This is a genomic window from Geobacillus sp. DSP4a, assembly GCF_013096875.1.
In the GTDB taxonomy this organism is placed as follows: domain Bacteria; phylum Bacillota; class Bacilli; order Bacillales; family Anoxybacillaceae; genus Geobacillus; species Geobacillus thermophilus.
This window is the reverse complement of the sequence record NZ_SDLD01000015.1, coordinates 1-57,131: the sequence shown is the minus strand read 5'-3', so window position 1 is coordinate 57,131 and position 57,131 is coordinate 1. Positions and strand designations below refer to the sequence as shown.

Genomic DNA, 57,131 nt, shown 5'->3' with positions numbered 1-57,131 from the left:
TATTATATCGTCTATTTTTCATTTTACAAGCTTATTTTCTATGAAATTTGACTTTTTTTTTACATTGGCGTACGCTTTGTTTAACGGAAGTCTATCATGCAAACGATTGCTTTCACCCAAATTGGATTCAAGAGGGGGAACGATGATGCAAAAAGAAGCCATTCACCACCGCCCGACTGACAACTTCGCCTATGCCTATGATGGCGAAACGCTTCATCTTCGGCTTCAGACAAAAAAAGATGATGTTGATCGAGTGGAGCTGTTGCACGGCGACCCGTACGAGTGGCAAGACGGCGCCTGGCAGTTTCAAACGATGCCGATGCAGAAAACGGGAAGCGACGAACGATTTGACTATTGGTTCGCCGAGGTCAGACCGCCATATCGGCGGCTGCGCTATGGGTTTGTGCTTCGAGCTGGGGGCGAACAACTGGTCTATACGGAAAAAGGATTTTACCATGAAGCTCCGAGTGACGACACCGCTTACTACTTTTGCTTTCCCTTTCTTCATCGGGTCGACCTGTTCCAAGCGCCGGGCTGGGTAAAAGACACCGTATGGTATCAAATTTTCCCTGAGCGGTTCGCCAACGGCAACCCGGCCATCAGTCCGGAAGGAGCGCGGCCGTGGGGAAGCGAAGACCCAACGCCGACAAGTTTTTTTGGGGGGGATTTGCAAGGAATTATCGACCATCTCGATTACTTGGCTGACCTTGGCATCACCGGCCTTTACTTGACGCCGATTTTCCGCGCGCCGTCGAACCATAAATACGACACCGCTGATTATTTTGAAATCGACCCGCACTTTGGGGACAAAGAGACGTTGAAAACACTTGTCAAGCGCTGCCATGAAAAAGGGATCCGCGTCATGCTCGATGCAGTCTTCAACCATTGCGGCTATGAGTTTGCCCCGTTTCAAGATGTGTTGAAAAACGGCGCAGCCTCTCGGTATAAAGATTGGTTCCATATTCGCGAGTTTCCGCTCCAAACCGAGCCGCGCCCGAACTACGACACATTTGCGTTCGTTCCGCACATGCCGAAACTCAACACCGCTCATCCGGAAGTGAAGCGCTACTTGCTTGATGTCGCGACATACTGGATTCGCGAGTTTGATATTGACGGCTGGCGGCTCGATGTGGCAAACGAAATCGATCATCAATTTTGGCGCGAATTCCGGCAGGCAGTGAAGGCGCTAAAGCCCGATGTGTACATTCTCGGCGAGATTTGGCATGACGCCATGCCGTGGCTGCGCGGCGACCAGTTTGACGCCGTCATGAACTACCCGTTCACGGACGGGGCGCTTCGCTTTTTCGCGAAAGAGGAAATCAGCGCCCGCCAGTTTGCCGATATCATGATCCGACTTCTTCATTCGTATCCGAAACAGGTGAACGAAGCGGCATTCAACTTGCTTGGCAGCCATGATACACCAAGGCTGCTTACGGTTTGCGGCGGCGACGTCCGCAAAGCGAAGTTGTTGTTTTTGTTCCAGCTGACGTTCACCGGTTCGCCGTGCATTTACTATGGCGATGAGATCGGCATGACGGGCGGAAACGATCCGGAGTGCCGGAAATGTATGGTGTGGGATCCGGAGCACCAAAACCGCGAACTGTTGGCGCATGTCAAGCGGCTGATTGCGCTAAGGAAGCAGCACCGGGCGCTCCGGCGCGGAGATGTCTCCTTTCTTTCCGCCGACGACAACCCTAACCATCTCGTGTATGAAAAAATTGACGGCGCTGAAACCGTGCTCGTCATCATCAACCGAAGCAATGATGCCGCCGACATTCCGCTCCCGCTCGACCTTCGCGGAAAATGGCTTGTTGACCTCTTGACCGGAGAGCGGTTTGCGGCCGAGGCGGAAACGCTTTGCGCCTCTTTGCCTCCGTATGGGTTTGTGCTCTATAAAGTTGAAAGCTGGTAAGATGGCGCAGCCATGTGTTGCTTTGATCACAAACCGGTGCAGCGGTTCGCTGCGCCGGTTTTATGTACGCCTAGCCATGCGCCGGTATTCGGTCGGGGTCATCCCTTCCATCTTTTTGAATACACGCGAAAAATACGCGCCATCATCAATGCCGACCCGCTTGGCAACCGCCTCGACTGTTTCATTCGTTTCCGCAAGCCATTGCTTGGCTTTCGACAGGCGGTAATACGTCAAATAACGGCTAAATCCCATGCCCATCGTTTTTTGCATACAGCGGGTGATGTAATCGGGATGAAAACGGAGCCCTTTCGCAAGCATTTCGAGCGTAATCGGCTCGTTGAAATGTCGTTCGATGTACGCCACCGCCGCCGCACTGACTTGTTCCGCTGCACTTGGGACGGACAGCTCCTGCTTTTGCAAGTGCCAAAGAAATTCCACAAACAAAAGCAGCTGTCGGAGCGGCCGGTCCATATCCCGCTCCACGTTCGGCTCGACAAGTTGGGCGAGCAGCTGTTCGGCGCGCTCCCGTTGTTTCAGCTCCCCATATTGACGGATCGAAAGCCGGTATTGGATTGGCTCGGTGTACGTCGCCTCTTTTTCCATCACCGTTTGCCGGCTCGCCGGGCAGTCCGGAGCAACCGTGTAGTCCGGCAGCAAAAAGTGCAGCCAAACAAGCTCCGTTTTCTCTTCACACGGGCGGTGTCCGTAATGTTCGCGGCCGGGGATCAACAGCAAATATTGCCCGCTGCCGATGGCAAACTCGCGCCCGTTTTCCGTCATATACAAACAGCCTTGTTTCACATACAGCAAGTCAAATACGGTAAACGTGCGGCGAAAATGCCGTTTTCCTTTTGGAAATACGCTTTCCGCCCCTTTAATAAACACCGGCAGCGGCGGCAACGAAAACGTGATATAGTCCATCGTCGTCCCCTCTTTCCTTGTCGGAAAAATGCAAGTGAAATCGCTTCTTTCTCTTTCCATTATGCAGCAAACTAGCTAAACTGAGTATATCGTTCAAGTCGGAATTTGAAAAAGGAGTTGTCTCAATATGCGCCAAGAGGCAAAAACATGGTCACTGTTCTCGTTAACGTGGCCGATTTTTATTGAAACGTTGCTTTATATGGTCATGGGCAACGCTGATACACTTATGCTCAGCCAGTACTCGGATCATGCGGTCGCCGCCGTCGGGGTGGCGAACCAAATCATCGCGTTAACGATCGTGCTGTTCAACTTCGTTGCCTTGGCGACCGCCGTACTTGTCGCCCAATACTTAGGCGCCCGGCGGGAGCAAGAAGCCATTGACGTGTCGCGCGTATCCCTTGCCGCCAATTTGCTGTTTGGGTTGCTGCTAAGCGCCGTTCTCGCCGCGTTTAGCCGGCCGATTTTGCGGCTGATGGGGCTGCCGGCTGAGCTGTTTGACGAGGGGAGCAGCTATTTGGCGATTGTCGGCGGGTTTTTGTTCATCCAAGCGCTGATGATGACGGTCGGCGCCATCTTAAAAAGCTACGGCTTTACACGTGATACGATGTATGTCACGATCGGCATGAATGTACTCAATGTCATCGGAAACTACTTCCTTATTTTCGGCTCATTTGCTCTTCCTCCTCTTGGGGCGGAAGGAGCTGCTATTTCAACAGCAGCCAGCCGGTTGGCCGGCTTTGTTGTGCTCGTTGCCTTATTGCGCAAACGAACAGGTATTGCACTCGCGCCGCGTGCCTTTTGCGCCCTGCCGTTTCGCCACTTTCGTTCGCTATTGAAAATCGGTGTGCCGTCAGCCGGCGAGCACCTTTCCTACAATACAGCGCAAATGGTGATCACCTATTTGATTACGTGGCTGGGCGCCGAGGCGCTAACGGTACGAGTGTATACGCAAAACATTATGATGTTCGTCTTTTTGTTCGGCATCGCCATCAGCCAAGGGACGCAAATCCTTGTCGGCCATTTTGTTGGCGCCGGGCGGTATGAGGAAGCGTACGCCCGTTGTTTAAAAAGTTTGTACAGCGCCATTGGCATGTCCGTGTTGCTTGCTACAGCCGCCTATTGGTTCGCCGAACCGCTGCTCTCCTTCTTTACTGATGACGCGTCGATGATTGGGCTTGGGCGCAAACTGTTGCTTTTAACCATCATCCTTGAGCCGGGGCGGTCGTTTAATCTCGTCATCATCGGCTCGTTGCGGGCAGCCGGAGATGTGCAATTTCCGGTCTATATGGGCATTTTGTCGATGTGGGGCGTCGGGGTCACAGTGGCATACATCTTCGGCATTGCCCTTGGGTTTGGCCTTGTCGGCATTTGGCTGTCGTTCATCGCCGACGAATGGTTGCGCGGACTGTTGATGCTTCGGCGCTGGCGGTCGCGCGTCTGGATGAAAAAGACGGTGGCGCCGCAAGCGAAAATGGCATGAAGCCTCCCGCCACGAAAATAAGAGCTGCGCATCAGCGCAGCTCTTATTCTTTAATATGAATGCCGTAATGGTCAAACCAAACGTGCACTTGGCCAAGGTAGGCAAGCAGTTGCGGACCGGTCATCAGCTGTCCAAACCAAGGCACCTCGAATGACTTCCCTTCCGATTCAACGAGCGCCGTCAACTTTTCCGCGTCAAAAAACTCGTGTAAAATCGAAGAACGGTCGCGAAGCAGCTGTTCAAGCCATTGCTTCACCAGCTTCGTATACAATGGATGATGCGTTTTCGGGTACGGGCTTTTTTTCCGATAGAGCACCTCCTCCGGAAGCAGCCCTTCCAACGCCTTGCGCAAAATGCCTTTTTCGCGGCCGCCGTACATTTTCATTTCCCAAGGGATATTCCAGACATATTCCACAACCCGATGATCGGCAAACGGCACACGCACTTCCAAGCTCGCTCCCATGCTCATCCGGTCTTTTCGGTCAAGGAGCGTCGTCATAAACCAAATCATATTTAAATAAAACAGCTCGCGCCGCTTCGCTGCTTCCGCACTTTCCCCTTCCAGGCGCGGCACTTCGGCAATCGTCTGTTCATAGCGCATTTGCACGTAATCGTCGAGGCGGAGCTTTTGCCGCCATTCTTCCTTTAACAACCCGATGCGCGCCTCAATCGAGCGCATCCATGGAAATCCTTTGCGCGCCAAATCGTCCGGGCGATGAAACCATGGGTAGCCGCCAAAAATCTCATCGGCGCATTCTCCAGACAAACTGACGACAAACTGCTCGCGAATTTGTTTGCAAAACCAAAGAAGCGACGAATCGACATCAGCCATGCCCGGAACGTCGCGAACGATGACGGCTTCATGCAAATGGCGGAACAGTTCTTCTTGCGTGATCACGCAGCGATGATGAACCGTTTGAAATTTGTTTGACACCTGTTCGATAAATGGCGCATCCGTGTTTGGTTGAAAATCGTTGGCTTTGAAATACTGGTCGTTTCCTTCATAATCGATCGAGTAGGTGTGCAGCGGCCCTTTTCCATCTGCCGCGAAAGCATTGGCGGCAATCCCTGTAATGGCGCTTGAATCGACTCCACCGGATAGAAATGTGCAGACCGGCACATCGGAAACGAGTTGGCGCGTGACCGCATCCGTCAATAGAAAGCGCAGCTTTTCGACCGTTTCCTCGAACGAATCGCGGTGGACGTCGCTTTCGACATTCCAATACCGCCAAATGCGAAGCCCGCTGCGAGAGAACGTGAGCGCATGTGCCGGGCGCAGCTCTCGAATGCCGTCAAACACACCGTGCCCCGGCGTGCGCGACGGCCCCAGCCCGAATACTTCCGCCAAGCCTTCATAATTGACTTCCGCTTTCACATCCGGATGGGCCAAAATCGCCTTGATCTCAGATCCGAACAAAAGCTCCTTGGCATCTTGGCGATAAAACAGCGGTTTGACCCCGAGCCGGTCGCGCGCCATAAATAGCTGCTCCCGTTCTTCATCCCAAACGGCAAAGGCAAAAATGCCGTTGAGCCAGTCAACACATTGTTCTTTCCATTCGATATAAGCGGCGAGCAGCACTTCCGTATCGGAGTGGCCGTCAAACCGGTAACCTTTATGCAACAGCTCCTTCCGGATGTCTTCCGTATTGTACAGCTCGCCATTGTAAACGATTGTGTAACGCCGTCCGTTTTTGTTCCGGATCATCGGTTGTTTGCCGCCAGCCGGGTCAACCACAACGAGCCGCTTATGCCCGAACGCGGCATGGACGTCAAGCCATGTATTTGTATCATCCGGCCCGCGTTTCGCGAGCGTCTCTGTCATCTCGGCAATCGTTTTCCGCTCACGGCGCAAATCGCGCCCGAAATGCACCCAGCCAGTAATGCCACACATACGAACCAATCCTTTCCTTATCAAAATGACAGGCAACTGTTCTTCGCCGAACTGTTCGCATTGTTCTTTGGATCGCCCGTTCTTTTTTCTTGCGGATCTCGTGGGCTGCCGCCATTTTCCCCAAGGCGCTAGCCCTCCCCGCATCGGCATGATTCCATTTTATGCACCACGGGTCATTTCGATGAATTGTCCGATGTCAACAATAACGTGAATAAACGGACGAAAAGGTGGAAAAAAAGAGAAGTACAAGGAGGATGAGAGACATTGAATATTGAAGAGCGCCTGCATTGCATTGCTGAACAGCCGCGGGCTTACGTGCAAGGAACAGCGGAGTTTGTCAACAATGAATGGGTGTTTTTTGATGAGGAAGCAGAGGAAGCGGCGTTAGTCGAGGAGATGGCCCAGCAAGGGATTGAACTGTTCCGCTATGGGCATTGGCTGTCCGGACGGTGGCAGGAAAACGGCACGATCGCGACCGACCTCGGCATCTTCCCCCTCACTGACGGCGACCGCATCCGCTTCCGCAAACAGCTGACATACGCGTACCGGCAATGGCTTGCCTCGCTTCCCAATCCGTCCTTTTTTCAATACGTCCAATGGCTGAACCATCTTGGGTTTTCGCTTTACGACTGCCTGTACTGCTACAACGGCTTATTGTTTGCCAAATCATCCGGCGTCAATTTTATGATCTATGACAATACAGAGCAAATCGCCAGCGTCCATCATTACTATGAACGCGGGCCGATGCCGGCCGACCGATTTGAAATAACATTCAACAGCGGCGAACGGGCGATTTGCGCCCAAATAGGCTGAGGACAAAAGCGGCCGGGCGGGTTCCCGCTGTTGACCGAACGTCTCCGCCTCGTGCCACAGGCTGCCGCCTCCTTTTTTCAAGGCGGTGGGCAAGCATCTTTACAACTGATTCATCTGGCGTCCGGTCATGTATGCGGCAATCTCCTCAGCGACAAGCGGCGGGCAGAGCGCATATCCTTGGGCATAACTGCATTGCAAATCGCGAAGCCGCTCGAGCTGCTCCAATGCCTCGACTCCCTCGGCGATCGTTTCCAGTCCGAGCCCGCGTCCCATGGTGATGATTGCTTTGACAATGGCGGCGTCGGACGCATTTGTATGGAGACGTTCGATAAACGCCCGGTCAATCTTCAAAATCGTCGCCGGCAGCTGCTTTAAATAATGAAACGAAGAATACCCGCTGCCGAAATCGTCGACGGCGATGCCGACCCCAAGCCGCTTCAACTCATCCAAAGTGCGCATCGTGCTCGATAGATGACGGAGCATGGAATGTTCAGTCAGTTCAAGACGCAAACATGATGGCAACAAATTCGACTGCTTGAGCGCTTGCTTCACGTCGTCAACGAACCGTTCGTGCTGAAATTGCACAGCAGAAACGTTGACGAAAATGGCTAGTTTATCGTTTCCTGTCTCCCTTTGCCATTGCTTTGTCTGCCGGCAAGCGGTTTGCAGCACCCAACGGCCGATTTCATGAATCAAGCCCGTCTCTTCCGCCAACGGAATAAACTCGTCCGGACGCACAAGCCCAAGCTTCGGATTCCGCCAACGGACCAGCGCTTCCGTCGCGATGACCGCGCCGGTATGTACGTCGACAATCGGCTGGTAGCAGAGGAACAGTTCGTTTTCCTCGATCGCCTTTCGCAAATAGCCGTCCATTTCAAGCCGGTGCATCATTTCGGCATTCATTTCGGGGCAGTAGCGCTCCACGCGATTGCCCCCGCCTTTTTTCGCCATATTGACCGCCATATCAGCGTGCCGAAGCAGCGCATGTTCGTCCTCTCCATCATCTGGAAACATCGCTAGACCAACGCTTGCCGTAACGAAAAATTCCTTTCCGTCGTACACAATCGGCCGCGCCACTTCGCGCACGATGCGGAGCGCCGCTTCCGTCGCCGCCTGGGCCTCTGTTTTGAGCGGAAAAAGCAAGCAAAACTTGTCGCCATGAAATCGGCCAAGCTCCGCACTAGGCGGCAAGACGCGGCGAATGCGCTCGACAAGCTGGCGCAAAATGTCATCTCCGGCGTAATGGCCGACGCTGTCGTTAATCCATTTAAACCGGTCCAAATCGATCAAAGCAACCGCTATCGTTCGCTGCTTCTGCTTGGCTTTATCCAGCTGTTTAGAAAACAATTCCATCCACTTTGTCCGATTTGGCAAGTTCGTATCGATGTCGTAATATGCTAAATAAGAGATTTTCTCTTCCGCTTTTTTTTGCTCGGTAATGTTGCGTCCAATTCCGTAAATGCCGACCTTTTTGCCATCCACAATGATGGGAATGTTTTTCATTTGAAACAAAAGCCGTTCTCCCGATTTCGTCGGAATCTCCAAGTTATACGTTTGGATATTCCCCCGCAGCGCTCGGTAAAAATAGCGGGTGACGCGGGGAACATCATTCGGATGAATATACTTGAGCGAATTCGTATACAAAATCTCTTCCTTTTTGTAACCAAGCACTTGTTCAAAGGCAGGATTGACGCTTGTCAAACGGCCGTGCAAATCTGTGGAATAGACAATGTCCGTGTTATGTTCAAACAACGATTTGTAGCGTTGCTCTGACATTTGCAGGCGAACATGCAGGCGCCCCATATCGCGTGAGGACGTGGACATGAGCTGGGCGAGCGTCATGATTCCTTCCGGCGGCGCCGGCAATGGCGACGACAAACTGTTCTCCGCTGATGCCGCTGTCTCCGTCAGCGACACAGCGGCAAACGCAGCCGTCCGCACCGCTGTAGCTGTATGTGCGTCTTTCACGAATACTTCGACAGCCGGAAAGAATGCAGCCTGTCCAAAAGCAGACATAACCCCGTCAAATAGCGGACGCGTATACCCACTGAGCGCCGCGCTGTAGTAAAAGAACATCCCCTCAGCCGATTGCTTGGCCGCATGCATGGCGGCGTCGCGCGCGCTCCAGTAAAGGGACGGGGCATGAACATAGGAAAAACGAACCTTTTCCCCATCATGGACGTGACCTCTTACGGCAACGGAACCGTCTGAATGGAGAGCGACAATCGGCAGGCAGACATCGCGCCCGTTTCGTTCGATAAGAAACGGGAATTCCACTCCGGAAAGCGGCAGACGGTCCATAAATTCTTTGCCTAAATATCGTTCCAAATACCATGACGGCTTTTGTCCATCAAGCTCATCAATTTGTTGGCCACTGCTTTTCGTAATGGAGAAGGATCGTCCGACAGGCTCCCATAAAAACGGTGCGGCACAGTGGCCGCGAAGCGCTGTTCCACTGAAAGAGACGGCGATTCCTCCGCGCTCAAGCCGACCGTCGGGCGAAAATAACACGCTGCCCTCGGGAAGCGCGCAGCCGATGATAACCATTCGTTCGTTTGCAAGCGGCAAATGGCGAAGCAAGGGCGGCAAAGCCGAGCGGTGATTCGTAAACAACAAAAGCAACGTCGTATCGTGACGAACGACCGCCTCCGCGATCAACGCCGCCAATCCATCCGGGCGGTCAAACTCATCAGCTGGCAGCGCCAACGACGAAACGGTTGAAGACGTCATCGACGCGACGCCAACAGCGAGATTCGCCTCCCCGGCCATTGGCAGCGGTCCTGCCATCCCAACCATATGGGCGTGCGGCCAACGACGGGCTAACGCGGCGGCCGCATGGCGCACTGCTGCCTCATCATTGCCCGCGATTTGGACAAACAACGGCTCATCCAAGGAAGAACTATGCTCCCTGAGCAAATGATCCAGCTCCTCGGCGCGGCGGCAGCAGAACCAACGCATAAACGATCATGCCCCCTCCCGCTGACCAACGAGGTCGAAAAATTCAAAAAACATTGTTTGTTTTACCATATCATATTTTCGCCTTCGACAAAAGCGGCAACCAATAGAAGGCTGCCGCTTCGCTTTAGAATAAGTCAAAACCAAGCGGCAGCAACAGGCCAAGGAACAGCGTCACCACAAGGGCAATGACCCATTGCGTCCATCCTGCCGCCGCGCTTTTTCCTTTTTTTACAGCTGCTAAAACCATTTCCATCGCTCCGATCACCCACAGCCCGGCAAGCGCTTTTAGCCAATAAAGCGCAGATATCGAAGCAATGCTATGCAGCAAAAGCCCCCCCGTCGCGATCGTGAGAATGTAAAACAGCCGCAACACCATTTGCACGATCTTGGCTTTGCCCGCCCCTTGCCGCTCCATCGACACCGCAAGGAAAAACAAAACAATCGTGATGAGCCAGCTCGTAATATGGGCATGCGTCAACGTCCATCCCTCCAATCATTCCTTGTTCCTTCCCATCATAGCACGGCGGGCGGACGGTTGACAAACTTCACGAAAACGAAAGACGCCCTTTCTTTCAAGAGGACGCCTTTTGAGCATCAATGGGGGCTTCCTCACTTTCGCCGTTTACTCTCCCACTTTGTTGCGCAACATGCCGATGCCTTCCACCGTCACCTCAATGACATCACCCGTCTGCAAAAAACGCGGCGGGTTCATCCCTTTGCCGACTCCAGCCGGCGTTCCTGTCGCGATGATGTCACCCGGCTCAAGCGTAATGCCTTTTGAGATCGTCTCGATGATCGATTCAATGGAAAAAATCAATTGTTTCGTGTTGGCTTGCTGGCGCACTTCGCCGTTGACCCGTGTCTCGATGCGCAAATCGTTTGGATTTGGCACAAATTTGCTTGGCACGATCCATGGCCCCATCGGGCAAAATGTATCCAAGCTTTTACCGAGAAAATATTGTTGGTGCCGCTCCTGCAAATCTCTTGCCGTCACATCGTTGATGATCGTGTATCCAAATACGTAATCAAGCGCGTCTTCGCGGCGGATCGCCCGCCCTTGTTTGCCGATGACCACCGCCAGCTCCCCTTCATAGTCCATTTCATCCGTGACATCGGCATGGCGCAAAATCGTTTCCTCATGACCGATGACCGTTGTCGGCGCTTTCGTGAAGACGATCAAATGCTCCGGCACATCGGCGCCGCCGAGCTCCAGCGCGTGATCAACATAGTTTTTGCCGATGCAAAAAATGTTTTTCGCCGGCCGTGGGATCGGGGCCAAAAGACGGACATCACTGAGGCGATAAACGTACTCCGGTGCCGGGTGGCGCAGCGCCCAGTCAACTACTTCTTGTGCTCGGGTGAAAAACGCCTCCCCTTGGGCAATCGCCTCAAGCATAGTCGTCGGCATCGTCTCCGTTCCATCCATCGCCCGTTCGGCGCGGCGCAAATGAACCGCCCGGTCGTCTCCTTGCGGCACGGCTCCAACAAACGTTTCTCCATCGAAAAGTGCGGTGATCAGTTTCATCGTGCCTCTCTCCCTTTCTTTGTTATGTAGCGGACGCTTCGTGAACTCTTCTCTTCCACCCGTCTTCATCATTTTGGCGCGTTGAGGATGATATTCGCCATCGAGGCGAAAAAGTCCTGCTTTTGTAGAATTTTGTCTAAATTAGGAAATTTATCACTTATTTTCCCGAATCGCTTCCTTTTTTCGTCGGGATATGTATAATAATGTTTAGTTTCCACTAGGGCGTCGATTGCGACTTTCGTCATGCAACAAACGTCTTGCATCGACGCGGCATGCCTCAACCAACATTTCAAACGATTGATGGTGAAGGAAATGGTTCTGTTGCAAATTGAAGAAAAACGACAACAAATGATTGAATTGGCGCTCACGTATGGGTTCACGGCCAAAGAGACGATCGAATGCAGCCAAGAGCTTGACCAATTGATCAATCAATATTTGCAGCAAACGAGGATTTTTGAATCGCCTTCCCCGTCCGTTCAGTAAGCGGGGTTTTTATTGCCCCGGCCGGCGGCGAAACGGCGGCCGCGTTCCGTATGTCCCCCACCTCCACATCCACTCAACCGGGCCATAATGAAAACGCGCAAACCAAAAGCGGCTTATCCACACTTGAGTCGCATACAAGGCAAACGCAATCAACATCTCCTGCCATGCGCTTGTGCGTCCGTACCACCCAAGCCCATAACCATAAAACAGCGACGTGCAAACGAGCGATTGCGCGAGATAATGAGTGAGCGACATTTTGCCAACGTCTTGCCACCACCGCCAAGCGCGCTGCCAACTTCGTTTCCCGCAGACGAACACGGCGGCCGCCGCGTAGAACACCGCCAATGCGGCGCCTCCAAAGCTGTTTTGGATGTACATGGTCAAGTCGTTGACCCCAGCCCAATACGGAATGGTTTTCAGCGCTAAACCAAAACATAGCGCCCACCTCATCAGGCGGCGCAGCTTGGCGGGCGAGTGACGGTCGGGTTCAAGCCAACGTTTGCAAGAGGCATAGCCGCCGAGGAAACAAAAGGGCAATACGGTCAACACCGTAAACAGCAGCCCGCCATCGCTGTTGACATAGGCCCAGTCATGCCAACGTTGCCAAAACACGTCACGAAACGTTCCGTTTCGATAATGGCGAACCGCCGCGGCCGCCGCGGTCTCGTGGCCGCCGGCTGTCTCCATTTCTCCGGCCAATACATTGAGAGTTAACAACAGCGCCATGAGGCCGTGAAAAAGAAAAAAGACGGCAACAGCCGCCGTCCGCCACCAACGAGGCGGGGCGGCGAAAAAGAAAAGCATGATGAACCCGGCGAGGGCGTAGGGGATTAAAATATCGCCAAACCAAAGGCCAAACGCATGAGCCATGCCGGTCCCAAGCAAAAGAAAGAAGCGGCGCAACAGAATCGGAATCGGCCGCTCCCCGCGGCTTTGGAGCCGGCGGAACATGGTCATCGCCCCGAACCCGAATAAAAACGCAAACAACGGATAGGCGCTCGCTTCAAACAACACATCCACGACGGCAACGAAAACTCGGTCAAAATCACTGCCCTTGACGCCGTCGTCGTATAACGCCGGCGAGGAAAAATAACGCATGTTGACAAGCAAAATGCCGAGCAAGGCGAATCCACGCAACACATCCGCCGCGGCGATTCGCTCGGTCGATCTGATCATCGCTTTCTCCCTTCTTTCTACCGCCTAGCCGTCTGCGCAATCGGCGACGCCTTACGACCTTGTCGGCACGCCCGCCGCCTTATCCATTTCATTCGATGCGCTCTCCTCTGCCCGTCTGAAGGCGCATGCCTGTATCATCAGTTGACATAGCGGCCCGATTTTCCAATTGCATCCCAATATTGGCGGCGCAAGTGTACTTTCTGAATTTTTCCGGAGGCTGTTTTCGGCAGCTCATCCACAAACGTTACACCCGTGATCGCTTTGAAGTGGGCCAATTTTTCCCGCGAAAAGGCGATCAGCTCCTCTTCGCTCACCGTATGCCCGGGTCGAACGACGACGAACGCATGCGGCGTTTCCCCCCATTTTTCATGCGGCACGGCGATGACGGCCGCTTCAAGCACAGCCGGATGCTCATAAAGCGCTCCTTCGACTTCAATCGACGAAATATTTTCCCCTCCGCTAATAATAATATCCTTTTTCCGGTCGACGATATCAATATGCCCGTATTCATCGACGGTCGCCATATCGCCGGTATACAGCCAGCCGTCGCGGATCGTTGCGGCGGTCGCTTCTTCGTTTTTCCAATATCCTTTCATGACGCCATGGCTGCGGACAATCACCTCACCGATCGCCCGTCCATTCTTCGGCACTTCCTCTCCATTCTCGTCGACGACTTTCACCTCGCAGCCGATCATCGGATAGCCGGCTTTCGCTTTCAGCCGCTGCTTTTGCTCCACAGGCAGTCCGTCAAGCTGCGGACGAATGAGCGAAATCGTGCTGAGCGGAGACGATTCGGTCATGCCGTACACCTGGATAAACTCCCAGCCGAGCTTTTCCTCAACGCGTGCGACAAACGCCGGCGGCGGCGCAGAACCGGCGATGACGACCCGCACGCCTTCCGGGACATCTGGTTGATATTGCTCATAATATTGCAGCAACATATTGAGCACAGTCGGAGCCATATGCATAACCGTCACCTGATGTTCCTTGACAAGATCAAAAATGACTTTCGGATCGACTTTACGCAAACCGATTTGCGTTGCTCCGTTGGCAGTGTAATAAAACGGAGCCCCCCAGCCGTTGACGTGGAACATCGGCAACACATGCAAATACGTATCGCGGTCGGACACACGCAAATGGTGCATCGTCACAAGCGCATGCAAATAGTTGTTCCGATGCGTCAGCATGACTCCTTTTGGGTTGCCTGTCGTCCCGCTTGTATATAGCAAGCTGCATATATCGTTCTCATCGATCATCGGGCGCGGAACCGGCGCTGACGACTGGGCGGCGAGCCATTCTTCGTAAGCGGTTTCATCAATCGCCGCCTCTGTTTTATGGTGGACAATGATCTCCTCGACCGTTTCAAGCTTGTTTTTGACCGGTGCAATCAGCCCGTACAGCTCCTGATCCACAAACAACACTTTCGTTTCGCTATGATTCAAAATAAAAACGTAATCATCCGGTTTCAGCCGCGTATTCAGCGGCACCATCACCCCTCCCACTTCAAACACGCCGTAAAACCCTTCGAGCATCTCGAGCGTGTTGGGCGCCAAGTACGCCACGCGGTCGCCTTTGCGAACGCCAAGCCCCCGCAGCCCGTTGGCAAGCCTCGACACTCGTTCGCCAAGCTGCCTGTATGTCACCGTCCGTCCGGAACAAATCATCGCCGGCTTGTCCCCGTACAAAGCGACAGCGCGGTCTAAAAAATGGGTCAGAACAAGCGGTGCGTTCATTCTCCCATCCCCCCAAGCTTATATTTTAGAAAATTCATAATTATATTATAGATGAAGATGGACAAAAGAAAAAGACGGTCTTTTTGGTCATTCGGCCGTCTAATTGTTCCCTTTCGCTCCAGCGTCGAACACATCCGGGTCCACTGTATTGGTGACGCTGCAAAACGTATTCGTCTGCAAAAACTCGCCCGTATTGCCGCCGCCGGCGCCTGAATTCGTCTTTGAGGTGCTTTTGGGAGCGATTTGCAGCACGTCGCCCATGTTCACCGTGCCGTTGCCGCCTACACTCGTCACTTTAATCCCGCCGATGACGATCGCTGGCATCGGTTGTCCCTTCCTTTCCATTCCTTCTCATTAGCATATGCTGACAACTTAACCGCCGATTGGACATCCGCCCCGCGTTGAACCAGTTACGTGTTTTTTTCATACAATATGCTATAACAATGGGAACAAAAGGAGGGGGCGCGAGTGCCTTCGTTTATCAGCGGACCGATTAAAATCACTCATGTGAGCGGAGATGGCACGGTCAATTTTGGCGATGTTTTGCAAATCGCCCCAAAGAGTACGTCCAAATCGCACACCGGCTCTGGGGGAAGCAACAACGGTGATTTCCTGCAAACGAACACATTTGTCAGCTTTACCAACACCGGCGATCCGGATATGATAGACGCGAACAACGCCGCGAACAATTAGGGCGAACGTCAGCCGGCTTGCGCCCATACACTATAGCAGCAACTGCGAAGCTGGGAAAGGAGCATGCCCACATGCCGGCTTTTGTCGGAGTCGTCAAACTGAACAGCATCGGAAGCAGCGGCGTGTTCCATATCGGCGATGTGTTTGCGATTTCCCCACAAAGCGTGACGAAAACGTTCGCCGGCGCCGGCTCGTTCAACACCGGCGACGGGCTTCATATCTATAACTATTACAGCAATACCAATACGAATGACGCCGATGTCGCCGATGAAAATGTCGTCGGAAACGTTTGAAGGAGGAGAAGGAGGGTGCACGTTTACATCAGCCAAAGCATCTGCATCCACCAGTTGCGGATTGGCTCCGTCACCAACTCATCCGTTTTGCAAATCGGCAGCGCCGGCAGCATCCAAGCATTGTCAACGCTTGCCAACACCGGCGGTTTCACTGGCCCGGCTTCGCAAGCGACCGTGCCGCTTGGCACCGCCGCCCAGCCGTCCGCTCCTCTCGTTCCTCTCCATTCGGCCACCCGCTAAATGCAGAGAAAAAAAGTGATGAGGACGACAGGCCGTCCATATATTGAAGTAAGAGGGGAATGTAGAGAGGATGATGGTGCACCATGAGTATATACGACTATTTCGTCCAACTGCGCCGCTATTTATTATGGCAGACAAACAAAGTACGGACACTCGAACGACGTCTTTCCGTTCTCGAAGCCCGGCTGCGGGAGCTGGAATCGCAGCCGCGCACGACGATCGAGCGGATTGAATACAAATTTGACCAGCTGAAAGTGGAAACGCTCGAAGGAACGCTCAATATCGGCATCGCCCCACCGGGGGCCGGCGGCACCATCGAAGATTTCGCTGTCGAACCGGTGAAAACCGTCGTCCCAAAGCCGGAGCCGGTGTTGATGCGCCCGATTCAGGAAAAAGTAGCCGCCTACTTAAACAGTGAGGCGGCAGAAACATTGAAGCGGCTTGAACAGCAATACAACCGCCGCCTTGATGATACGTACCGGCAGTTTATTTTGCAAGATATCGCCCGACAGACGGATGAACGCATCCGCTTTTATTTGCAAGAGAAAGCAAACCAAGGCTATGTTCCCGCGGGCGATCGCGATGAAACGGTCGAAAACGAGATCTTCCAAAAAGTGAAAGCGGATATTGAACAATCGCTCGACGCGTTTTTGAAACACTTGCCTTCAGGGGAGGAATCAACGTGAATTATACCGTCATTAACCGCGACGTGCATGTCGGGGACATCCGCTTGACAGCCGTCGCCAGCGCCTCGCTGTTTTTAATCGGCGATGCTGATGTGATCAACTTATCGTCTGCGTTTGATACGCCGCCGGAATCGCTCATCATCGGCCCGTTTGTCCCGCTCGTGCCGGCTCGGGGTGGGGCATCGTGAAACGGACATCGATCGTTCAGGCGCTCCATGCCGAAACGTTGATTATTAGCTCTGTGCTGCAAATCGGCGACTCTGAACGGATTTCCGCCCGCACACGCGCTTTAGCCGTGCAGCGGCAATACGAGCTGTTTTTCGGGCCAGAAGGGGAACAAACATTCCCGATTTTTACCAAGCCGATTCCACGCTGGTCTTCCCCGCCGCCGGTTGCATCACAACAGACGCTCCACGAATCCCCGGTCATTTCCGTCCGGTCGATCCGCGTGCTAGGGATCTCCTCTTCGGCCGTTGTCCACATCGGCTCAACCTCCATCGCTGAAGGCGAAGCGCGCATCAAACATATCCGCCAGCTGGCCGGCCCGATGCCGTCAGCAGCAGATATATAGATGCAACGAGGAAGTTGAATATGTCCCCTGACGGAAAAACGGTTTGCCCCTTTTCGACTGTCGAGGGAAAGCCACAGGCTTCCCCGTCACGCCTTGGCGTGACGGAGGACCGAACAACCGCCTGCTTCACAGACCTATATAATGGGTCTGGAAGTGGCGTTGTTCGGTCGCCCGACAGTCGATCAAATACTCGGTAAAAGTTGCAAATGGTAAATCTTCAAATTGCATCTATATAGAAAGGAAGAGCTGTAATGCCTTCATTCGTCGGTCCGATCAAAATCAACAGCGTCGGCAACGGCGCGGTCGTGCAAATGGGCGACTGCTTGTATATCGCACCAAAAGTCGCCACGAAAACGCAGGCTGGATCCGGCGGGTTCAACACCGGCGACTTTATCATGACAAACAACGCAATCAGCTTTACAAATGTGTTTGATCCCGATGTATCTGACCAAAACGTGGCCGCCAACAACTAAATGGGGGCAAGGACCGCCCCCTATCCCCCCGTTCCTTCAATCCAGTGGGCCGGACTAACCAGCCGGCGCAGCGGCCGCTGGCAACGCATCCGCCAAGCACTGCTCCCGACAGACGGGTTACATCCATTCAAGCCGGACGCGCGTGCCGGGGCCGGACGGCTCCGCCGGCTCGACAATGAGACGGCGCGGCAGCCGGTTGCGAATCTCTTGGACATGGCTGATGACGCCGACAGCCAGCTGCTGCGTATGCAACTTTTCCAAAGCAGAAACGACCGTATCGAGCAGCTCGGCATCCAATGTGCCAAACCCCTCGTCCAAAAAGAAAAACCGGAGCGGATATTCACCGCGCAACTGAATTTGCGCCGACAGCGCCAGCGCCAACGACAGCGATGTCAAAAACGTTTCCCCGCCGGACAGCGTCGACACCGGCCGCCGCACCCCACCGTTGGCATCATCGCGAATCAAAAACCCGCCTTGCGAATCGAGCTCAAGCGCATAGCGATGGCGCGTCAACTGCTGCAGCCGCTCAGACGCCATGATGGTCACCTGTTCGAGTTGCTCTTCCGCCATAAATTCGACAAAACTGTTGCCGCGAAGCAACGTTTGCAGCTGTTTGTACCGCTCAATTTGGCGGCCGAGAGTTGCCTGCCTCGCCTCCAATTCAACAAAACGGACATGTTTTTTTCTCAGCTCCGCCACTTTTCCGCGCACCGCGCCAAGCTGCTCGGTCATCATCTCGGTGTGCGCTTTCAACTCGTTGTATACTTGCTGCATCATCTCCCATTGTTCAGCGCTCACCGCTTCTTCGCCGATGACAGCCGCCAGCTGGGCGCGGCGGTGCTCAGCCTGCTCGACCTGGCGCCAGTAAAGGCGGATGGCTTCGTCCCATTCATCACATTGCGCTTTTGCCGCCCTCGACATTCGCACTTCTTCAGCATCAACGAACACAGTGCCGGCCAAGGCGCGGCGCCAGCGAGCGAGCGCTTCTTCCTCGCGGCGGGCCGCTTCCTCGCACGCCTGCTTCGCTGCCTTCGCCTCACTTTCTGTCGCCTGGTATTGCTGTTGGGCGCGCTGCCATTCATCGTACGCCTGCTGTTCGCCGTTTTGCAGCCGGCGCCATTCGGCTTCCGCTTCCCGCAGCTGCACACCTGCCGGGCCAGGTCCGGCCTTCTCGCGCCGTTGCCGCTCATATTCTTTCCACAGCTCCTGTTTGGCGCTCATAAGCGATTCGAGGCGCACCCGCTCCGCCTCAAGCCGGCGACGCTCCTCAGCCGCCTGTTCTTTTGCTCTTTGTTTTTCTTCTAAAAATGGAACGCTGTCTTCAAGCCGTTTTTGTACATCACGCCACATTTTCTCTTGTTCGCGCAGCTGCTCGTAAACCACCGCGATCGTTTCCAGTGAAAAGGAAGGATGCGCCTCGCGCCACTGCCGTTCAAGCTGCTGTTTCTCCTCTTCAAGGCGCTGTTTCTCCGCTTGCAGCGCTTCGATATCCGCTGCCGCCCATCGGCAGGCGTTTTCCGCTTCACGCCGCGCCGCTTCCGCCTCATTCCACTGCGACAACGCCCGGTAAACCGCTTCCTTTCGTTCAATGACATCCTGCCCGAGCGCCCGGACTTCAACGGCCATATCGACGGTTTCGCCTGCCGGGCGGACAGCCGCCTGAACAGGGGGTGTCCCGTGGCTGGCCGCCAGCGCGGCAAGCTGCTCAAGCTGCGCCTTGAATGAGAACAGTGTCTGCAAATCTTGTTCGCAACGCTGCCGCTCTTGCTCGAGCTCAGACAACCGACCAGAGGCTACCGTCTGCGGCCTGGCGGACGGATGCGGGTGCTCACGCGAGCCGCACACCGGGCACGGTTCACCGGGACGGAGCCGCTCAGCCAGAACCGCTGCCAGTTCGGCCGTCTGCGCCTCTTCGATCCGTTGCTGCTCCGCCTCGATCTGTCGCCGCAAAACATGCAGCCGCTTTTCGATATCTTGTTGCCGGCTGCAGACGGAATGGTGCGTTTGTTCAACAAGCTGAAACAGTTGATGAAGGCGGGCGCCGGCAGCGGCGGCGCGGCGCTCCCGCTCAGCCCGCTCTCGTTCGGCTTGGCGCCAGGCAGCTTCCTTTTGCTGGAGCTGCACATCGACGCGGGCGAGAGCGGACGCCGTTTGCTCAATGCGCCGCTTCTCTTCGCAGGCGCGCTCTATTTCGTCTTTGCCAGCGAGCGCAGCGGCATGCCGCTGCAACTCTTCTTTCAGCTCCTGTTGGCGCGCCAAGCCGCGCGCGTACCAGGCCTCCGCTTCCTCGAACTGACGCTGCACCGCTTTTTCCCGGTCCGCCAAGCGGTTCCACTCCTCATGGAGGGCGGCGAGCTCCGCCTTGAGTGTTTCCATTTTCCGTTCGAGCTGCTCCGCCTGCCGCAGCCGCTCCATTTGCACCAACAGCTCCGGCTCGCGCCGCGCTTTTTCCTGCCGCGCCTGCTCATAGCGGCGCACGGCATCCTCATAGTGGGCTTTGGCCGCCTCCAACTGTCGCAACGCCGCCTCCTGCCGCTGCAGCGCCGCGGCCTGCAGGAGGCGCATCTGTTCGTACTGCTCCCAGTACGGCCAAATGCGCTCCGCCTGCTCGGCCCGCCCTTTTTTCGCTTCAAGCGCCCGCACTTCGGGCTCCCGCCGGCGCAATGCCGATAATTCCGCTTCAACCGCTTCTTTTTCCTGCTGCCACGCCCGAAGCTGCCTCGCCCGTTCGATGTCTGCCTCGATTTTCTCAAGCTCTTTTTTGCGCTTGGCAAACAGCGCCGCAAGCTCCCGCTCCTCGGCTTCTGCCTGCTCAAGCGCCGCTTTCGAAGCATCGCCGAGCCCCGCTTTTTCCGCTTCGATTTTTTGCCATTCCTGCTCCGCGGCGGCGAGCCGCTCTTTTAACTTTTTATTCAACTCGTCACCGTATCGTTCAAGATGGAACAGGCGCTGCAGCATTTGCCGGCGCTCCGCCCCTTTGAGGGATAAAAACTCGGCAAACTTCCCTTGCGGCAAAACGACAGCGCGGGTAAAATCTTCCATAGTCAAACCAAGCAGCTGTACGACCGCCTTGTCTACATCAGAGAGCTTGTCCGCGAGCACGACCGGCTCGGCCTGATGTTCGATCAACCGGCAGACGGCGCTCCGCGTCCGCCATTCATCCGCCCTTTTCAAACTGCGTTCCACCGTGTACCGTTTTGCCCCAGCGGCATTTTCCAATTCGAACGTAAAGGAAACGAACAGTTCCTTTTCAGCGTGGTTGATGATCGCTTGTGTCCGATTGGCCGCCCGTCCGACACTTCCGAACAGCGCGAGCGTGATGGCATCCAAAATCGTCGATTTGCCGCTTCCGGTCGGTCCAAAAATGCCGAATACGCCGCCGTCGCAAAGGGCCGTAAAATCGATCGTTTGTTTTTCACGAAAGCTATGAAGCCCGGCGATCGTCAAGGAAATTGGCTTCATTCCTCTTCTCCTTCCCCTTCCTTCTCATCGGCCGCCAATTCCAAAAAAAGGCGCACAAGCTCTTCATCCGGTGTTTGTCCGCCGGTTTGACGTTCGTAAAAACGCCGGAACATTTCCACAAGGGAAAGCGGTTTGCGGTCTGTTTCAGCCGCCGCCTCCCGCTCCCGTTCCGGAAACACCGGGCGGATATGGATAAACCCTTGATGAAGCTTGCGCAGCCGTTGAATCTCTTCCATTGTCAACGGCTCGTTTACATGGACCTCTAAATCGATCCAGCACGACCGGTCTCTTCCTTCCTCGCACCAACGATACACTTGGGCAAGTCCGTCCGTCGCCTTCCAACGGACAAGCGGTTTGCCGGAAACAAGCGGAATCTCCGTCACGTTGGCCTTTCCGCCCGGCTGGACGTCGACAACCGTCACCGACTTGGTGTGCCCAGCTTCGGAAAAGCTGTAAGCAAGCGGTGAACCGGCGTAGCGCGCCGCCGTCTCCGCCCGTCTGACGTCCTGCGGGCGGTGCAAATGACCGAGCGCCACGTATTGCGCCGCCCCGGGCAAACTGGCAGCCGCCACCGTATAGGCGCCGCCCACCTCAATCGGCCGCTCGGAATCGGACGTATGGCCGCCAGCCACGTATAGATGGCTCATCACAACATTGACAGTTTCATCGGCAAATGAGGCGGCCATCGTAGCGAACAACGCCCGGATGCGGTCGTCGTACCGATCGCGAAGCGCGGTTTCCTTATGGTCGGATGACAATAGCTCAGCGAGCCGCGATTCAGACGGGTACGCCAACGGCGCAAGCATCATCGCCTCGCCGCACGACGGAACGTCAATTCGGCAAACTTCCGCCTGTGGGCGGCCAAAAAGGAAAATGTTGTAGTCGGAAAGCAGCGGCCGGGCGGCGCTGATGCGGTCCGGATGGTCATGGTTGCCGCTGATGACCGCAACCGGACGCCGGCCTTTATCGGACAGTCGGGCCAAACTCTCGTAAAACAGCTGCTCCGCCGCCGCCGGCGGATTGACGGAATCGAACACATCGCCAGCCATCAAGACGACATCGATTTGTTCTTTTGCTACAATCTCGACAAGTTCGTCGATAAACGCCTCTTGCTCCGCCAACCGGCTTCGGCCTTCAAGCGTCCGCCCGAGATGCCAGTCTGCCGTATGCAAAATGCGCATCGTCTTTCCCCCTCCGCGTCATTCCACCGCGATAATGTATTGGCCGTCAAACGAATACAAATAGCACTCCGCTACCGGCACGCGCCAAATTTGCTCAATCGCTTGCCGATACAGGCGCATTTGCGTTCCGTAGCGGCCGAGCAAAAAGCGGGCGGCCTCCTCTTTCTGGCCGGCAAAACGGCCGGTCACCTCATCCGTTTTATAGTCGATCATCACATAACCGCGCTCATCCGCAAACACACAGTCAATCACCCCTTGGACAAGCACCCGGCGGTCGTCTTCCATCCCGTCATGCCCGTAAAGATGGGAAGCCGGAAGCCCTAGACTGAATGGCACTTCCCGGTGCACCTCGCGGGCGGCGCAAAGGCGGCGGCCGATATCCGTAGCGAAAAAGGCGGCGATCGCGGCCGCATCGACCGCTTCGGCTTGCTCGGCCGACAACAGCTCTTTTTCGATGAGCCGACCCATTTGCTCACGGATGGACGCTTCACTGACCGGCGCACGCAAGTCGAGATGGCGCATGACGATATGAAGCGCGGTTCCTTTTTCCGCCGGCGTCAACGTTTTTTCCTGCATAAAGCGCGGCCGCGAGAAAATCGGCGCTGTTCCTTGGCGCAGCGGCCATTCACTCGCCAGCTCGCCAAACAGCACCCGTTGCTCTTTCAGCTCCGACACCGACTGTTTGGCGCGCACAATCGTCCCTTTTTCATAGCGATACCGCCATAACAAACGCCGCTCTGCTTCCTCTTTCCAGCCGCCGCCAGCCGGAACAGGGCGGCCATGTTCAAGCGCAGCGAGCATGCTCTCGTCCGCCTGGCCGGCAGCCGCCTCGCCGCTGCGCAGCTCGGCCGCGGGCACAATGGCAATACGCCATACGGACGGATGGGAGGCGATTTCATCCGGCGCCTTCTCTCCCGCTAAAATGCGCCCGTCGCGGTGGCGAATGAGCGCCCGGCCGATCCAGTCTAAATAGGAACGGGCCGATGCCCGCACATCGTCGGGAAGCAGCCATTCGCGTTCTCCCGCAACGCCTTTCCATTTTTCGATCTCCTTATCGGCATCGTTGACCGCGGCGAGCAAATAAAGCTTCTCTTTCGCTCTTGTCAGCGCAACGTACAAAATGCGCATTTCCTCGGCGAGCAGCTCGAGCCGCTTTTTCACTTGGATCGCCAGCAATGGCAGCGTTGGATAGCTGATGCGCAGCTGTGGGTGGACAAAACGGGCGCCAAAGCCGAGCTCTTTATCCAGCAAGTACGGATGATGCAAATCCCGCGTATAAAACGGGCGGGCGAGTCCGGCCAGAAAGACGACCGGAAACTCGAGCCCTTTGCTGCTATGGATCGTCATCACCCGCACGACATCTTCCTGCTCACCAAGCGGCCGGGCTGCTCCTAAATCATCGCCGCGCTCCTGCAGCCGCTCAATAAAGCGGAGAAAGCGGAACAGCCCGCGAAAGGCCGTCGATTCGTATTGGCGGGCGCGATCATACAAGGCGCGCAAATTGGCCTGCCGTTGCTTTCCACCCGGCAGCGCGCCGACAAAATCGTAAAATTGTGTATCGCGATACAGTTGCCAGATGAGGTCGGCCAACGAGCGGCGGCGGGCCATCGTGCGCCAGCGCCCGAGCTGCTCCAAAAACGCGGCCGCTTTTTTCTTGGCGGCCTCCTCCTCATCCGTTTCCGCCGGCTTTTGCCGGAACAACTGAAGCGCCTCATAAAACGTTCCTTTTGGATCGGCGAGGCGGATCATGGCCAGCTCGTTTTCATCAAAGCGAAACAGCGGCGAGCGGAGCACAGCGGCGAGCGGAATGTCTTGGTGCGGGTTGTCAATGACTTTCAGAAGCGACAGCATCACCGAAACTTCCGTCGCCTGAAAGTAGCCGGACGATAAATCGGCAGCCGCCGGAATGCCGTGCGCCTGCAGCTGCTCGATCATTTGCGGGGCGTTCGTCATCGAACGGACGAGCACAACGATGTCTCGGTACATGGCACGCCGCGGTTGCCCGCTTGAGCGGTCATGCACATAAAATGGCCGCGACACGATTTCTTTGATTTTCTCGGCCATTAGGCGCGCCTCCAGCTCGGAGCCCTCAAGCTCCGCTGCCTCTTCGTCCTCTTCTTCCGCCGCGCGCTGCCGGTTGATGATCATCACTTCCGGAACAGTATCCGCCCCATCCGGATAATCGGCGCCATACTTAAGCTGGGCTGCTTCATCGTACGCCATCTCCCCAACGGTTTCCCCCATGATTTGTGCAAAAAGGAAGTTCGTGCCGTCCAGCACCTCGGCGCGGCTGCGGAAATTGCGCGTCAAATCAATTCTCATTCCCCCTGCGGCCCCATCAGCGGCAAACCGTTTGTATTTGTCCAAAAACAGCATCGGCTCGGCGAGGCGAAAACGATAAATCGACTGCTTGACATCGCCGACCATAAATAAGTTGCCAGTCCGCTCGCTTCCTTTTTTGACGAGCTGCAAAATCGCTTCTTGCACAAGGTTCGTATCTTGATACTCATCGACAAGCACTTCATCAAACTGCGCTTGGTACTCCAAAGCGGCCGCCGATGGCTGCCATTCGCCCGTTTTCGGGTCGCGCTGCCGCAAAACATGCAGACAATAATGTTCCAAATCAGAAAAGTCGACGATCCCTTTTTCACGTTTCACGGCTTGAAACCTATCGGAAAAACGGCGGACAAGCGCAACGATCGTCTCAACCGCCGGCTTCATCTCCCGCATATGGCGGATCCAGACAGACGGGGGCAGCGAAAATATGTTGTCGCGCAGCGCTTCCAGTTTCTTCTTCGCCTGGTCGCGAAGCGATTTCGCCTCATCGACGAGCCACTTATCATAGTCATCGCCGCGACAGCCCGGAAGCCGGCCGAACGCCAGCGACTGCAAAGCACGATACAGTCCTTCCCACGATTGCGACCGCCATCTTTCAAGTTCAGCGACAACGGCGGCATCCTCGCGCAGCCGGTTCTCATACGGCCGCGGCCCGCCCGGTTCCTGCGCAAGACGCAACGCCCTTTCGATGAGCCGTTTGGCCGCTGCCAGCTCCATCGCCGCATGTTGGTTGATATAGCGCGATGGCAAAAGCGACTCGGGCGGCGTCTGTTCATCGACCTCATACATGGATACAAGGCCTTTCAGCCATTCATCGGGCGCGGGGTGGGAGCGGGAGAAGTCATGCAACGCGAAAATCATGTCTTGCAGCTCGGCATCGCTCCGGTCTCCGGTGTAAGCATCAATGACGGCAAAAAAGCGCTCGTTATCCGCCTTTCCATATTCCTCCTCAAGCAGCTCCTCAAGGACGTCCTCTTTCAGCAGTTCGATTTCTGTCTCATCAGCGATGCGAAACGACGGATCCAGATCGAGCAAATAATAATATTTGCGGATGACATCTAAGCAAAACGAATGGAGCGTCGAAATCGAGGCGCGGTTGAGCAGGCTGAGCTGGCGCCGCAAATGGAGCGAATGCGGCCGCTTGGCGAGTTCGCGCTCGAGCGCCTCGCCGATCCTTGCTTTCATCTCAGCCGCCGCAGCGTTCGTAAACGTGACGACAAGAAGGCGGTCAATATCGGTCGCCTCGTCTTCCGCCGTTACTTTTTGGATGATTCGCTCAACAAGAACGGCCGTTTTTCCAGACCCGGCCGCCGCAGCGACGAGAACGTCCCGGCCGCCGGCCACGATGGCTTTCCACTGTTCATCCGTCCACCGGCTTCCGGCCGGCTTCGGGCGAAACGCAACGCTCAAGACTCTCCCCTCCCTTTCGTTATATTCTTCATCACGTCTTCCCCCGTCTGTGGGGCAAGCTTTCGGAATTCGTTGCCGGACAGCGCCTCGTCAAATTGGCATATGGACTTAAAGGCGCAAAAGTCGCACGCTGTTTTGCTTTTCAGCTTGTACGGGGCAATCGATACAATGCCGTCAGCGATTTGTCCGCCAATATCGGCAAACAGACGGCGGACGTGCTGGCGAAGCGCATCAAAATCAGAAGCGCTCGCGACCGAAGACTGCGAATGAATCGCCCCGCTGCTCGTCAGCCTAACCGGCACAATCAGCGACCGCTGCCCTTTTTCCAATTGACTGTCCATCAGCCGGATTGCCTCCACATCGGCAAGCAGCAGACCGCGCATCCGAAACGGCTCAAGAAGTTGTTTCGCCATCTCCGCTTCATCGTCAAGCCACTGCTTCGCCTTCACAATCGGATTATGGACATGGAAATAGAGCACCCCAGCCGGCAGCGCCGGCTGTTTGACAAGTTGCTCAGCATACGTGAGCACAATGTCCAAATAGGTAAGCATTTGCAACGCCAAACCGTAATACACTTCCGTCAAATCAAGCGTTTTGGCGCTCGATTTGTAATCGATGATGCGAAGAAATACTCCTTCGCTGCTTTCTGCCTTGTCAACGCGGTCGATTCGCCCGACAAGCTCCATAACCGTCCCGTCGCGAAGTTGAAAGCGAAGCGGCGGCAAGTCGCCGCCCGGTCCAAACGCCAGCTCGAGCCCGATCGGAACAAAGCCGCTCGCCCGCGCATGCTCGCTCAACACGTGGGTCGTGCGGGCGACAACGTGTTTTAATTTCCGTTTCATATATTCATAGCGAGACGAACTGGACAGCACTTGCTGTTGAATGAGGGGGGCAAGCCGTTCGACCGCTTCATCCGACAGACGCTCGCAATCCGGTTGGGACAGTTCGCGCCAATCAACGTGCTGTTCGCGCAGCCGGTCGGCGATTTGTTTAATGGCCGCATGGAACAACTGGCCGACATCCGGCGCCTCGAGGCGGAAAATGCTTCGCTCCTTCAAGCGCAGCCCGTGTGAAATAAAATGGGCGTACGGGCATTTTTGAAACTGCTCCATGCGCGAGACGCTCGCCTGAATTTTTTTTCCGTACAACCGCCGGCTCCATTGTTTTTTCAACGGCGCGGCTTTGTTTGTATAAAACAGCGCCGACACCGCCTTTTGCACCCTCTCGTTCCATTCCGGGCGGGCGATGAACACGTTGTACACATCCCACCAAAGCGGATCGATGCCATAGTTTCGCTTCCATGCGCGCAGCTGGCTGACCAAATACGTTTGTGTCGCCTGCGGCGCTGTCACAAACGCCTCCGCCTTCTCTTCCGGAGCATCGAACGGATCGTTGCCGCACAAGCGCACCTTCACCTTCGGGAACAGCTCCGACAATTGTTTAATCAGCGGCGATGGCATGAGCGCTTTCCCTTCGCCATCGGCCAGCGGGTATGTAACATACAGCCGTTCGCTTGGACAGGCAAGCGCCAGGTAGATAAAAAACGGATCGTAAAACAGCTGTTCCCGGCTCCCCGGCGCAAGCGCCACACCGAGTTCGCGCAGCTGCTCCCGTTCGATTTCCGCCATAAGCCCATCCTCTTTCGCCCTGGCCGGAATGACGCCATCGTTGGCGCCAATGACAAACGCATACTTCACGCCGATGAGGCGCGAACGGTCGAGCTGGGCGACGATCACTTGATCGATGGCCGGCGGCACAAGGGAGAACTCAAGCCGGTCAAGCCCGGCCTCGATAATTTTGGCAAATTCGGCTAACGACAACGGTTCCGCTCCGAGCATTTCAACGTATTGATCAAGCAAATCGATGACCGCGTTCCACACCTGCTCATGCTGGCGCGCTTCCACGAGGCGGCCTTCCGCTTCCGCCTGCGCGCTCATTTGTTCCAGCTTTTTCGGAATCTGCAATTCTTCTAACAAGAGATATAGCGCCGTGCAATACCCGCGCCCGTCCTTAGCCCGGCGCAAACGGCGCTCAAGGCGGCGGAGCGGGGCGGCCAGCGTCTCCCGCCATTCGTTCAACTTGTCCTCAAATTGCCGTTCTTCATCCGTCTGCGGCACATTCAACCCGTCAAGCGCCCGGTAGCGCCGATACGGCCAGCGCTCGCCGCTCGTCCATTTGTCCCCCTTCATCCCATAAGCAAGAACATAGTTTTCGAGTTTGTCGGCTGCCTCGCGCCACATGACCAAGTCACCGTCCAACGGAAAGAGCAAATCCGTCTTCACAGCGCGAAACACCGCCTCATACCGCCAGTTTGTAGAAATGGTTTCCAAAGCAGCGCGCACAAGTTCAATGAGCGGATGATGGTGCATCGGCTCTTTTTCATCCATAAAATACGGGATGCCAAAATCAAAAAACACCGTCTTCACAAGGTCGCGGTACGCCTCCGTTTGGCGGATGACGAGCGCGATGTCGCGATAGCGCGCCCCTTCGTCGCGGACAAGGCGGATGATTTCCCGGGCGACCGCTTCCAGTTCTGCGCGGCGGTTGGCCGCCTCATAAAGGCAGACCGCACCGTCTTCCGCTTCGTAAGGCGGCAGCGGGCGGCGATGAAACTGCGCCTCGAGATGGGCGAGCGCCCCGCTTTGATGACGTCGGTTTTCCGCGAGCACGACCGGCTCTTCAAGCAAAACATCGTTGGCCAAGGCAAGCTCGCGCAACTGGCGGTACGTCTGCGCCGGCAGATAAAACAAGTCGAGCTCGTCCGGCATCGCACCATCATACGGGCGGTCGACCGTCAGGCAAACGGTGACCCGCCGGCAATGACGAAGAAGCTGCTCAATCACTATGTATTCTTGCGGGGCAAAATGATGGAATCCGTCGATATAAACATCGGCATCGCGCAAATAGCAAGAGCGGGGGATTTGTTCGGCGAGCAGGCGCAAATAATCTTCCGAATCGAGGTAATGGCCGCTTAAGCTCCGCTCGAGCTCTGCATAAACGAGCGCGACATCGCTGAGCTTATCGGCCAGCAGGCGCCGTCCCGGCCGGCTCGGCCCGCTTTCCAGCTCCTCGACACGGCGGCGAAGCTCGTCCGGCGTTAAGCAATACCGCTTGCATTCGGCGATCATCTCATGCAGCTGCTCGACAAAACCGCTTTTGTCCGCCGCGCGGCCAAACAGTTTAAGCTCCTGTTTCCGCTGTTCAATAATTTTGCGAATCATCATTTGCACGCCGACATCGTGGACGTGGTAGCGGTTCATGCCTCCCGTCTCCTGCAAGACGCGCCAGGCGAGGCGGGGGAAGCTGAACACTTGGGCGCGGATCATTCCTCCTGCTCCCTCGGTATGGATTAAGGCGTATTCACATTGAAACGTCATCTGCTCCGGAACGAGGTAAACAATCGTCTTTCCTCTCGGATCTTCCTGCAGCTTGCGGCGGATTTCCGCAAGACACATAGCCGTCTTCCCGCTTCCCGATCGTCCAAGCAAAAAGCGAAGCGACACGGCGATCACCACCATTCGTTTCCTTTATCTCTTCTATTTTAGCACATATGTTCGTATTTGGTAAAGAAAAAACTGCCTTCCTTGAAAGCAACCGCTCCCTTAGGCAAAACCGCCGCCGCACCTCGATGCGCCATTTTCTCAAAAATGGAAAGCAATCTCCCGAAACGGCCAATAGCGGAGGTCTACCTTGCCGACCACTTGACTGATTTTGACGAAGCTGAAATGGCGGCTGTCCCAACTGCTGAGCCGATTGTCGCCAAGGACAAAAATGCAGCCGGCCGGCACCCGCTTTTCTCCCGTCACCTCTTCAAGGGTAAAATCGCCTGTCAGCTTCCCGCTAAGGAGTTGCTGCTTATACGGCCGCAAATACGGTTCATCGACCTGTCGACCGTTAATATACAGCACATCGTTTTTGTACTCGATCCGATCCCCCGGCAGCCCGATGACCCGTTTCACGTAATCTTCCTTTTGATTGGCGTGAAACACGACGACATCAAACCGATGAATCGGGGCAATTTCATAACGGATCTTATTGACAATCAGCAAATTGCCGCTTTGCAGCGTCGGCATCATTGACTTTCCTTCCACCATATAATTGCTGAAAACGAAAAAACGGAGCATGGCGACAAACCCGACAGCGGCGAGCCATGGCCAACGGCGTCCCCGCTTCTTTCCTTGTTTCCGTTTGGTCACTCCCTGTCCCCCTCGCTGCGTTGTTTTTCCGTCAACGAAAATCTCGCCTCTACCCGTTTTCCCGCATACCAAAGCAGCAGCACAACAACAGCGATCGCCGCCGTACGCAACGGCTGGCGGACAAGCGCCACCAAGTCATACCCAATAAAGCTGATCGTAAAAATCATGATCATCTTTCCAAGCAAGACCGCTAATACAAACTGCTGGCGGCTGATGCGTGACAGACCGGCAACGATATTGACAAGCGCCGACGGGGTGAAAGGAAAGCAATACAGCAAAAACAGCGGCCCGAATCCGTGCCGTTCAATCCAGTGCATAAACTGGCGCACTTTTGGATGGCGGCGGACAAAATGAAAGAAACGCTGCTGGCCGATCTTCCGCGTCAGCCAAAAGACGATGAGCGAGCCGAGCGAAGCGCCAATCCAAGAAATGAAAAACCCTTTCCACAACCCGAATGCCGCTGCGTTCGCCATCACAAACACAACCATCGGCAAAATCGGAAAAAACGACTCGAGCAGCGTCGCCGCAATGCCGGGAAATATGCCGAAGGAACGGTAATGATCGAGCAAGGAAAGCACGTGGTCGAGCGTGAGCCATTGTTTGAACGTTTCCATATTCATCGTTCTTTCTCCATTCAAATGCCGTTTATATTTTTATTTTACACGCTCGGCCGTGCAATTTGAACTTTTGCTTGTGAAAACCCATTTTTTATCATGGCGGTTATTCCGTCACATGCTTTTCTTGCTGCATGCGATATACGTATTGCAGTTTGCGCTCCCTCGCCTCCATTCGCTCCGACAGTTTCGTCCGCAGCTGGGCCGTTCGGTGCAATTGGTTGATGAAAGATTTGCAGGACACATCGAGGACAACGCTTTTCCCATTGCGGAAGTATACAACCGTCCGCTCATATTTCGCAGGCTCATACCGATAGACGTGCATATGCGACAGCCAAACACAGCAGGAGTCTTTCGGGGAAGCGGTGGGAAAGAAGTAAATTTCGTTGGACGGTTCAATGGCGATCGGCGCTTTGTGGGTGATGCCGATCACGGCCTTTGTCCCCTCTTTTCTGCCTTGAAAGCTGCAGCCATAATAATCGCAGCTATGTCTAATAATGTCGAGGGGCGTTTGTTTGACAATGTACTCGCCATCTTCCTCGACGACCTTTGCATACAGGTCGTTGTTCAATAAATAGGGGAGAATCGCCATCGTATAACGGCTCACGACGAAATGGTTTAGGATGATAAATTCATTTACTTTCATCGTCTCATCTCCTCTCAACGAACTCACCACTCCTATCATACCACTAATAGTTATATTTTTCTATATTTTGAAAAAAGTTAGCGGGTTTTTTGCACAAAAAATCCCATGACGATCGTCATGGGCATTGTCAGGAGTTTTCAAACGTCTGGCCGATTTCTTTCATTGCTAAATACTCGTTCGCTTGCTCGAGCGCCGTATGTTCGCCGACCGAATCGCCTGCATACGTTTCCTCGTTCATCCACGATTGTTCAAAATGGAGATCGGTGCTGACGCGGAATTCGGCAGGGATTAGCTCCGGCAGACTATCTTTTTTCTTTTCCACTTCATCGCCTCCCTCCGTCTATAGAGTGCGCCAGCTTTTTCCTTTTATACACAAAAAAAGCCCGGTCAAACCGGGCTTCCGTCGATATACGGCAATAGCGTCCGTCAAGCGGTCGTAAACTGCTCCTCTTCCGTCGATCCTTTCAAGGCGACGGTGGATGCTTGACCGCCGGAGATGACTTGGGCGACTTCATCAAAATAGCCGGTGCCGACTTCGCGTTGATGGCGCGTTGCAGTGTAGCCATATTTTTCAGCGGCAAATTCTGCTTGCTGCAGTTCGGCGTATGCAGCCATGCCGCGTTCTTTGTAGCCGCGCGCCAGTTCAAACATGCTGTAGTTGAGCGCGTGGAATCCAGCCAGAGTAACGAACTGGAACTTGTACCCCATTTTGCCGAGCTCTTGCTGGAATTTGGCGATCGTTTCATCGTCCAATTTTTTCTTCCAGTTGAACGATGGCGAGCAGTTATAGGCGAGCAGCTTGCCAGGGAATTTTTCGTGAATGGCTTCCGCAAACCGGCGCGCTTCTTCCAAATTCGGTTCGCTCGTTTCGCACCAAATAAGGTCGGCGTACGGCGCATAGGCAAGTCCACGGGCGATCGCCTGATCGAGCCCTGCACGCGTGCGGTAAAATCCTTCCGGCGTCCGTTCACCGGTAATAAACTGTTGATCGCGTGGATCAATGTCGCTCGTAATCAAGTCGGCCGCATTGGCGTCCGTGCGGGCGATGAGCACGGTCGGGACGCCCATGACATCGGCGGCAAGCCGCGCCGCGATCAAGTTGCGCACCGCCGTTTGCGTCGGCAAAAGCACCTTGCCGCCCAAATGTCCGCATTTTTTCTCCGATGACAGCTGGTCTTCAAAATGGACACCGGCCGCTCCCGCTTCGATCATCGCTTTCATGAGCTCAAACACGTTCAGCTGGCCGCCGAACCCCGCCTCGGCATCAGCCACGATCGGAACAAAGTAGTCGATGTCTCCACTACCTTCCAAATATTGAATTTGATCAGCGCGCTGCAACGCCTGATTAATGCGTTTGACGACGTGCGGAACACTGTTGGACGGATACAAGCTTTGGTCCGGATACATTTGCCCGGCGAGGTTGGCGTCGGCTGCCACCTGCCATCCGCTTAAATAAATGGCTTTCAACCCGGCTTTCACTTGTTGCACGGCCTGATTCCCCGTCAACGCACCAAGCGCGTGGACATAGTCTTCGGTATGGAGCAGTTTCCATAGTTTTTCTGCGCCGCGCCGAGCGAGCGTATGTTCAATATCGATCGAGCCGCGCAGTTTAATGACATCTTCGGCGCTGTACGGGCGGACGATCCCTTTCCAGCGCTCTTCATTTTTCCAGCTTTCCTCTAATTGTCGGACACGTTCAGCAAATGACGCCATTTTTCCTTCCCCCATCTCTTTGTTATAATACATTATTTTTATTTACGGTTTTATTATATAACAGAAAGAAAAAAATGCAAGCTTTTTTTGAAACTTTTTTTGAATTAGGAAAATAGACACAAACTGTTCGTAAACAACACCGTTTTCCTATCCGTACTTTTGGTATGATCATAAATAGAGGAGTGATGGGAATGAGAAAGTGGTATACGATAGCAGCGTGCCTCGTACTGTTTGGAATCGGCGCCGGCATCTTTTACTTTACCGTTTATAAGCCATCTGCCGCTCGTCTTCCCCACGATGTCACAATGGAAACTGCCTGGGGGCGTCCGTATGCGTTCGGCGACTTGCCGCCGAAAGTGCGGCTCGTTGAGTTTATTTATACAAACTGTCCGGATATTTGTCCGAATACGACAATGCAAATGGCGAAACTGCGCGACCGGCTGGAGAGCGCCGGTGTATTTGGGCGGGATGTCGAATTTATCACCATCACGATTGACCCGGCCCGCGACACGAAAGAAAAGCTGCAAACATATGCCCGCACGTTTGGCGTAACCGGCGACGGGCAAGGCTGGGTATTTTTGCGCGGCAGCGAGGACGAAACAAAAAAAACAGCCGACGCCTTCGATTTTCAATACCGAGACCCAGGCAACGGGATGATTGTGCATACAGCGCTCGCGTACTTGCTTGACCGCGATGGCCGCGTCATTGAGCAGGTCGGGATGGGGACTTCGCGGTTTCACGTCGATGACGTATACGAAACCATTATGAATGAGTTGCCGTAATATCGCCGCAACAAAAAGGGGGGGCCCAAAAGGATCTGGACACCCCCTTTCGTTATATACACCGACCGCTTCTTCCGCACTATATTTTGTGTCTATCCTGAAGACAGACAGCCTTTTGGATCAACCCCGTTTGTTCTGGATGATGTGTGTTCCAGGGAAATCCGGCGCCTTTTGCCCCCTTGCCAAAGACAGCATCGTTCAAACGACGAGCGAATACAGACTGAGGACCGCAACCGCGGCAAGAACGACGACCATGACATTGGCCCCGAACCAAGCCGCAATGACAGCCGCCGCAAAACCAATGGCTCCGAACACAACATCATCTTGGATGAAAAAAACGTCAGGAATAATGAGCGCCCCAAGCACTGCATACGGCACGTTTTTCAGCACCCCTTGCCAAAACGGCGGCAGCTGGATGCGGCCGAGCAGCACAAACGGCAGCAGGCGGGGCAAGTACGTCACGACTCCCATGCCGATGATCATCCAGACGATCGTGCTATTCATCGCCGTTTCCTCCTTCTTTCGCCAGCCATTGAACGATGACAGCCGACAGCAACGTAGCCAACACGATCGACCATCCTTTCGACAAGTGAAGAACAAACGTGCCGATGGAATTAAACAAAGCGGACAGCCCCGCCAGCCATACGATTTTCCGTTGCTTTTTCAACGCCGGCACAAGCAGCCCGATAAACATGGCGTACAAGGCGATCGACATGCTTTCCTGCAGGCTTTCCGGCAGGCTCGCCCCTACGGCATGCCCAATGCCGGAATTGACCACCCAGCTGCCGTACGCCATGGCAATCAATCCAAACATATACGAAGCGTTGACCGTCCCCTTTTTCATCGCGGCCACTGAAAACGTTTCATCGGTGATGCCAAAGGCGTACAACGCTTTTTTCCAAAATGCATCCGGCTCGGCTTTTTCGCTCAGAGAAGCGGACATTAAAAAATGGCGAATATTTAAAATAAACGTCGTCAACACGATTTCCAACGCCCCGGTGCCGGCGGCAATCAAACTGAGGGCAATATATTGCGAAGCGCCGGCAAAGACAACAAGGCTCATCAGCACCGTTTCGCCAAGCGTCAGCCCAGTCGTCTTGGCGAGTAGTCCAAAAGCGAGCGCAATCGGCGTATAGCCAATGGCGATCGCCACCCCCGCTTGCACTCCTTGGCGAAACGGCGCCATCTTGCCAGCTTCCCATGTCGTTTCCACTGATCATCCCCCCGTCTTGCTAGATTAATAGCTCCATTATGCAAAAAAGAACGATGTTTCGCAACCCGAACATCCATCACAATTTTTCCTCTATGATATAATCAAATTGATTGACGATCGATTTGTCACAAGAAAAGGAGTGCACGTCCATGACCGTAAAACCATATGTTTTGACCGAACGCGGCTTCCTTCGTTCCGAACAAGTCGTCTATCCGATGGAAGAACGCGGCTTGCAATTTGGCGACGGCGTCTACGAAGTCGTTCGTCTATACAGCGGCACGTACATCTGGCTCCATGAACATCTCGACCGCCTATACCGCTCGGCGGCGGCCATTCGCCTCGCCGTTCCGTTCAGCCATGAAGAGTTGGCTGAGCGGCTCGAGCAGCTGCGCCGCATGAACGATGTGCGCGAAGATGCCATTTTGTATTTGCAAGTGACGCGGGGGAGCTTCCCGCGCAGCCATGCATTTCCGGCCGAAAACCGGCCGAACTTGTACGCCTACATTCAGCCGATGGCGCGAAAAACAGAGGAAATGGCGCGCGGCGTGCGCGCGATTTTGACCAAAGACGTCCGCTGGGAGTACTGCTGCATTAAAAGCTTGAACTTGCTGCCGAACGTACTTGCAAAACAAGAAGCCGTCGAGCGCGGAGCGTTTGAAGCGATTCTCCACCGCGACGGCGTCGTGACCGAGGGAAGTTCATCGAACATTTTCCTTGTCAAACACAAAACCGTCTATACTCACCCAGCGACGGAGCGGATTTTAAACGGCATCGTCCGCACCAAAGTGAAGGAATTTTGCGCTGAACTTGGCATTCCGTTCATCGAAAAGGCGTTTTCCGTCAGCAGTCTCGCCGAAGCCGATGAACTGTTTTTGACGAGCACCACCTCGGCGATCACTCCGATCGTCCAAGTAGAAGAAACATTGATCGGAAACGGCGAACCGGGGGACGTGACGAAAGCGCTGCAAGCCGCCTATCAAAAGGCGACCAAGCCGCTTCCAACCGCTTGACCCGTTCCGTTGCACCGAAAACGAGGCGCCCGCAACGTTGGGGCACCTCGTTTCGTTTTATGAACCGAGCACAGCGCGGTCGCTCGCAAACCGGCTGCCGCGGATGCGCTGAAACTCTTCCAACAGCCGCTCGACTGTCAATTTTTCTTTTTCCTCTCCCTCGGCCGTGAAAATAATTTGCCCGCCATCCATCATGATGAGCCGGTTGCCAAGGCGAATCGCCTGCTCCATATTGTGCGTGACCATCAGCGTCGTCAACTGATGCTGTCTGACAATTTCCTTCGTCAATTCGGTGACAAGCTCGGCCCGCGCCGGGTCGAGGGCGGCGGTATGTTCATCAAGCAAAAGCACATCCGGCTTTGTGAATGTGGCCATCAACAGTGAAAGCGCCTGCCGCTCCCCGCCGGAGAGAAGGCCGACTTTAGCGGCGAGCCGGTCTTCGAGCCCTAAATGGAGCGTTTGCAGCGTTTCCCGAAACCACTTTCGCTTTTCTCTTGTTACACCAAGACGCAGCGTGCGCCGTCTTGTTCGGTTGTAAGCGAGCGCCAAATTTTCCTCGATCGTCATATGGGGGGCGGTGCCGGCCATCGGATCTTGAAACACGCGGCCGATGTAGCGGGCGCGGGCATGTTCTTTGAGCGCCGTGACGTTGCGGCCGTTGATCCACACTTCACCCGTATCAGGGGACAGCCGGCCGGAAATGATATTCATCAACGTCGACTTTCCGGCGCCGTTGCTGCCGATGACCGTGACAAAATCGCCGGGGGCCAGCGTTAAATCAATCCCCCGCAAGGCGACTTTTTCATCAGCAGTTCCTTCGTTAAATACTTTTGTAATTCGTTTTAGCTCCAGCAACCGTCTCTCCCCTCTCAAGCTGTGCTGCTTTCCGTTTTTTCCTCTGTTTTTCTTTTTGCGCCGCCGCCACGTTCGGGACGATCAGCGCCAGTATCACAATCGCCGCCGTGATCAACTTTACATCGCCCGTCTCCAAAAACTCAACCCGCAGCGCAAGCGCCAAAATGAGCCGATACACAATGGCGCCGCCAATCACCGCCCATGTCGCTCGCGCAACCGAACGGGCGCCAAACAGCGCCTCTCCGATGATGACAGACGCAAGTCCGATGACGATCATCCCGATTCCCATGCCGACGTCGCTGAATCCGCCATACTGGGCAACAAGCGCCCCAGACAAGGCGACCAACGCATTCGACAGCCCGAGTCCGAAGACGATCAACCAGTCGGTGTTGGCGGAAAAACTGGCCACCATCGGTTTGTTGTCCCCGGTCGCCCGCAGCGCGATTCCGACTTCCGTTTTCAACAGCCAATCGAGCAGCCATTTCACCACGAGCGCGACGACGGCCATCGAAACGAGCACCGCCCACGTCCGCGGCGCAAACCCGGTGAAAGAAAACAGCTTGTTGAGCGTCTCATCCAATCCGGATTGCCGCCAGGCGGCAGTGATTTTCGTGATGACCGTTTCTTGCTGCAACAGCGGTACATTCGACTTTCCCATGATGCGCAAATTGATGGAATATAAAGCAATCATCATTAAAATGCCGGATAAAAGCGGATTGATTTTCCCTTTCGTATGCAAAAGCCCGGTCAGCGCCCCGGCGGCAAAGCCGGCCGCAAGCGCTGCAGCCGACGCAGCAAACGGATCCGCTCCGCCTGTGATGAGCACCGCGGCGACCGAAGCGCCGGTGACAAAGCTGCCGTCAACCGTTAAATCCGGAAAATCCAGCACGCGGAATGACAAATAGACGCCAAGCGCCATCACCGCATAAATCAACCCCGCTTCCACCGAACCAAACATCGCTGCCGACATGCCTACCCCCCCTGTTGGCAACAAATCCCTCCTTCAATGAAGGAGGGACGGCCGTTTATTCAATATACTCAGCGATCGAATCCCATTCCGGATTGAGCTCAATCCCCATTTCTTGCGCGGCTTTTTTGTTGATGACAAGCTTCAATTTTTGCGGATACTGAACCGGCAGATCGGCCGGCTTTTTGCCGTCCTGCAAAATTTGCGCCGCCATTTCCCCGGCTTCATAACCGATGTCATAATAGTCGAACCCATACGCCGCAAACCCGCCGCGCTTCACAGAATCAAGCTCGCCGACAAACAGCGGAATGTCATGCTCGTTCGCCACTTGAATGACCGATTCCAACGCGGACACCACCGTGTTGTCAGTGATGATATACAGGCAGTCCACTTTGCCGACAAGCGATTCCGTTGCCTGCTTCACTTCAGCCGAGGTCGATACCGACGCCGAAACGACTTGCAAATCGGTTCCTTGCATCGCCTTTTTCACCTGCTCGATTTGAGCGACGGAGTTTTGTTCACCGGCGTTGTAGACCATGCCGACACGATTGCCCTTGATATATTTGTCAATAAATTGTACCGTTTTCGGAATCGCCTCCGGGTGCGTATCGGTCGTGCCCGTCACATTGCCGCCCGGCTTTTCCATCGATTGGACGATCTGGGCGCCGACCGGGTCGGTCACCGAGGTGAACACGATCGGAATGTCTTTTGTCGCATTGAGCGCCGCCTGCACGCTTGGCGTTGAGTTGGCGAAAATCAAGTCGACGCCGTCCGAAACAAAGTTATTGGCGATCGTTTGGTTGTTGCTTTGGTCGCCTTGAGCGATTTGCACGTCATACTCAACGGACAGCCCTTTGTCTTTTAACGCCTGCTGGAATCCCTTGCGTGCCGCATCGAGCGACGGATGCTCGACAATTTGCGTCACACCGATATGGTATGTTTTTTCCTTCCCGCCTTGTCCGCCGCTTCCCTCGCTGTTTGTTGCCGTTTCTTTCGCTCCGCCGCAGCCGCCAAGCAATAAAACGCCTGCCGCCCATAACATGGCGAAACGGTGAATCGTTTTGCCCATCCTCCGCTCCCCCTTGCTGAACATATAATCTCTTTGAACTTTTATGCTTTTATGTGTCAAATTATATAAGTTTATCACGCTATTTTCAATATAGTATTCAAAAAAAAGAAAAAGCGCTGAATATTCAGCACTATCAAACACGGGAAGCAGCAAGCTGCTCTTTTAACGCCCGCCGCAAGATTTTTCCTGTTGCATTTTTCGGCAACTCATCGAGGAAGCGGATTTCACTCGGCACTTTATATTTCGCCAGTCGTTCACGGCAGTAGGCGAGCAGCTGCTCTTCGGCCAGCTCCGGTTGTTTCTTCACCACAAACGCCAGCACCGCCTCGCCGTAATCCGGATCCGGCACGCCGATCACAGCGGCTTCGACGACGCCCGGATGACTGTACAGCACTTCCTCGACCTCACGCGGATATACATTGTAGCCGCCGACGATGATCATCTCTTTTTTCCGGTCGACGATGTAGAAATAGCCCTCCTCATCCATACGCGCCAAATCGCCGGTGTGCAGCCAGCCATCGCGCAAGGCAGCCGCCGTTTCTTCCGGCATTTTGTAGTACCCTTTCATGACGTTCGGGCCGCGCACAACAAGTTCACCGACTTCGCCGACAGGCACTTCTTCACCGTATTCATTGACGACCTTGTTCTCAACATTTTTAATGCTTGTCCCGATCGAACCGGGCTTGCGCGGCCGATCGAGAGGATTAAAGCAAGTGACAGGAGACGCTTCCGAAAGCCCATATCCTTCTGAAATGATGACGTTGAACTTTTTCTCAAAATTTTCAAGCAAGGCGACCGGCATCGACGCTCCTCCCGAGATGCAGAGGCGAAGCGTCTGCAAATCAGCGACCGTTCCTCCTTCATATTGATAAAGGAAGTTGTACATCGTCGGCACACCGGCAAAAATCGTCGCCTTTTCCTCTCGGGCCAGGGCAAACATGGCGGCCGGGCTGAATTTCGGCATAATGAGCACCGTTCCCCCGTTCATAAGCGGAGCATTGAGCGCCACGGTCAGACAAAAGACATGGAACATCGGCAGCGCGGCAATCACGCGGTCATGTTCATCGATTCCTAAATAGTCAGCCGTATCTTGGGCGTTGCTGTACAAGTTTTTATGCGTGAGCATCGCCCCTTTCGGCTTGCCGGTTGTTCCGGATGTATACAAAATGACGGCGACATCATCGTCATCAAGCTCCGGTCCTGCAAACGACGAATCGCCGGCAGCCAACACTTCTGCAAACGATTTCATTTCATCGGACAGCGAAATCCCTTTTTCCTTTCCTTGCGGCGTTTCACAAACGATGGCCTGCTTCAGCAAAGGCAGGCGCTGCTTCGCCCCGGCAAAGAGCGGAGCGAGCAAATCGAGCCCGATTACCGCTTTGACGTCGCCATTAAGCAAAATATACCCAATTTCTTCCGGCGTATAAATCGGATTGATCGGGATGACGGTCGCTCCGAGCCGCAGCGCCCCGTACAGGCCGATGACAAATTGCGGCGAATTGCCAAGCAATAAGGCGATGTGATCCCCCCGGCGAATGCCAAGCTGCGCCAATCCGTCGGCAAACCGCGACACCGCGGCGTCCAATTGTTGATACGTGCATCGTTCCCCCATAAACACGTACGCTTCTTTGTCCGGTAGTTGTTTGGCGATTTGCGCCAACCGCGTCGTTAAGTTCATCCAATCTCCCCCTTAAAAATGAATGAATGACCATTCATTTTTCAAGTAAAAAAATTCGAACTATAATTTATTATAAAAAAAAGAACGGCGAAGGACAAGCGAAAGCGCTTCCCTCGCCGTTTTTTTTTCGCTGCTTTTCGCTACTGCGCCCACACTAAGCCGGTGTGGGCGAGGCGGATGACACCGCGGAACGTCCGGCCAGCCTCCTCAACCAGCTGCTCGTGCCTGCCAATGTGCGGCAAGTGCGTCAACCATAGTTCACCAACGCCCGCCCCCTCGGCGATGGCCGCCGCTTCCTCGCTCGTCATATGGCCGGCCGGCGCCGCGTTTTGTCCGGCGTAAAAATTGCACTCGCAAATGAGCAAGTCAGCTCCTTTGGCAAACGGTATAAATTCCGGCATGTAGCTCGAATCAGCCGTGTACACGACCGTGTTGCCGCCGGCAGTGATGCGCATCGCATAACACGGAACCGGATGGACTGTTTTCAAAAATGAAAGCGAAAACGGACCGACCGCAAGCACCTTGGCCGGGTCATAAGGAATCCCTTCCGTAATGCCGCTATGCGTCAGGCGGGCGAAGGCCGCCTCATCTTCTTGGTGGCCGTAAATCGGCAGCACCGGCAAATCCGCCCCTACATTTTTATGAATGAGGCGCGCATATTGGAGCGGGCCGATATCGGCGATATGATCATAGTGATAGTGGGAGACGACAACCGCATCCAAGTTTTCTACAGCCGTGTAGTTTTGCAGCTTGGCGAGCGCCCCGCTTCCGCAGTCGACAAGCATGCGAAACCCGTCATGCTCAAACAAATAAGCGGATGTCGCTTCATTGGCGGCGGGAAACCCTCCCCAATAGCCGATGACTGTCACTTTCATTTCCTTTCCTCTCCTTCCACCCATTTTGTCTTCATCATACACGACGGCTGCCTTTTTTTCATCTTTGTTGATTTTGTTTTAAAACACCTATTGACATTTTTATCTGTGTTATAATACAATAAAATCACCAAGACAACGGAGGGGATCACAATGTTGATGAAAGTGTTAGAATTTTTCAAAAACCTGCCACCGAAAAAGTGCTCGCAATGCGGCAAAACGATCGACGAGCAGCACGAGTGCTACGGCAACACATGCTCTGACTGCCTTGGCGCCGCTTACCGCCACTAGGTGAGCGGACGCTGCCCTTGCGTCACGATGCCGGCTGCCCCGCCGGCAATAGGCTGTTCCCCGATGCAGCCTGCCTTTTTTGCTTTAATGCCCCCGTGTGCGGGGCGTTTTTTTTACACAAAAAAAGAGAGGATCATCTACTGCGATAATCCTTGCAAAAAGTAAAGCGCAAACAGCTCAGCAATCTGTTCTTTCGTCAGCGGCTGTTTGGCGCAAGTAGTCAAGCACATCACCGACCGCCTTCTCTCCTTGGTCGATGCAATCCGGCAGCCCGAGCCCTTCATACGAGCTACCGGCCAAAAACACTCCCGGCAACTCAGCCGCCATCTGTTGCTTAATTTTCGCCAGCCGCTCGCGATGCCCGACTGTATATTGCGGCATCGCCCGCTTCCACCGGGAGATGACGGCAAACTCCGGCCGGCCGTCAATTTTCATCACTTTACTTAAATCATCCAACACAACGCGGACAATCTCGTCATCCGGTTGATCGACGATCTCCTCATCGCCCGGGCGTCCGACATAGCCGCGCAGCAGCGCTTTGCCGGGCGGAGCCGTGTGCGGCCATTTTTTGTGCGTCCACGTGCACGCCGTCAGCGTGTAATCACTGCGGCGCGAGACAACAAACCCAGTTCCGTCAATATCTTGACGGATCGCTTCCTCTGGAAAAGCAAGCGCGACCGTTGCCACCGACGTCAGCGGCACGGACCGAAACGGGGCGAAAAACGGATAATCAGCGAACATATCCGGCACGACATGGTGCGGCACCGCAACAATGACGCTGTCCGCCTCCCACGTTTCACCATTGCTGAGCCGCAGCTGATACGCTGAACCGACGCGGACGATCCGCTCGACGCGCGCCCCTTTGACGACGCTGCCTGGCTCAAGCCGCTTTTCCACCTCTTCGACGAGCGACTGCAAGCCGGTTTTTAACGTCTGAAATGCCCCTTTTCGCTCCTTCTGTTCCTTTGGCGTCGTCCGTTTCGCACCGCGAACGAGGCTGCCGTATTTTTGTTCCAGCTGAAAAAACTGCGGGAACGTTGCCATTAAGCTCATTTCGTCGATGTCGCCGGCGTAAATGCCAGACAGCAGCGGTTCGATCAAATTGTCCACCACTTCATCGCCTAAACGGCGGCGAAAAAAGCGGCCAAGCGGCATATCACCGGCTGTTTTCACCGGCGGCAGCACGAAGTCGAGCGCCGCCCGCAGCTTGCCGGCCGGCGAAAACAACCCGGTCGCCACAAACGGGGCGATGCGCGTCGGGATGCCCATCACCGCTCCGCCTGGAATCGGGTGCAGCTTGCCATTGACCAAAATGTACGACTTTCCGGTCGCATTATGAACGATTTCCCGTTCGAGCCCGACTTCTTTCACAAGGCGGAATGCGCTCGTTTTCCGCGCCAAAAACGAGTCCGGCCCCCGTTCAATGACAAAACCGTCACGAACGACCGTCTGCACTTTTCCGCCGAGCCGGTGCGTCGCCTCGACAAGTTTACACGTCACTGGCAGATGCTGTTCTTTAGCCGCTTTTTGCAAGTAGTAGGCGGCCGCGAGACCCGTAATGCCGCCGCCGATAATCACAACCGTCCGTTTTCCTTCACTCATGCTTACCGCCTTCTTTTGCGAGCCGCTTTAACACGACCGTCGCCAATGCATCAATAAACAGCGGATCGGTATTCGGCATCTCCGGCCGGTAATAGCGGGCGCCAATTTCTTCGGTTACTTGCTTGCATTCAATATCGTTGTCATACAACACTTCCAAATGGTCGGCAACAAAACCGACCGGCGCATAAACGAACGACGTATAGCCGTGCTCTTCATGGAGCTGGCGCGTCAAATCTTGCACATCCGGGCCAAGCCATGGCTCCGGCGTGCTGCCGGCGCTTTGCCAGCCGACGGCGTAATGCGAGACGCCGGCTTGTTTGGCAATACGTTCGGCTGTGTCTTGGAGCTGTTCTGGATACGGGTCGCCCGCTTGAATGATTTTTTCCGGCAAACTATGGGCCGAGACGATCAACACCGCCCGTTCCCGCTCTTGTTCCGGCATGGCATCAAAAATGGCTCTCACTCGTTCGGACCAATATTGCAAAAACTTCGGCTCGTCATACCACTGGTCAATCGTATAAATAACCGGGCCGCCAAGCTTTTCCGCCGCCGCTTTGGCCCGCTCGTTGTACGAGCGGATGCTGAATGTGGAATAATGCGGCGCCAGCACAATGCCAACCGCCTCTTTTATGCCGTCGGCGTGCATGCGTTCAACCGCGTCCTCAATGAACGGCTCGATATGTTTCAATCCCAAATACGCGCGAAACTCCACGTCCTCTTGCACAGCATTCAGCCGTTTTTCAAGCTGCTTTGCCTGCGCTTTTGTAATGTTCGCCAGCGGCGACAGGCCGCCGATCGCCCGGTAGCGCGCTTTTAAATCCTCGATTTGTTCTTGCGGCGGCTTCCTCCCGTGGCGGATATGCGTATAATACCGTTCAATATCGTCTTCCTTGTACGGCGTGCCGTACGCCATCACAAGCAGTCCGACAATGTTCTTCATTGTGTTGCACCTCGTTTACTTTGCTGAAGTATACTCATGGATAAAAGCCGTCAGCCGCTTCAAAGTCGCCGGCTGCACATCAGGGAAAATGCCATGTCCCAGGTTAAAAATATAGCCCGGCTGCTCCATCCCCTCGTCCAAAATGCGTTTCACCCGCTCTTCGATCACATTCCATGGAGCGAGCAACACCGCCGGATCCAAGTTGCCTTGGATGGCTTTCACAATGCCTTGACGGCGCGCCTCCCGAATTGACAGCCGCCAATCAAGGCCGATGACGTCAAGCGGCAAATCGTTCCACTCGCGCGCCAAATGGCCCGCCCCGACGCCAAACATAATGAGCGGCACGCCTTCCTCGCGCAAAGCGGCAAAAATGCGCGCCATCGCCGGCTTAATAAACGCCCGGTAATCGTCCGCATTCACCGCCCCGACCCAAGAGTCAAAAATCTGCACCGCGCTCGCCCCGGCCTGAATTTGCGACCGCACGTAGCGGATCGTCATCTCGGCGAGCTTGTCCATTAAGGCAAACCATGCCTTCGGTTCCGTATACATAAACGCTTTTGTTTTATGGTAATTTTTTGATGGTCCGCCTTCAATCATGTAGCTCGCCAACGTAAACGGCGCACCAGCAAACCCGATGAGCGGCACGTCAAGCTGCTCGTTGACAAGCAACCGGATCGTCTCCAGCACGTATGGCACATCATGTTCCGGATCGATCTCCCCGAGCCGTTCGACGTCTTGAAGCGAGCGAATCGGATTGGCGATCACCGGCCCGATGCCGCCCTGAATCTCAACATCAACGCCAATCGCCGGCAGCGGCGTCATAATGTCTTTATATAAAATCGCGGCATCAACGCCGTATTGTTCGACCGGAAGCCTCGTGACATAGGCGCACAGCTCCGGTTCATGCGTAATCTCAAACAGCGAGTATTTTTCTTTCAGCGCCCGGTACTCCGGCTGCGACCGGCCGGCTTGCCGCATGTACCAGACCGGCACATAATCCGTTTTCTCGCCGCGGCAGGCGCGCAAAAATGTATCGTTGATCCGTCTTGTCATCTCCATCCGCCTTTCTTTTCCCCAATCGAGCTGTCCGTTTCCGATTTTTTGCTTATCTATTTTTCACTATACAGGTTTCCCCGCTCTATGTATAGAGAAGGAAACAAACTGTCAAAAAATCGACCGATTTTCAGCCTATGACCATTATACCAAAAAAGCTGCCCTGGCCGCACAGGACAGCTTTTTTCGTCAGATCAGAAACATGGCGACAACGGTTGTGACCGCCAGACCGACCGCTACCGGAATCAAGTTGCGCCGCGCCAACTCAAACGGATCGACGCCGCAAATGGCCGCGGCCGGGATGAGCGCCCACGGAACAAGCGTGCCGCCGCCGACCCAAATGGCAGCGATCTGGCCGAGCGCCGTTAACGTGGCCGCCCCGCCGCCAATGGAGACCGCAAACAAATGGGCGACCGAACCAGCGAGCGAGATGCCGGAAAACCCGGAGCCGTCAAGACCGGTAATCGCCCCGACAATCGTGAGCGTCACTGCCCCGATTTCGTTGTTCAGCGGCACTGCATGAGCCAAGGCGACCCCTAAATCGTTGACAATGCCCTGTGACGCCTGCGGCAAGTAGTCGCCGATAATTTTTACAAATCCGGCATCGCCAAGATAGAAAAAGGCGGCAATCGGAATGACAGGACCGAACACTTTAAATCCGAACTGAAATCCTTCAATAAAGTAATTGGTCACTTCAGCAAAGCTCTCTTGCCGGTGGGCTAAAACGGAAATGAGGATCAAAATAAAAATCGCGGTTCCGCCGACTAAGGCTGTCGCCTCGCCGCCTTGCAAGCGCAAATAAAACATCGCGATGACGTCAAGGGCAAACAACACCGGAATCAACAGCGCCAGCCATTTTTTCGCCGTCTCGGCGAGCAGTCCTTCCGTTTTTTCGAGCGCCGAATCCGTGGCAGCAGCGATTTCTGCATCGCCGACCGCCAAACGTCCTTGCTCCATGTCGCGGCGCAGCAAATAAAACGCGGTGACGGTCGTGACCGCCCCCATGACAAACACGAGCGGCACACTAGCGGCGATGACGTCGCCAACCGGCAGGCCGGCTGCATCGGCGGTCAGTTTCGGCGCCCCTTGAATGATGAAATCGCCGGAAAGCGCGATGCCATGCCCAAACAAGTTCATCGCCATCGCCGCTCCTAACGCCGGCAAGCCCACCCGGACCGCTGCCGGCAACAGCACCGCCCCCATTAAGGCAACGGCTGGAGACGGCCAGAAAAACCAGGAGATGACCATCATCAAAATCCCGATCGTCCAATACGCCCAAGCCGGCGTGCGGATCAAGCGGACAAACGGCGATACCATGACATCATTGATGCCGGTCGCCGACAACACTTTGCTCATCGACACAATGATTGAGATGATCAAAATCGGCGGCAGCAATTCGGTAATGGCGTAAATAAAACTGTTAAACACCCCGCTGACTGCCGCGCTCAGTGAATGGGTAGCGACCGCCGCCAACAAAAAGATCCCAGCAATGCAAACGAGCGATGTATCTTTGCGGGCAACCATAAACCCAATGATGAGCATGATAAACAGCAAGTAAATCCAGTGCAGCGCCACAAGCTCTACACCCATACACAATCCCCTTTCCCCCAACTTCCAGCCCAGCCCGCCGGACATGCGCCTGGGCTGGTGTACTACAGCATATGAAGCGGGAAAGAAGGTGTGAAACAAAAAAGAAGCGCTGCGCTGGGAGAGCATCAAGCAGAAACAGCACGTTAAGGGCTTTCCGTCGCCCCTTTCAAAAAAGAAAGACGCCGGCCTTGGCTCGAAAAGCGCTAATAGCCGGCGTTGGCCCTCCGGCGCGGGCGTCCATAGCGCCCGGCCGCCCAGATCCCCCACGCGTTTCCGCCCACCCAAGTGGCAAGCCAAAGAAAACGGGGGGAGACAGCAGCCAATACAAGGTGAAACAACGTATTTTGCGCGATGAGCAAGATGGCGAACAGCCGCATGGCAGCGGCGGGCGATTCCGTCCGCGGCAGCGGGTACAGCCGCGTCCATAGCGAATAACGGTGGCGATGAGGAAGCGCCGCCAATTGAACAGCGGTCGCATACAACACCAAAAGCACCGTGGCCGCCCGCATATATTCATGGTCGGCCGCCGCGAGCACGACGCATCCGATGGCGGTTAGCCGCACATACAGCCCTGCGTACCCGCCGGCGCGCAAAAACGTGCGTGCATACAAATGGAAAAAGACGTGCCGCGGCCCGTACGGAATAAAGGCCAGCAACGGGTCGAGCCAACGCCGCCGCTTCGCCGTCTCCCGCCATTCCGGAACGTCCGTGAACAAGTTGGCCACCCGGTAAAACAATCGGGCTGCGCGCTGCTCTTCGGCGATGAGCCGCTCCCACTTCCATGTTTTCCCTTCTGTCCACCGCCATAAGCAGACGGAAAGAGCGGCCATCAACGCGGCGACCGTTCCGAAAAACGGCCACGGCGCCGCCGCCAGCCAAAAGTACACGACAAGCGCCGATGCGCCCAAGCGGACAAGCGCGCTCCAACGATGAAACGACGGTTCAGCGATGTAATTCCCCTTCCAACTCGCCCATAAATTCCATAGTTTTAAACAGACGATGCCGAGCAAAAAGAGCGGCCACGGCACCGGCGAAAACCGGACATGGAGCGGTCCGGCCGCCAAAAGAAGCAAACATAGGCCGTAGGAGTGCCACACTGCAGAGAAAACAAACGCCCGGCGAATATATGGACGCAGCCGGCGCTCGGCCGGCAGCAAAAACACCATATCCGCTTCACGAAACAAGGTGCGCACCGAGCCTGACGCCGCCGCCCAACCAAACACCGCCGCAGCGATGGCTGGGTACGGAAATGAGGGGGGGAGCTGTTCGATCGAGCGTTTATACACGACCGCCGCCCAACCCAACACGATGAACAGGCCGACAAGCAAATGGTCATTGAACATGTAACGCAAGTACCGGAGCCTTCGCCTCCCCTCCGCTCGAAAGCGCTCCTGCCAAAGCTTGCCGGCGTCCATCATGGCGCATCATCCTTTGTTAATTCAATGTACACCTCATCAAGCGTCGCATGTTTCAACCCGGACTGGCGGCGGATGTCATCAAGCGTTCCTTTCGCTTTCACGCGCCCTTGGTGCAAAATGACAAACGAGTCGCAATACCGCTCGGCCGTTGCTAAAATATGGGTTGATAACAAAATGCCGGCTCCCTTCGCCTTTTGTTCATTCATCCGCTCGAGCAGCGCATGAATCGCAAGCGGATCAAGGCCAAGAAACGGCTCGTCGATCATATAAAGAGGCGGTTCAAGCAAAAAGGCGCAAACGATCATCACTTTTTGTTTCATCCCTTTGGAAAAATGGGCCGGAAACGAAGAAAGACGCCGCTCGAGGCGGAACTCGCGAAGCAAGGGAGGAAGGCGGCGTTCGTATTCCGCCTCGCTCAACCCGTACGCCATCGCCGCTAGACGCAAGTGTTCTTCCAATGTCAGTTCTTCATACAACACCGGCGTTTCCGGAATAAAGGCAAACTGCTTCCGGTACGCCTCCGGCTCGGCCGCGAGCGTATAGCCGTTGATCGAAACCGTCCCGCGGCGCGGCTCCATCAAACCGATAATATGTTTGATTGTCGTGCTTTTCCCGGCCCCGTTCAAGCCAATCAAGGCCACTATTTCGCCGCGCTCAACCGAAAATGTCACATCCTCAAGCACGTTTTGCGCTGTATACCCTCCGGATATATGATCCACTTGCAAAAGCGCCATCGTCCGCTAACCCCTTCCACCGCGAAATGGCTTTTGCCCCCATTGTACCAAAGAGAAGCGGTTTTTACCAAAAAAGTTTGTTGCCCCTCCCTGCATAAACACTGCCTCTGCGGGCATGATAAATAGCGAAGAGGGGATGGGGATTCACCAAGCAAAGGCTGATGAACGATCCATCTGAAATGGGGTGTTCGTCAAAGACACCGTTGTGAGCCGCAAGACGTTGTAAACCGTTCATGAACAAGGGCCATCTGTCTGTTGCTGAGAAGCAACGAACCTGTCCAAAGGGGATGGTCGCGTTGAACAAAGGAAGCGCTCACGCCTAAACGACTTTGTCGCAAATGGGGTGTTCATCAAACGCACATTTGATTGAATCATCCTCTCCCCTTTTCACCAGCCGGGATGTAACCGCATGCGGGATTACATCCCGGTTTTTTTATGGTAAAATGAAGAAAACGAAAGGAAAGGGTGACCGTTCCTATGAGTGATTGCATTTTTTGCAAAATCGTCAACGGTGAGTTGCCGGCGGCGAAAGTGTACGAAGACGAGCATGTGCTTGCCTTTTTGGACATCAGCCAAGTAACGAAAGGGCATACGCTTGTCATCCCAAAAGTACATACAGAAAACGTTTTTACGCTTACGCCGGAGGCAGCCGGCCGTCTGTTTCGCGCCGTGCCGGTAATCGCCAACGCGCTGAATAAAGCGTTTTCCCCCGTCGGGCTCAACTTATTGAACAACAATGGCGAGCAAGCGGGGCAGACGGTGTTCCATTACCATCTTCACCTCATTCCACGCTACGGCAAAGGGGATGGGTTTGGCGCGGTCTGGAAGTCGCATGCAAGCGACTATACGCCCGCTGACCTGCAGGCGATCGCGGCCGCCATTCGCGAGCAGCTCGGCTGATCTCCCGTTGTTGAACAGCAGAAAGGTCAAGCCCACAAATAAAAAAACGGAAGCAGGGATGTTCTGCTTCCGTTTTTTTACTGTTTTCCTTGCTGCTCGATCACATCTTGCAAATCTTTGTCTTTGATCTCAACACCGGCATCTTTCACCAATTTGTCCACTTTTGACTGCATCGTCGCAGGATCAAGCTTGTTCCGTTTGACTTCAAACGCAATTTCGTCTTTCATTTCGTTGAACGACTTTTTCTTTTCTTTGTCCGTCACTTTAATGATATGGTAGCCGTAATCCGTTTTCACCGGATCGCTCACTTCGCCGACTTTCAGCTTATAGGCGGCTTCTTCAAACTCCTTGACCATTTTCCCTGGGCCAAACCAGCCTAAATCGCCGCCGTTGGACGCCGAGCCTGGATCTTGGGAGTATTCTTTGGCCAACTTGGCGAAATCCTCGCCTTTATCAAGCTTCGCCTTTACTTCTTTTGCTGTTTTTTCATCTTTGACCAAAATATGGCTGGCACGAATTTTCGGCTTGTAGTTGTCATAATACTCCTTCAGCTCTTTCTCCGTCACTTTTATGTCTTCAACGGCCGCTTTCGTCCGCAGCAAATCAAGCTTGACCATGTCACGGATCACTTTTTCTCCGTTCTGCTGCACGGCCAAATCATATTGCGTTCCATACGCTTCCTTGATTCGTTCGATTTCGCGGTCGATCTCTTCATCGGTTACCTTGTATTTTTTGCTCAACACTTTTTCGTCAATCAAATCACGAAGGACGGATTTGCCGACGCGCTCTTTCATCTCATTATAAAATTCATCTTTCGTAATATTGCCGTTTTTCGTTTCCACAATCGCTTCCGAACCGTCGTTGCTGCAGGCCGACAAAGCCATGAGCGAAACGACGGCAGCGGCCATCATCCATTTTTTCATTCGCTTCACAACTCCTACATCTTTTTTCGATTGAATGTTCCCACGCTTTCAAGCGGCGCAGATCGAATGGCGCCCAAGCTCGCCCAAGAAACAACATGCTCGCCTCTTCAGCCACGACAATAACTATACCATATTTTCAATGAAAAAAAAACCTCTTTCCGCTTTAGTCATCCGCCCATAACATGCACGCTTGTCATACATATGATGAGGATGAAGCGCTCGACAGGCTTCTTCTTACGAAAGGGGGTGTTACGATGAGCACACCTTATTCCGGAGGCTTTGCGTTGATTGTTGTGCTGTTTATTTTGCTAATCATTGTCGGCTGCGCCTGCGTCATCTACTAAACAAAAGAGGGTGTCCCCCGAAACCGGGAGCACCCTCTTGCTTCCTCTTTCCTGATCGGCCGCACCGGCTCCTCGTTATGTAAACAACACTTCAAAATAAGAAGAAATCAATAAAATCGTAATCAGTACGTTGATCGTCCGGAAAACCGCCGGCTGCTGCTCCTCCGGGATGTCTCGCTGCGCACAAAGCGAGTGGGTGAGCTGATTCACAAAAAATAAAACCGCCACTGCCAGAGGGATAAAGTAAAGCGCCAAAACTCTTCCCCTCCTTCTCATCTTCACCAAACACCGTCCATGGCTTTAACTTTACCTCGTCCGCCGCCGGAAATCAATCTTTTTTCTCTCGAAAAATACGGTGAAGCGATTTTCCCTATTGGTGAATGCGCACAAATCCGGTAAAATATACGTAAACACGGTTGCACTTTATGCCAGCCAAAGGAGCACGGTGTATGGAGTCGTTGGAAAAGCGAGTGGCCAAGCTCGAATTTCACCAGTCATTGTTGCTGGAAATGGTCGATGAAACGAAAAAACCGTTTTACTCCCTTGTGATCCGCGCTGATTTGACCAAAGAAGAAGTCGACGCATTCCTATCGTTTTGCCAAGAGCTCGCCGAGCAATATGAGCGGCAAAAAGCGGAAGGGTTGACGATTTTCACCCCTCTGCTCGTGCAGTTTGCCGGGATGCTCCATCCGAACCTTCCGCTCGAACAAACGGTTGACGCCATGTTGGCCCAACAACTGTTTGTGCCGCTGATGACCGAGCTGAAAATGCTCATTCAAACCGTCAATTAGCCTGGCTGGCCAGCTCTTTCTCCTGCTCTGTCGCTTTCGCCGTCCGCCTGACGAGCTTGCCGTCTTGCTCGACAAAGTCTTCCTTAATGTTCTCAAACGCCCGCTCAAAAATTTCCATAAAATCATCGCCATAAATATTGCGGACGATGCACATCATTTCTAAAATTTCCGGAAACTTTCCGTACAACTCGCGCAACGGCAACGCCCCATTAAAAACGGCATTTTGCGTCGGGTCATACGTCTCCATCAGCTTCATCAACACTTCTTCGCCTTTTTCGGTCAACTCAATGTACGTATTGCGCTTGTCGTCTTGCCTTTTGGAAAATGAAAGCAACCCTTTTTCTTCCAGCTTTTTCGAAAAGTTAAAAGCTGTCGAAACGTGCATCACACCAAATTTGGCAATTTCTGAGATCGATGCTCCTTTAAAATGGTAAGCAATCCATAAAATATGATGCTCATTAATGTTCAAATCGAATGGCTTGATCCATTGCTGCCAGTCTTTTTCAATCGATTTCCATAGCGCCTTGCTCAGCTGGGCGATCCGTTGGCTAAATAGCATTGCCTCTTTAACGGAATAATGCTGTTCTGTCCCCTTCATCGTTCCACCCACTCTTTCCCTCACCGTATTTTTTATTTCCTATTATATCAATAAAACAAAAAAGAATAAAGACAAAAATATTTATTTTTATGATTTTTTTGCATATTCATAGTAATAAGCCTAAGGAGACTGCCGCATACAGGAGGAAAACGCAATGATGTATATACAATGGATGCTTGCCGCAATCGGATTCGTATTTTTCTGTCTTTTTATAAACACTTTCTTTTCTTTATGGAAAGCGCGGGCGTACCCGCCAAAGGCGCTGCTCAAAGAGCAAGCTTTGCGCTATATTGGAATAGCATCGCTTTGTCTGTTTGCCGCCTGGCTTCTCAGCTACGCTTAGCGTTTGTTTGAATTTTCAAATAAATAAAGGCAGGGAAGGAGCTGCAAACCAGCATCGTTCCGCCTGTTTGATAGCAAAAAACCCGACCAGCCATGATCGGGTTTTTTGCCGTTTACACGTGTGCTGTGACGTTCATCCGCCGGAAAATGGACGCCGCAATCGGATAGATAATGGCCATGGCCACCGCATTTAACGCCGCGGTTGGCAGCACAATCGTGACAAACAGCGCAGAAAAGGTCGTTCCACCCGGCAACCCAACAATAAGGAGCGCCGCGGTTAAAAACACCGACCCGGAAATGACGGTGCCGACAGCCGCCAGCACCGCCGCCCCGGCCACGGTCTGGCTGTACTTTTTCACCGCAAAGATCAGGGCAAAGACGACGAAGGCCGTGATGATTTTGTCGATCATATTCGGCAGCTGCCCGCCCGGAAATGTCGTCGTCATGGCGGAAATCAACCCGGTGGCGACGCCGACAAGACCGGCCGTCTTGACGTTTGGAAACAGCAAAATCGCCAACACCATCATCGCCAGCATCATATCCGGCTTCATTCCGAAAAACAACCCCGGAATGGCGGCGTGCAACACGGCTCCGATTCCGACTAACAGCGCCATCGATACTAATGTTCTGGCATTCATGCTCATCTCTCCTCATCTCTCCTCATCTATTCTCATGCTCGAGAATTTTCTATTATTATATCACTTTGCAGTACAAAAGTGAAGAAGAAAGTTTCAGGCAAAGCGGCGGCGAAAATCGTTCATAAACGATGCGAGCGCTTCGCACGCCTCAAGCGGCACCGCATTGTAAATCGACGCCCGGCAGCCGCCGACCGATCGGTGCCCGCCGAGCCCGACAAACCCGCGTTCTTTCGCCTCGGCGAGGAACGTTTTCGTCAGCTCCTCATTTGGAAGCGTAAAGGTGACGTTCATGAGCGAACGGCTCCCCTTTTCGGCGTGCGGTTTGTAAAAGCCGCCGCTTTCATCAATCGCCTCATACAGCACGGCCGCCTTTTGCCGGTTGCGCTCTTCCATCGCCGCCACACCGCCTTGCTCTTCGACCCATTCGAGCACGAGCGACAGCATGTAAATCGCAAACGTCGGCGGCGTGTTGTACAGCGAATTGCTCTTCTGATGCGTCCGGTAATCAAGCATCGTCGGCAGCCCGTCCGGAATGCGCTCCAGCAAATCGTTGCGGAGAATGACAACCGTGACTCCTGACGGCCCGAGATTTTTTTGCGCCCCGGCGTAAATGAGGGCAAACTTGCTGACATCGAACGGCCGGCTTAAAATGTCGCTCGACATATCCGCGACCAGGTCAACCGGCGTGTCCGGAAATTCCTTCCATTGGGTACCGAAAATCGTGTTGTTGGACGTAATATGGACATAGGCGGCGTTTTTCGGCCATTTCACATCATCGAGCGGCGGAATATACGTGTAGTTCGCCTCTTTGCTCGACGCGACAACCGTTGTCAAGCCGATTTTTTGCGCTTCTTTCAGCGCTTTCTCCGACCACGCCCCGGTCAGCACATAACAGCCGATTTTCCCTTCCGTGAGGAGGTTCATCGGCACCATCGAAAACTGCAAGCTCGCCCCGCCTTGCAAAAATAAAACGTCATACCCGTCCGGCACATTTAGAAGTCGCTTGAGCCGCTCTTTCGCCGCATTGTGCACCGCCTCGTATTCCTTGCTTCGGTGGCTTAATTCCATCACCGACATGCCGGTGTTTTGAAAATTAAGCAGCTCTTTTTGCGCCCGCTCAAGCACCGGAAGCGGAAGCGCGGACGGGCCGGCGTTGAAGTTGTATGCTCGTTTCATCGTCATCCCTCACTTTGCCTCCTGGTAGTCCGTTGATATTACTATCCTAACACGATTCAAAAAAAAAGAAAGAGAATTTTTTGAAAAAAGCGTTTTCAAAAATCAAAAAAAGAAAGCCCTTGGCTATTGCAAGGACTTCGCTTGCTTCCGCCGCTCCCGTTCTTGACGGATGCGCTCCATATAAATTTCGCCTTCTTTTTCTATAAACGCCTCGTCGATTTCCCGCTCGCGCGCCGCTGTTTTTACAGTCATGTAGCCGCTGAAAATAATGCCGGCCACGACCAAATAAATCCACCATGGCAAACTGAACATCGCCATCCCCTCCTTGTACGCTTGTCTTACTACACTATACGCGTGAACGGCCAGCTGTATGCATGAAGAAAGAGGCGGGGACACCGCCTCTTTCCTCGGGACAACGCTTATGCTTCGTTTCGCTTCTTCTTTGTTTTCTTCTTCGTTTTCTTCCACTGTCGGCGCAGTTCGCTCAACGTTTCTTTCGCCTGTTCGTGCTGGGATGTCGGGACGATTTCAATGATCGGTTCGATCATGATCCATCCCTCCCTTGATCCGCCCCCTACTCTTTACTACCCGCGTTTTTTGGCTTTGAAACAGATAAAAACACCGGCTTGTAAAACGAGCGATTGTCAAGGGCAAAGACGCGTTCGGTGAATTCACCTGGTTTTACTTTCTCAAGCGCACGGTCGATCATCGTAATTTTCGCATCCAAATTGTCAATGTAATGAAGCACCTCGGCTTCTTTGACAAGCGGCGGCTTCGGGCTGCCCCATTCCGCCTTGCCATGATGCGCGAGCACAAGATGCTGCAAAATGACGACTTCCTCACCTTGAATGCCGAGCTGTTCCGCCGCCTTGCTGATCTCGCTCACCATGATCGAAATGTGTCCGAGCAAATTTCCTTCCAGCGTATACACCGTCGATACCGGACCAGATAATTCCATCACTTTGCCAAGGTCATGCAAAATGACGCCGGCATAAAGCAAATCTTTATTGAGCGACGGATAGAGATGGACGAGCGCCTTGGCGAGCTCGAGCATCGACACGACGTGGTACGCCAGTCCGGAGATGAATTCATGATGGTTTTTCGTCGCCGCTGGGTACTCAAAAAACGCCTTTTCGTATTTTTTCAACAAATAGCGGGTAATGCGCTGGATGTTTGGATTTTCCATCGCAAATATGTATTCCATGACTTTCGCCTTCATTTCCTCGCGCCCGAGCGGAGCCGTCTCCAAAAAGTCATCGATGCGCACCGCATCGCCCGGATGAGCAGGACGGATCGAACGGATGCGCAACTGCAATTTGCCGCGGTAGTTATGGATGTCTCCCGCCACTTTGACGATGCACTCCGGCACATACCGCTCTTCATCATCTGGCGAGACATCCCACAGTTTCGCTTCAATGTCGCCGCTTTTATCTTGCAAAATCAACGTTAAGAACGGCTTGCCATTGCTGGCGATGCCTTTCGTTGCGGATTTGATGAGCAAAAAGAGATCAACTTGTTCCCCAACCTCATAATGGATGATGCCTTTCGCCACTTCGTTCTCCTCCGTTTCTCTGTACGTATTTTCTAGTATATCATAACGGGCAAAGGGCAAAAAGAAAGCCTTGCCGAAACGGCAAGGAAACATTGGCCCGAACGGCCCGTCCACTGTTTATTTTTTTGTTAGCTGAATGGCCCGTTTTATCTTAATTAGGCGAGAAGACTCCCACTTCAACGAAGCGAAGCGGAGTAAGTGGGAGATGAATCGCCTTAACTATATTTTGCTGAAAATAGGATAGATTCAGTAAAATATGGTATAATATAGTTAGATGGGAGGTGAAAAAATGTATTTTTGTATCAAACAACAGCTAAATGGTTTGACCAAAGAAGAATACTTGACTCTTCGAGAACTGTGCCATATTGCCAAGAACATGTACAACG

56 protein-coding genes are annotated in these 57,131 nt (G+C 54.1%); 18 read left to right on the top strand and 38 right to left on the bottom strand.

The window, feature by feature from the left end; translation table 11 throughout:
• Positions 1-145: 145 nt before the first annotated feature.
• On the top strand, positions 146-1,912 hold the full coding sequence (locus tag ETC02_RS07295; protein ID WP_033011699.1) for an alpha-glycosidase: 1,767 nt from the start codon (positions 146-148) through the stop codon (positions 1,910-1,912).
• A 60-nt stretch (positions 1,913-1,972) separates the two neighbouring features.
• Here ETC02_RS07295 and ETC02_RS07290 read toward each other — a convergent pair whose 3' ends face one another.
• Positions 1,973-2,833 (bottom strand): AraC family transcriptional regulator, encoded by an 861-nt coding sequence (locus ETC02_RS07290; protein WP_100659192.1) that lies wholly within the window; start codon positions 2,831-2,833, stop codon positions 1,973-1,975.
• Positions 2,834-2,960: 127 nt separating this feature from the next.
• On the opposite strand from ETC02_RS07290, the gene ETC02_RS07285 reads away from it, so the two are divergent.
• Entirely contained in the window at positions 2,961-4,313 is a 1,353-nt protein-coding gene (locus ETC02_RS07285) for an MATE family efflux transporter (RefSeq protein ID WP_033024825.1), read from the top strand.
• Positions 4,314-4,356: 43 nt separating this feature from the next.
• Here the strand turns inward: ETC02_RS07285 and asnB are convergent, their stop codons facing one another.
• Positions 4,357-6,204: an asparagine synthase (glutamine-hydrolyzing) gene (asnB, locus tag ETC02_RS07280; RefSeq protein WP_033011703.1), complete on the bottom strand. Its 1,848-nt coding sequence runs from the start codon at positions 6,202-6,204 to the stop codon at positions 4,357-4,359.
• A 264-nt stretch (positions 6,205-6,468) separates the two neighbouring features.
• Here asnB and ETC02_RS07275 point away from each other — a divergent pair, with 264 nt between their 5' ends.
• Complete coding sequence (locus ETC02_RS07275) at positions 6,469-7,017, top strand: DUF2777 domain-containing protein (RefSeq protein WP_033011704.1); 549 nt, start codon at positions 6,469-6,471, stop codon at positions 7,015-7,017.
• A gap of 99 nt (positions 7,018-7,116) precedes the next feature.
• Here ETC02_RS07275 and ETC02_RS07270 read toward each other — a convergent pair whose 3' ends face one another.
• The 3 genes from ETC02_RS07270 to ETC02_RS07260 form a co-directional block, all read right to left on the bottom strand.
• Positions 7,117-9,975 carry an EAL domain-containing protein gene (locus ETC02_RS07270; RefSeq protein WP_171698155.1) on the bottom strand — a complete coding sequence of 953 codons (2,859 nt, stop codon included), beginning with the start codon at positions 9,973-9,975 and terminating at the stop codon, positions 7,117-7,119.
• A gap of 124 nt (positions 9,976-10,099) precedes the next feature.
• Positions 10,100-10,453: a YisL family protein gene (locus tag ETC02_RS07265; protein WP_025950975.1), complete on the bottom strand. Its 354-nt coding sequence runs from the start codon at positions 10,451-10,453 to the stop codon at positions 10,100-10,102.
• A gap of 144 nt (positions 10,454-10,597) precedes the next feature.
• Positions 10,598-11,500 (bottom strand): fumarylacetoacetate hydrolase family protein, encoded by a 903-nt coding sequence (locus ETC02_RS07260; RefSeq protein ID WP_033008944.1) that lies wholly within the window; start codon positions 11,498-11,500, stop codon positions 10,598-10,600.
• Positions 11,501-11,800: 300 nt separating this feature from the next.
• On the opposite strand from ETC02_RS07260, the gene ETC02_RS07255 reads away from it, so the two are divergent.
• The gene (locus tag ETC02_RS07255) at positions 11,801-11,983 is read left to right on the top strand and encodes an aspartyl-phosphate phosphatase Spo0E family protein (RefSeq protein WP_013523088.1); all 183 of its coding nucleotides are present in this window, start codon (positions 11,801-11,803) and stop codon (positions 11,981-11,983) included.
• Between the two features lie 9 nt (positions 11,984-11,992).
• Here the strand turns inward: ETC02_RS07255 and ETC02_RS07250 are convergent, their stop codons facing one another.
• From ETC02_RS07250 to ETC02_RS07240, 3 genes are all read right to left on the bottom strand, one after another.
• Positions 11,993-13,159, bottom strand: a complete 1,167-nt coding sequence (locus ETC02_RS07250; RefSeq protein ID WP_033008941.1) for a DUF418 domain-containing protein — start codon at positions 13,157-13,159, stop codon at positions 11,993-11,995.
• A 137-nt stretch (positions 13,160-13,296) separates the two neighbouring features.
• A complete protein-coding gene (locus ETC02_RS07245) occupies positions 13,297-14,892 on the bottom strand; it encodes a fatty acid--CoA ligase (protein ID WP_033008939.1) in 1,596 nt (531 codons plus the stop codon).
• A 99-nt stretch (positions 14,893-14,991) separates the two neighbouring features.
• Positions 14,992-15,216: a spore germination protein gene (locus ETC02_RS07240; RefSeq protein WP_033011658.1), complete on the bottom strand. Its 225-nt coding sequence runs from the start codon at positions 15,214-15,216 to the stop codon at positions 14,992-14,994.
• A 144-nt stretch (positions 15,217-15,360) separates the two neighbouring features.
• Here ETC02_RS07240 and ETC02_RS07235 point away from each other — a divergent pair, with 144 nt between their 5' ends.
• From ETC02_RS07235 to ETC02_RS07205, 7 genes are all read left to right on the top strand, one after another.
• Positions 15,361-15,585, top strand: coding sequence for a spore germination protein (locus ETC02_RS07235; protein ID WP_033011656.1), 225 nt, complete (start codon positions 15,361-15,363; stop codon positions 15,583-15,585).
• Between the two features lie 71 nt (positions 15,586-15,656).
• Complete coding sequence (locus tag ETC02_RS07230; protein ID WP_011230193.1) at positions 15,657-15,878, top strand: spore germination protein; 222 nt, start codon at positions 15,657-15,659, stop codon at positions 15,876-15,878.
• A 15-nt stretch (positions 15,879-15,893) separates the two neighbouring features.
• A complete protein-coding gene (locus ETC02_RS07225; RefSeq protein WP_096225735.1) occupies positions 15,894-16,118 on the top strand; it encodes a spore germination protein GerPB in 225 nt (74 codons plus the stop codon).
• Between the two features lie 83 nt (positions 16,119-16,201).
• On the top strand, positions 16,202-16,804 hold the full coding sequence (gene gerPC / locus ETC02_RS07220) for a spore germination protein GerPC (protein ID WP_033011650.1): 603 nt from the start codon (positions 16,202-16,204) through the stop codon (positions 16,802-16,804).
• Positions 16,801-16,992, top strand: coding sequence for a hypothetical protein (locus ETC02_RS07215; RefSeq protein ID WP_033011648.1), 192 nt, complete (start codon positions 16,801-16,803; stop codon positions 16,990-16,992). Before gerPC ends, ETC02_RS07215 begins: the two co-directional genes overlap by 4 nt.
• Positions 16,989-17,375 carry a spore germination protein GerPE gene (locus ETC02_RS07210; protein ID WP_033011646.1) on the top strand — a complete coding sequence of 129 codons (387 nt, stop codon included), beginning with the start codon at positions 16,989-16,991 and terminating at the stop codon, positions 17,373-17,375. Before ETC02_RS07215 ends, ETC02_RS07210 begins: the two co-directional genes overlap by 4 nt.
• Positions 17,376-17,626: 251 nt before the next feature.
• Positions 17,627-17,848: a spore germination protein gene (locus ETC02_RS07205; protein ID WP_050368294.1), complete on the top strand. Its 222-nt coding sequence runs from the start codon at positions 17,627-17,629 to the stop codon at positions 17,846-17,848.
• Positions 17,849-17,965: 117 nt separating this feature from the next.
• Here ETC02_RS07205 and ETC02_RS07200 read toward each other — a convergent pair whose 3' ends face one another.
• The 9 genes from ETC02_RS07200 to aceA form a co-directional block, all read right to left on the bottom strand.
• A complete protein-coding gene (locus ETC02_RS07200; RefSeq protein WP_050368293.1) occupies positions 17,966-21,310 on the bottom strand; it encodes an AAA family ATPase in 3,345 nt (1,114 codons plus the stop codon).
• Positions 21,307-22,491: an exonuclease SbcCD subunit D gene (locus tag ETC02_RS07195; protein ID WP_050368292.1), complete on the bottom strand. Its 1,185-nt coding sequence runs from the start codon at positions 22,489-22,491 to the stop codon at positions 21,307-21,309. Before ETC02_RS07195 ends, ETC02_RS07200 begins: the two co-directional genes overlap by 4 nt.
• An 18-nt stretch (positions 22,492-22,509) precedes the next feature.
• Positions 22,510-26,238 (bottom strand): helicase-exonuclease AddAB subunit AddA, encoded by a 3,729-nt coding sequence (gene addA, locus ETC02_RS07190; protein WP_050368291.1) that lies wholly within the window; start codon positions 26,236-26,238, stop codon positions 22,510-22,512.
• Positions 26,235-29,741, bottom strand: a complete 3,507-nt coding sequence (gene addB, locus ETC02_RS07185; RefSeq protein ID WP_346771093.1) for a helicase-exonuclease AddAB subunit AddB — start codon at positions 29,739-29,741, stop codon at positions 26,235-26,237. Before addB ends, addA begins: the two co-directional genes overlap by 4 nt.
• 138 nt (positions 29,742-29,879) lie before the next feature.
• On the bottom strand, positions 29,880-30,434 hold the full coding sequence (gene lepB / locus ETC02_RS07180; protein WP_063210525.1) for a signal peptidase I: 555 nt from the start codon (positions 30,432-30,434) through the stop codon (positions 29,880-29,882).
• Positions 30,431-31,054: a TVP38/TMEM64 family protein gene (locus tag ETC02_RS07175; RefSeq protein ID WP_171698154.1), complete on the bottom strand. Its 624-nt coding sequence runs from the start codon at positions 31,052-31,054 to the stop codon at positions 30,431-30,433. The genes lepB and ETC02_RS07175 overlap by 4 nt, the downstream gene beginning before the upstream one ends.
• Positions 31,055-31,154: 100 nt before the next feature.
• Entirely contained in the window at positions 31,155-31,694 is a 540-nt protein-coding gene (locus ETC02_RS07170) for a competence protein ComK (RefSeq protein ID WP_050368288.1), read from the bottom strand.
• Between the two features lie 127 nt (positions 31,695-31,821).
• Positions 31,822-32,016 (bottom strand): hypothetical protein, encoded by a 195-nt coding sequence (locus tag ETC02_RS07165; protein ID WP_033011626.1) that lies wholly within the window; start codon positions 32,014-32,016, stop codon positions 31,822-31,824.
• Between the two features lie 104 nt (positions 32,017-32,120).
• On the bottom strand, positions 32,121-33,407 hold the full coding sequence (aceA, locus tag ETC02_RS07160; RefSeq protein WP_047819222.1) for an isocitrate lyase: 1,287 nt from the start codon (positions 33,405-33,407) through the stop codon (positions 32,121-32,123).
• Positions 33,408-33,598: 191 nt separating this feature from the next.
• On the opposite strand from aceA, the gene ETC02_RS07155 reads away from it, so the two are divergent.
• Positions 33,599-34,189: an SCO family protein gene (locus tag ETC02_RS07155; RefSeq protein ID WP_033011623.1), complete on the top strand. Its 591-nt coding sequence runs from the start codon at positions 33,599-33,601 to the stop codon at positions 34,187-34,189.
• A gap of 198 nt (positions 34,190-34,387) precedes the next feature.
• Here ETC02_RS07155 and ETC02_RS07150 read toward each other — a convergent pair whose 3' ends face one another.
• Positions 34,388-34,693, bottom strand: a complete 306-nt coding sequence (locus tag ETC02_RS07150) for an AzlD domain-containing protein (RefSeq protein ID WP_033011622.1) — start codon at positions 34,691-34,693, stop codon at positions 34,388-34,390.
• Positions 34,686-35,402, bottom strand: a complete 717-nt coding sequence (locus ETC02_RS07145) for an AzlC family ABC transporter permease (protein ID WP_050368286.1) — start codon at positions 35,400-35,402, stop codon at positions 34,686-34,688. Before ETC02_RS07145 ends, ETC02_RS07150 begins: the two co-directional genes overlap by 8 nt.
• A gap of 149 nt (positions 35,403-35,551) precedes the next feature.
• Here ETC02_RS07145 and dat point away from each other — a divergent pair, with 149 nt between their 5' ends.
• On the top strand, positions 35,552-36,412 hold the full coding sequence (dat, locus tag ETC02_RS07140) for a D-amino-acid transaminase (protein ID WP_063210519.1): 861 nt from the start codon (positions 35,552-35,554) through the stop codon (positions 36,410-36,412).
• Between the two features lie 57 nt (positions 36,413-36,469).
• On the opposite strand, the gene ETC02_RS07135 is transcribed toward dat, so the two are convergent.
• The 5 genes from ETC02_RS07135 to ETC02_RS07115 all read right to left on the bottom strand — a co-directional run bounded on the left by ETC02_RS07135 (position 36,470) and on the right by ETC02_RS07115 (position 41,856).
• A complete protein-coding gene (locus tag ETC02_RS07135) occupies positions 36,470-37,267 on the bottom strand; it encodes an ABC transporter ATP-binding protein (RefSeq protein WP_033011617.1) in 798 nt (265 codons plus the stop codon).
• Positions 37,233-38,237: an ABC transporter permease gene (locus ETC02_RS07130; RefSeq protein WP_033011615.1), complete on the bottom strand. Its 1,005-nt coding sequence runs from the start codon at positions 38,235-38,237 to the stop codon at positions 37,233-37,235. Before ETC02_RS07130 ends, ETC02_RS07135 begins: the two co-directional genes overlap by 35 nt.
• A 55-nt stretch (positions 38,238-38,292) precedes the next feature.
• Complete coding sequence (locus ETC02_RS07125; protein ID WP_171698153.1) at positions 38,293-39,303, bottom strand: ABC transporter substrate-binding protein; 1,011 nt, start codon at positions 39,301-39,303, stop codon at positions 38,293-38,295.
• Between the two features lie 133 nt (positions 39,304-39,436).
• Positions 39,437-40,981, bottom strand: coding sequence for a fatty acid--CoA ligase family protein (locus ETC02_RS07120; RefSeq protein WP_094239643.1), 1,545 nt, complete (start codon positions 40,979-40,981; stop codon positions 39,437-39,439).
• Positions 40,982-41,121: 140 nt separating this feature from the next.
• The gene (locus ETC02_RS07115; protein WP_033011608.1) at positions 41,122-41,856 is read right to left on the bottom strand and encodes an MBL fold metallo-hydrolase; all 735 of its coding nucleotides are present in this window, start codon (positions 41,854-41,856) and stop codon (positions 41,122-41,124) included.
• Positions 41,857-42,006: 150 nt separating this feature from the next.
• Between ETC02_RS07115 and yhfH the strand changes: the two genes are divergently transcribed.
• Entirely contained in the window at positions 42,007-42,144 is a 138-nt protein-coding gene (gene yhfH / locus ETC02_RS07110) for a protein YhfH (protein WP_020958812.1), read from the top strand.
• Positions 42,145-42,321: 177 nt separating this feature from the next.
• Here the strand turns inward: yhfH and hemY are convergent, their stop codons facing one another.
• The 6 genes from hemY to ETC02_RS07080 form a co-directional block, all read right to left on the bottom strand.
• Positions 42,322-43,746, bottom strand: a complete 1,425-nt coding sequence (hemY, locus tag ETC02_RS07105; protein ID WP_050368284.1) for a protoporphyrinogen oxidase — start codon at positions 43,744-43,746, stop codon at positions 42,322-42,324.
• Entirely contained in the window at positions 43,739-44,686 is a 948-nt protein-coding gene (gene hemH / locus ETC02_RS07100) for a ferrochelatase (protein WP_050368283.1), read from the bottom strand. The genes hemY and hemH overlap by 8 nt, the downstream gene beginning before the upstream one ends.
• Positions 44,687-44,701: 15 nt before the next feature.
• A complete protein-coding gene (gene hemE, locus ETC02_RS07095; RefSeq protein WP_050368282.1) occupies positions 44,702-45,739 on the bottom strand; it encodes a uroporphyrinogen decarboxylase in 1,038 nt (345 codons plus the stop codon).
• A gap of 189 nt (positions 45,740-45,928) precedes the next feature.
• Positions 45,929-47,329 (bottom strand): hypothetical protein, encoded by a 1,401-nt coding sequence (locus ETC02_RS07090; RefSeq protein WP_050368281.1) that lies wholly within the window; start codon positions 47,327-47,329, stop codon positions 45,929-45,931.
• Between the two features lie 203 nt (positions 47,330-47,532).
• Positions 47,533-48,747, bottom strand: coding sequence for an ABC transporter permease (locus ETC02_RS07085; protein ID WP_063210515.1), 1,215 nt, complete (start codon positions 48,745-48,747; stop codon positions 47,533-47,535).
• On the bottom strand, positions 48,744-49,481 hold the full coding sequence (locus ETC02_RS07080) for an ABC transporter ATP-binding protein (RefSeq protein ID WP_033013835.1): 738 nt from the start codon (positions 49,479-49,481) through the stop codon (positions 48,744-48,746). The genes ETC02_RS07085 and ETC02_RS07080 overlap by 4 nt, the downstream gene beginning before the upstream one ends.
• Positions 49,482-49,958: 477 nt before the next feature.
• On the opposite strand from ETC02_RS07080, the gene ETC02_RS07075 reads away from it, so the two are divergent.
• Positions 49,959-50,381, top strand: a complete 423-nt coding sequence (locus ETC02_RS07075) for an HIT family protein (protein ID WP_033013836.1) — start codon at positions 49,959-49,961, stop codon at positions 50,379-50,381.
• A 77-nt stretch (positions 50,382-50,458) separates the two neighbouring features.
• On the opposite strand, the gene ETC02_RS07070 is transcribed toward ETC02_RS07075, so the two are convergent.
• On the bottom strand, positions 50,459-51,304 hold the full coding sequence (locus ETC02_RS07070) for a peptidylprolyl isomerase (RefSeq protein ID WP_050368280.1): 846 nt from the start codon (positions 51,302-51,304) through the stop codon (positions 50,459-50,461).
• A 254-nt stretch (positions 51,305-51,558) separates the two neighbouring features.
• Between ETC02_RS07070 and ETC02_RS07065 the strand changes: the two genes are divergently transcribed.
• A complete protein-coding gene (locus ETC02_RS07065; RefSeq protein ID WP_101878870.1) occupies positions 51,559-51,648 on the top strand; it encodes a YjcZ family sporulation protein in 90 nt (29 codons plus the stop codon).
• A gap of 75 nt (positions 51,649-51,723) precedes the next feature.
• Here ETC02_RS07065 and ETC02_RS07060 read toward each other — a convergent pair whose 3' ends face one another.
• Positions 51,724-51,903 (bottom strand): hypothetical protein, encoded by a 180-nt coding sequence (locus ETC02_RS07060; RefSeq protein ID WP_033011590.1) that lies wholly within the window; start codon positions 51,901-51,903, stop codon positions 51,724-51,726.
• Between the two features lie 194 nt (positions 51,904-52,097).
• Here ETC02_RS07060 and ETC02_RS07055 point away from each other — a divergent pair, with 194 nt between their 5' ends.
• Entirely contained in the window at positions 52,098-52,439 is a 342-nt protein-coding gene (locus tag ETC02_RS07055; protein WP_033013839.1) for a YhaI family protein, read from the top strand.
• Here the strand turns inward: ETC02_RS07055 and ETC02_RS07050 are convergent.
• A complete protein-coding gene (locus ETC02_RS07050) occupies positions 52,432-53,037 on the bottom strand; it encodes an HTH-type transcriptional regulator Hpr (protein ID WP_171698152.1) in 606 nt (201 codons plus the stop codon). The two genes, ETC02_RS07055 and ETC02_RS07050, sit on opposite strands and share 8 nt — an antisense overlap.
• Positions 53,038-53,191: 154 nt before the next feature.
• Here ETC02_RS07050 and yhzF point away from each other — a divergent pair, with 154 nt between their 5' ends.
• Positions 53,192-53,380, top strand: a complete 189-nt coding sequence (gene yhzF, locus ETC02_RS07045) for a membrane protein YhzF (RefSeq protein ID WP_044746248.1) — start codon at positions 53,192-53,194, stop codon at positions 53,378-53,380.
• A 112-nt stretch (positions 53,381-53,492) separates the two neighbouring features.
• Here the strand turns inward: yhzF and ETC02_RS07040 are convergent, their stop codons facing one another.
• From ETC02_RS07040 to yhaM, 5 genes are all read right to left on the bottom strand, one after another.
• Positions 53,493-54,017: a tryptophan transporter gene (locus tag ETC02_RS07040; RefSeq protein WP_050368278.1), complete on the bottom strand. Its 525-nt coding sequence runs from the start codon at positions 54,015-54,017 to the stop codon at positions 53,493-53,495.
• Positions 54,018-54,110: 93 nt separating this feature from the next.
• Entirely contained in the window at positions 54,111-55,193 is a 1,083-nt protein-coding gene (gene serC, locus ETC02_RS07035) for a 3-phosphoserine/phosphohydroxythreonine transaminase (protein WP_050368766.1), read from the bottom strand.
• Between the two features lie 123 nt (positions 55,194-55,316).
• Entirely contained in the window at positions 55,317-55,505 is a 189-nt protein-coding gene (locus tag ETC02_RS07030; RefSeq protein ID WP_033011581.1) for a sporulation YhaL family protein, read from the bottom strand.
• 107 nt (positions 55,506-55,612) lie between these two features.
• Positions 55,613-55,741, bottom strand: a complete 129-nt coding sequence (locus tag ETC02_RS07025) for a hypothetical protein (protein WP_033013844.1) — start codon at positions 55,739-55,741, stop codon at positions 55,613-55,615.
• 26 nt (positions 55,742-55,767) lie between these two features.
• Positions 55,768-56,745 carry a 3'-5' exoribonuclease YhaM gene (yhaM, locus tag ETC02_RS07020; protein ID WP_033013845.1) on the bottom strand — a complete coding sequence of 326 codons (978 nt, stop codon included), beginning with the start codon at positions 56,743-56,745 and terminating at the stop codon, positions 55,768-55,770.
• Positions 56,746-57,131 lie beyond the last annotated feature (386 nt).

What these genes read in the sequence shown, in the direction of transcription:
- ETC02_RS07125 (WP_171698153.1), bottom strand. Translation starts at nt 39,303, where the DNA reads ATGGGCAAAACGATTCACCGTTTCGCCATGTTATGGGCGGCAGGCGTT.
- ETC02_RS07030 (WP_033011581.1), bottom strand. Translation starts at nt 55,505, where the DNA reads ATGTTCAGTTTGCCATGGTGGATTTATTTGGTCGTGGCCGGCATTATT.
- gerPC (WP_033011650.1), top strand. Translation starts at nt 16,202, where the DNA reads ATGAGTATATACGACTATTTCGTCCAACTGCGCCGCTATTTATTATGG.
- ETC02_RS07040 (WP_050368278.1), bottom strand. Translation starts at nt 54,017, where the DNA reads ATGAATGCCAGAACATTAGTATCGATGGCGCTGTTAGTCGGAATCGGA.
- ETC02_RS07025 (WP_033013844.1), bottom strand. Translation starts at nt 55,741, where the DNA reads ATGATCGAACCGATCATTGAAATCGTCCCGACATCCCAGCACGAACAG.
- ETC02_RS07260 (WP_033008944.1), bottom strand. Translation starts at nt 11,500, where the DNA reads ATGAAACTGATCACCGCACTTTTCGATGGAGAAACGTTTGTTGGAGCC.
- ETC02_RS07065 (WP_101878870.1), top strand. Translation starts at nt 51,559, where the DNA reads ATGAGCACACCTTATTCCGGAGGCTTTGCGTTGATTGTTGTGCTGTTT.
- dat (WP_063210519.1), top strand. Translation starts at nt 35,552, where the DNA reads ATGACCGTAAAACCATATGTTTTGACCGAACGCGGCTTCCTTCGTTCC.
- ETC02_RS07270 (WP_171698155.1), bottom strand. Translation starts at nt 9,975, where the DNA reads ATGCGTTGGTTCTGCTGCCGCCGCGCCGAGGAGCTGGATCATTTGCTC.
- ETC02_RS07240 (WP_033011658.1), bottom strand. Translation starts at nt 15,216, where the DNA reads ATGCCAGCGATCGTCATCGGCGGGATTAAAGTGACGAGTGTAGGCGGC.
- asnB (WP_033011703.1), bottom strand. Translation starts at nt 6,204, where the DNA reads ATGTGTGGCATTACTGGCTGGGTGCATTTCGGGCGCGATTTGCGCCGT.
- ETC02_RS07085 (WP_063210515.1), bottom strand. Translation starts at nt 48,747, where the DNA reads ATGATGGACGCCGGCAAGCTTTGGCAGGAGCGCTTTCGAGCGGAGGGG.
- ETC02_RS07055 (WP_033013839.1), top strand. Translation starts at nt 52,098, where the DNA reads ATGGAGTCGTTGGAAAAGCGAGTGGCCAAGCTCGAATTTCACCAGTCA.
- ETC02_RS07290 (WP_100659192.1), bottom strand. Translation starts at nt 2,833, where the DNA reads ATGGACTATATCACGTTTTCGTTGCCGCCGCTGCCGGTGTTTATTAAA.
- serC (WP_050368766.1), bottom strand. Translation starts at nt 55,193, where the DNA reads ATGAAACGAGCATACAACTTCAACGCCGGCCCGTCCGCGCTTCCGCTT.
- ETC02_RS07050 (WP_171698152.1), bottom strand. Translation starts at nt 53,037, where the DNA reads ATGAAGGGGACAGAACAGCATTATTCCGTTAAAGAGGCAATGCTATTT.
- ETC02_RS07230 (WP_011230193.1), top strand. Translation starts at nt 15,657, where the DNA reads ATGCCGGCTTTTGTCGGAGTCGTCAAACTGAACAGCATCGGAAGCAGC.
- ETC02_RS07155 (WP_033011623.1), top strand. Translation starts at nt 33,599, where the DNA reads ATGAGAAAGTGGTATACGATAGCAGCGTGCCTCGTACTGTTTGGAATC.
- yhzF (WP_044746248.1), top strand. Translation starts at nt 53,192, where the DNA reads ATGATGTATATACAATGGATGCTTGCCGCAATCGGATTCGTATTTTTC.
- ETC02_RS07195 (WP_050368292.1), bottom strand. Translation starts at nt 22,491, where the DNA reads ATGCGCATTTTGCATACGGCAGACTGGCATCTCGGGCGGACGCTTGAA.
- ETC02_RS07245 (WP_033008939.1), bottom strand. Translation starts at nt 14,892, where the DNA reads ATGAACGCACCGCTTGTTCTGACCCATTTTTTAGACCGCGCTGTCGCT.
- hemY (WP_050368284.1), bottom strand. Translation starts at nt 43,746, where the DNA reads ATGAGTGAAGGAAAACGGACGGTTGTGATTATCGGCGGCGGCATTACG.
- aceA (WP_047819222.1), bottom strand. Translation starts at nt 33,407, where the DNA reads ATGGCGTCATTTGCTGAACGTGTCCGACAATTAGAGGAAAGCTGGAAA.
- hemH (WP_050368283.1), bottom strand. Translation starts at nt 44,686, where the DNA reads ATGAAGAACATTGTCGGACTGCTTGTGATGGCGTACGGCACGCCGTAC.
- ETC02_RS07150 (WP_033011622.1), bottom strand. Translation starts at nt 34,693, where the DNA reads ATGAATAGCACGATCGTCTGGATGATCATCGGCATGGGAGTCGTGACG.
- ETC02_RS07090 (WP_050368281.1), bottom strand. Translation starts at nt 47,329, where the DNA reads ATGGGTGTAGAGCTTGTGGCGCTGCACTGGATTTACTTGCTGTTTATC.
- ETC02_RS07080 (WP_033013835.1), bottom strand. Translation starts at nt 49,481, where the DNA reads ATGGCGCTTTTGCAAGTGGATCATATATCCGGAGGGTATACAGCGCAA.
- ETC02_RS07075 (WP_033013836.1), top strand. Translation starts at nt 49,959, where the DNA reads ATGAGTGATTGCATTTTTTGCAAAATCGTCAACGGTGAGTTGCCGGCG.
- ETC02_RS07130 (WP_033011615.1), bottom strand. Translation starts at nt 38,237, where the DNA reads ATGTCGGCAGCGATGTTTGGTTCGGTGGAAGCGGGGTTGATTTATGCG.
- ETC02_RS07255 (WP_013523088.1), top strand. Translation starts at nt 11,801, where the DNA reads ATGGTGAAGGAAATGGTTCTGTTGCAAATTGAAGAAAAACGACAACAA.
- yhfH (WP_020958812.1), top strand. Translation starts at nt 42,007, where the DNA reads ATGTTGATGAAAGTGTTAGAATTTTTCAAAAACCTGCCACCGAAAAAG.
- ETC02_RS07250 (WP_033008941.1), bottom strand. Translation starts at nt 13,159, where the DNA reads ATGATCAGATCGACCGAGCGAATCGCCGCGGCGGATGTGTTGCGTGGA.
- ETC02_RS07175 (WP_171698154.1), bottom strand. Translation starts at nt 31,054, where the DNA reads ATGAATATGGAAACGTTCAAACAATGGCTCACGCTCGACCACGTGCTT.
- ETC02_RS07295 (WP_033011699.1), top strand. Translation starts at nt 146, where the DNA reads ATGCAAAAAGAAGCCATTCACCACCGCCCGACTGACAACTTCGCCTAT.
- ETC02_RS07205 (WP_050368294.1), top strand. Translation starts at nt 17,627, where the DNA reads ATGCCTTCATTCGTCGGTCCGATCAAAATCAACAGCGTCGGCAACGGC.
- ETC02_RS07070 (WP_050368280.1), bottom strand. Translation starts at nt 51,304, where the DNA reads ATGAAAAAATGGATGATGGCCGCTGCCGTCGTTTCGCTCATGGCTTTG.
- ETC02_RS07120 (WP_094239643.1), bottom strand. Translation starts at nt 40,981, where the DNA reads ATGAACTTAACGACGCGGTTGGCGCAAATCGCCAAACAACTACCGGAC.
- ETC02_RS07285 (WP_033024825.1), top strand. Translation starts at nt 2,961, where the DNA reads ATGCGCCAAGAGGCAAAAACATGGTCACTGTTCTCGTTAACGTGGCCG.
- ETC02_RS07115 (WP_033011608.1), bottom strand. Translation starts at nt 41,856, where the DNA reads ATGAAAGTGACAGTCATCGGCTATTGGGGAGGGTTTCCCGCCGCCAAT.
- hemE (WP_050368282.1), bottom strand. Translation starts at nt 45,739, where the DNA reads ATGACAAGACGGATCAACGATACATTTTTGCGCGCCTGCCGCGGCGAG.
- ETC02_RS07200 (WP_050368293.1), bottom strand. Translation starts at nt 21,310, where the DNA reads ATGAAGCCAATTTCCTTGACGATCGCCGGGCTTCATAGCTTTCGTGAA.
- ETC02_RS07170 (WP_050368288.1), bottom strand. Translation starts at nt 31,694, where the DNA reads ATGAAAGTAAATGAATTTATCATCCTAAACCATTTCGTCGTGAGCCGT.